The sequence below is a fragment of the Geosporobacter subterraneus DSM 17957 genome (genome assembly GCF_900142145.1).
Lineage (GTDB): Bacteria > Bacillota > Clostridia > Peptostreptococcales > Thermotaleaceae > Geosporobacter > Geosporobacter subterraneus.
Genome location: NZ_FQZV01000023.1, coordinates 1 through 57,671, shown reverse-complemented (window position 1 = coordinate 57,671; position 57,671 = coordinate 1). Strand labels below are relative to the sequence as shown.

60 protein-coding genes (1 of these 60 running past the window's edge) are annotated in these 57,671 nt (G+C 40.3%); 41 read left to right on the top strand and 19 right to left on the bottom strand.

Annotation, left to right across the window (positions count from 1 at the left end; translation table 11 throughout):
- The 3 genes from BUB56_RS09885 to BUB56_RS09875 form a co-directional block, all read right to left on the bottom strand.
- Nucleotides 1-81 carry the 5' portion of a branched-chain amino acid ABC transporter permease gene (locus BUB56_RS09885; protein WP_110941152.1) on the bottom strand. Its footprint begins 975 nt before the window's first position, so 81 of the gene's 1,056 nt are visible here — the first part of the coding sequence; the start codon lies at nucleotides 79-81; the stop codon falls past the left edge of the window.
- Between the two features lie 3 nt (nucleotides 82-84).
- Complete coding sequence (locus BUB56_RS09880; protein ID WP_330392605.1) at nucleotides 85-987, bottom strand: branched-chain amino acid ABC transporter permease; 903 nt, start codon at nucleotides 985-987, stop codon at nucleotides 85-87.
- An 86-nt stretch (nucleotides 988-1,073) separates the two neighbouring features.
- Nucleotides 1,074-2,255, bottom strand: a complete 1,182-nt coding sequence (locus BUB56_RS09875) for an ABC transporter substrate-binding protein (protein ID WP_110941151.1) — start codon at nucleotides 2,253-2,255, stop codon at nucleotides 1,074-1,076.
- A 296-nt stretch (nucleotides 2,256-2,551) separates the two neighbouring features.
- On the opposite strand from BUB56_RS09875, the gene trpS reads away from it, so the two are divergent.
- Together trpS and BUB56_RS09865 are read left to right on the top strand one after the other, a co-directional pair.
- Complete coding sequence (trpS, locus tag BUB56_RS09870) at nucleotides 2,552-3,535, top strand: tryptophan--tRNA ligase (protein ID WP_110941150.1); 984 nt, start codon at nucleotides 2,552-2,554, stop codon at nucleotides 3,533-3,535.
- A gap of 167 nt (nucleotides 3,536-3,702) precedes the next feature.
- On the top strand, nucleotides 3,703-3,918 hold the full coding sequence (locus tag BUB56_RS09865) for a hypothetical protein (RefSeq protein WP_110941149.1): 216 nt from the start codon (nucleotides 3,703-3,705) through the stop codon (nucleotides 3,916-3,918).
- Between the two features lie 53 nt (nucleotides 3,919-3,971).
- Here the strand turns inward: BUB56_RS09865 and BUB56_RS09860 are convergent, their stop codons facing one another.
- The 11 genes from BUB56_RS09860 to dnaA all read right to left on the bottom strand — a co-directional run bounded on the left by BUB56_RS09860 (nucleotide 3,972) and on the right by dnaA (nucleotide 16,301).
- Nucleotides 3,972-4,820, bottom strand: coding sequence for a 4Fe-4S dicluster domain-containing protein (locus tag BUB56_RS09860; RefSeq protein ID WP_110941148.1), 849 nt, complete (start codon nucleotides 4,818-4,820; stop codon nucleotides 3,972-3,974).
- Nucleotides 4,821-4,983: 163 nt separating this feature from the next.
- On the bottom strand, nucleotides 4,984-5,781 hold the full coding sequence (locus BUB56_RS09855) for a SigB/SigF/SigG family RNA polymerase sigma factor (RefSeq protein ID WP_110941147.1): 798 nt from the start codon (nucleotides 5,779-5,781) through the stop codon (nucleotides 4,984-4,986).
- The gene (locus BUB56_RS09850; RefSeq protein ID WP_242946280.1) at nucleotides 5,781-6,194 is read right to left on the bottom strand and encodes an ATP-binding protein; all 414 of its coding nucleotides are present in this window, start codon (nucleotides 6,192-6,194) and stop codon (nucleotides 5,781-5,783) included. Before BUB56_RS09850 ends, BUB56_RS09855 begins: the two co-directional genes overlap by 1 nt.
- 50 nt (nucleotides 6,195-6,244) lie before the next feature.
- Nucleotides 6,245-6,562 carry an STAS domain-containing protein gene (locus tag BUB56_RS09845; protein ID WP_242946279.1) on the bottom strand — a complete coding sequence of 106 codons (318 nt, stop codon included), beginning with the start codon at nucleotides 6,560-6,562 and terminating at the stop codon, nucleotides 6,245-6,247.
- Nucleotides 6,563-6,918: 356 nt separating this feature from the next.
- Nucleotides 6,919-9,360, bottom strand: a complete 2,442-nt coding sequence (gyrA, locus tag BUB56_RS09840) for a DNA gyrase subunit A (protein ID WP_110941145.1) — start codon at nucleotides 9,358-9,360, stop codon at nucleotides 6,919-6,921.
- Nucleotides 9,361-9,375: 15 nt separating this feature from the next.
- Nucleotides 9,376-11,286, bottom strand: a complete 1,911-nt coding sequence (gene gyrB, locus BUB56_RS09835) for a DNA topoisomerase (ATP-hydrolyzing) subunit B (protein ID WP_110941144.1) — start codon at nucleotides 11,284-11,286, stop codon at nucleotides 9,376-9,378.
- A gap of 379 nt (nucleotides 11,287-11,665) precedes the next feature.
- Nucleotides 11,666-11,962 (bottom strand): extracellular matrix regulator RemB, encoded by a 297-nt coding sequence (gene remB / locus BUB56_RS09830; protein ID WP_110941143.1) that lies wholly within the window; start codon nucleotides 11,960-11,962, stop codon nucleotides 11,666-11,668.
- A gap of 96 nt (nucleotides 11,963-12,058) precedes the next feature.
- Entirely contained in the window at nucleotides 12,059-13,174 is a 1,116-nt protein-coding gene (gene recF / locus BUB56_RS09825) for a DNA replication/repair protein RecF (protein WP_110941142.1), read from the bottom strand.
- 113 nt (nucleotides 13,175-13,287) lie between these two features.
- Nucleotides 13,288-13,497: an RNA-binding S4 domain-containing protein gene (locus BUB56_RS09820; RefSeq protein ID WP_110941141.1), complete on the bottom strand. Its 210-nt coding sequence runs from the start codon at nucleotides 13,495-13,497 to the stop codon at nucleotides 13,288-13,290.
- 132 nt (nucleotides 13,498-13,629) lie between these two features.
- Nucleotides 13,630-14,733, bottom strand: coding sequence for a DNA polymerase III subunit beta (gene dnaN / locus BUB56_RS09815; RefSeq protein ID WP_110941140.1), 1,104 nt, complete (start codon nucleotides 14,731-14,733; stop codon nucleotides 13,630-13,632).
- Nucleotides 14,734-14,966: 233 nt separating this feature from the next.
- Nucleotides 14,967-16,301, bottom strand: a complete 1,335-nt coding sequence (gene dnaA, locus BUB56_RS09810; RefSeq protein WP_110941139.1) for a chromosomal replication initiator protein DnaA — start codon at nucleotides 16,299-16,301, stop codon at nucleotides 14,967-14,969.
- A gap of 593 nt (nucleotides 16,302-16,894) precedes the next feature.
- Between dnaA and rpmH the strand changes: the two genes are divergently transcribed.
- From rpmH to noc, 9 genes are all read left to right on the top strand, one after another.
- Nucleotides 16,895-17,029 (top strand): 50S ribosomal protein L34, encoded by a 135-nt coding sequence (rpmH, locus tag BUB56_RS09805; RefSeq protein WP_110941138.1) that lies wholly within the window; start codon nucleotides 16,895-16,897, stop codon nucleotides 17,027-17,029.
- Between the two features lie 146 nt (nucleotides 17,030-17,175).
- The gene (rnpA, locus tag BUB56_RS09800) at nucleotides 17,176-17,511 is read left to right on the top strand and encodes a ribonuclease P protein component (protein WP_110941137.1); all 336 of its coding nucleotides are present in this window, start codon (nucleotides 17,176-17,178) and stop codon (nucleotides 17,509-17,511) included.
- A gap of 10 nt (nucleotides 17,512-17,521) precedes the next feature.
- Complete coding sequence (gene yidD, locus BUB56_RS09795) at nucleotides 17,522-17,731, top strand: membrane protein insertion efficiency factor YidD (protein ID WP_110941136.1); 210 nt, start codon at nucleotides 17,522-17,524, stop codon at nucleotides 17,729-17,731.
- A 21-nt stretch (nucleotides 17,732-17,752) separates the two neighbouring features.
- A complete protein-coding gene (locus BUB56_RS09790) occupies nucleotides 17,753-18,406 on the top strand; it encodes a YidC/Oxa1 family membrane protein insertase (RefSeq protein WP_110941135.1) in 654 nt (217 codons plus the stop codon).
- Nucleotide 18,407: 1 nt separating this feature from the next.
- Nucleotides 18,408-19,025 (top strand): RNA-binding cell elongation regulator Jag/EloR, encoded by a 618-nt coding sequence (gene jag, locus BUB56_RS09785; protein ID WP_110941134.1) that lies wholly within the window; start codon nucleotides 18,408-18,410, stop codon nucleotides 19,023-19,025.
- Between the two features lie 115 nt (nucleotides 19,026-19,140).
- On the top strand, nucleotides 19,141-20,523 hold the full coding sequence (gene mnmE, locus BUB56_RS09780; protein WP_110941133.1) for a tRNA uridine-5-carboxymethylaminomethyl(34) synthesis GTPase MnmE: 1,383 nt from the start codon (nucleotides 19,141-19,143) through the stop codon (nucleotides 20,521-20,523).
- Between the two features lie 14 nt (nucleotides 20,524-20,537).
- Entirely contained in the window at nucleotides 20,538-22,433 is a 1,896-nt protein-coding gene (gene mnmG / locus BUB56_RS09775; protein WP_110941132.1) for a tRNA uridine-5-carboxymethylaminomethyl(34) synthesis enzyme MnmG, read from the top strand.
- Entirely contained in the window at nucleotides 22,420-23,145 is a 726-nt protein-coding gene (gene rsmG, locus BUB56_RS09770) for a 16S rRNA (guanine(527)-N(7))-methyltransferase RsmG (protein WP_334292834.1), read from the top strand. Before mnmG ends, rsmG begins: the two co-directional genes overlap by 14 nt.
- Nucleotides 23,146-23,273: 128 nt before the next feature.
- Nucleotides 23,274-24,071 (top strand): nucleoid occlusion protein, encoded by a 798-nt coding sequence (gene noc, locus BUB56_RS09765; RefSeq protein WP_110941131.1) that lies wholly within the window; start codon nucleotides 23,274-23,276, stop codon nucleotides 24,069-24,071.
- Between the two features lie 27 nt (nucleotides 24,072-24,098).
- Here the strand turns inward: noc and BUB56_RS09760 are convergent, their stop codons facing one another.
- The gene (locus BUB56_RS09760) at nucleotides 24,099-24,368 is read right to left on the bottom strand and encodes a TMEM165/GDT1 family protein (protein ID WP_110941130.1); all 270 of its coding nucleotides are present in this window, start codon (nucleotides 24,366-24,368) and stop codon (nucleotides 24,099-24,101) included.
- 157 nt (nucleotides 24,369-24,525) lie between these two features.
- Here BUB56_RS09760 and BUB56_RS09755 point away from each other — a divergent pair, with 157 nt between their 5' ends.
- The 10 genes from BUB56_RS09755 to BUB56_RS09715 all read left to right on the top strand — a co-directional run bounded on the left by BUB56_RS09755 (nucleotide 24,526) and on the right by BUB56_RS09715 (nucleotide 31,849).
- Entirely contained in the window at nucleotides 24,526-25,299 is a 774-nt protein-coding gene (locus BUB56_RS09755) for a ParA family protein (RefSeq protein WP_110941129.1), read from the top strand.
- On the top strand, nucleotides 25,300-26,169 hold the full coding sequence (locus BUB56_RS09750; protein WP_110941128.1) for a ParB/RepB/Spo0J family partition protein: 870 nt from the start codon (nucleotides 25,300-25,302) through the stop codon (nucleotides 26,167-26,169).
- A 311-nt stretch (nucleotides 26,170-26,480) separates the two neighbouring features.
- Nucleotides 26,481-27,392: a PhzF family phenazine biosynthesis protein gene (locus tag BUB56_RS09745; RefSeq protein ID WP_110941157.1), complete on the top strand. Its 912-nt coding sequence runs from the start codon at nucleotides 26,481-26,483 to the stop codon at nucleotides 27,390-27,392.
- Nucleotides 27,393-27,657: 265 nt separating this feature from the next.
- The gene (locus BUB56_RS20210) at nucleotides 27,658-27,933 is read left to right on the top strand and encodes a sodium ion-translocating decarboxylase subunit beta (RefSeq protein WP_207650424.1); all 276 of its coding nucleotides are present in this window, start codon (nucleotides 27,658-27,660) and stop codon (nucleotides 27,931-27,933) included.
- Between the two features lie 16 nt (nucleotides 27,934-27,949).
- Nucleotides 27,950-28,186, top strand: a complete 237-nt coding sequence (locus BUB56_RS09735) for a hypothetical protein (RefSeq protein WP_110941127.1) — start codon at nucleotides 27,950-27,952, stop codon at nucleotides 28,184-28,186.
- A 461-nt stretch (nucleotides 28,187-28,647) separates the two neighbouring features.
- Nucleotides 28,648-28,788, top strand: coding sequence for a hypothetical protein (locus BUB56_RS19400; protein ID WP_190014383.1), 141 nt, complete (start codon nucleotides 28,648-28,650; stop codon nucleotides 28,786-28,788).
- 296 nt (nucleotides 28,789-29,084) lie between these two features.
- Nucleotides 29,085-29,840, top strand: a complete 756-nt coding sequence (locus BUB56_RS09730; protein ID WP_110941126.1) for a TIM barrel protein — start codon at nucleotides 29,085-29,087, stop codon at nucleotides 29,838-29,840.
- A gap of 250 nt (nucleotides 29,841-30,090) precedes the next feature.
- Nucleotides 30,091-30,597, top strand: coding sequence for a transposase (locus tag BUB56_RS09725; protein ID WP_190014381.1), 507 nt, complete (start codon nucleotides 30,091-30,093; stop codon nucleotides 30,595-30,597).
- A 209-nt stretch (nucleotides 30,598-30,806) separates the two neighbouring features.
- A complete protein-coding gene (locus BUB56_RS09720) occupies nucleotides 30,807-31,328 on the top strand; it encodes a GNAT family N-acetyltransferase (RefSeq protein WP_110941124.1) in 522 nt (173 codons plus the stop codon).
- Between the two features lie 53 nt (nucleotides 31,329-31,381).
- Nucleotides 31,382-31,849, top strand: a complete 468-nt coding sequence (locus BUB56_RS09715) for a GNAT family N-acetyltransferase (RefSeq protein WP_110941123.1) — start codon at nucleotides 31,382-31,384, stop codon at nucleotides 31,847-31,849.
- Between the two features lie 142 nt (nucleotides 31,850-31,991).
- On the opposite strand, the gene BUB56_RS09710 is transcribed toward BUB56_RS09715, so the two are convergent.
- A complete protein-coding gene (locus BUB56_RS09710; RefSeq protein WP_110941122.1) occupies nucleotides 31,992-32,396 on the bottom strand; it encodes a hypothetical protein in 405 nt (134 codons plus the stop codon).
- A gap of 281 nt (nucleotides 32,397-32,677) precedes the next feature.
- Here BUB56_RS09710 and BUB56_RS09705 point away from each other — a divergent pair, with 281 nt between their 5' ends.
- From BUB56_RS09705 to BUB56_RS09690, 4 genes are all read left to right on the top strand, one after another.
- Complete coding sequence (locus tag BUB56_RS09705) at nucleotides 32,678-33,826, top strand: aminotransferase class V-fold PLP-dependent enzyme (protein ID WP_110941121.1); 1,149 nt, start codon at nucleotides 32,678-32,680, stop codon at nucleotides 33,824-33,826.
- A 121-nt stretch (nucleotides 33,827-33,947) separates the two neighbouring features.
- A complete protein-coding gene (locus BUB56_RS09700) occupies nucleotides 33,948-34,475 on the top strand; it encodes a DUF4446 family protein (protein ID WP_110941120.1) in 528 nt (175 codons plus the stop codon).
- Nucleotides 34,476-34,484: 9 nt separating this feature from the next.
- On the top strand, nucleotides 34,485-35,369 hold the full coding sequence (locus tag BUB56_RS09695) for a diacylglycerol/lipid kinase family protein (protein ID WP_110941119.1): 885 nt from the start codon (nucleotides 34,485-34,487) through the stop codon (nucleotides 35,367-35,369).
- Nucleotides 35,370-35,496: 127 nt separating this feature from the next.
- Nucleotides 35,497-35,763 carry a YkuS family protein gene (locus tag BUB56_RS09690; RefSeq protein ID WP_110941118.1) on the top strand — a complete coding sequence of 89 codons (267 nt, stop codon included), beginning with the start codon at nucleotides 35,497-35,499 and terminating at the stop codon, nucleotides 35,761-35,763.
- Between the two features lie 28 nt (nucleotides 35,764-35,791).
- On the opposite strand, the gene yyaC is transcribed toward BUB56_RS09690, so the two are convergent.
- A complete protein-coding gene (gene yyaC, locus BUB56_RS09685; RefSeq protein ID WP_110941117.1) occupies nucleotides 35,792-36,394 on the bottom strand; it encodes a spore protease YyaC in 603 nt (200 codons plus the stop codon).
- A 316-nt stretch (nucleotides 36,395-36,710) separates the two neighbouring features.
- On the opposite strand from yyaC, the gene BUB56_RS09680 reads away from it, so the two are divergent.
- The 15 genes from BUB56_RS09680 (at nucleotide 36,711) to aroD (ending at nucleotide 55,114) form a co-directional block, all read left to right on the top strand.
- The gene (locus tag BUB56_RS09680; RefSeq protein ID WP_110941116.1) at nucleotides 36,711-40,103 is read left to right on the top strand and encodes an efflux RND transporter permease subunit; all 3,393 of its coding nucleotides are present in this window, start codon (nucleotides 36,711-36,713) and stop codon (nucleotides 40,101-40,103) included.
- Complete coding sequence (locus BUB56_RS09675; RefSeq protein WP_110941115.1) at nucleotides 40,072-41,163, top strand: efflux RND transporter periplasmic adaptor subunit; 1,092 nt, start codon at nucleotides 40,072-40,074, stop codon at nucleotides 41,161-41,163. Before BUB56_RS09680 ends, BUB56_RS09675 begins: the two co-directional genes overlap by 32 nt.
- A 240-nt stretch (nucleotides 41,164-41,403) precedes the next feature.
- Nucleotides 41,404-42,477: a geranylgeranyl reductase family protein gene (locus BUB56_RS09670; protein WP_110941114.1), complete on the top strand. Its 1,074-nt coding sequence runs from the start codon at nucleotides 41,404-41,406 to the stop codon at nucleotides 42,475-42,477.
- Between the two features lie 83 nt (nucleotides 42,478-42,560).
- Nucleotides 42,561-43,865: a helix-turn-helix domain-containing protein gene (locus tag BUB56_RS09665; RefSeq protein WP_110941113.1), complete on the top strand. Its 1,305-nt coding sequence runs from the start codon at nucleotides 42,561-42,563 to the stop codon at nucleotides 43,863-43,865.
- Nucleotides 43,866-43,889: 24 nt separating this feature from the next.
- On the top strand, nucleotides 43,890-44,954 hold the full coding sequence (gene orr / locus BUB56_RS09660; protein WP_110941112.1) for an ornithine racemase Orr: 1,065 nt from the start codon (nucleotides 43,890-43,892) through the stop codon (nucleotides 44,952-44,954).
- Nucleotides 44,955-45,013: 59 nt separating this feature from the next.
- On the top strand, nucleotides 45,014-45,799 hold the full coding sequence (locus tag BUB56_RS09655) for an EFR1 family ferrodoxin (protein WP_110941111.1): 786 nt from the start codon (nucleotides 45,014-45,016) through the stop codon (nucleotides 45,797-45,799).
- A 381-nt stretch (nucleotides 45,800-46,180) separates the two neighbouring features.
- Entirely contained in the window at nucleotides 46,181-47,182 is a 1,002-nt protein-coding gene (gene aroF / locus BUB56_RS09650) for a 3-deoxy-7-phosphoheptulonate synthase (protein ID WP_110941110.1), read from the top strand.
- Nucleotides 47,183-47,207: 25 nt separating this feature from the next.
- On the top strand, nucleotides 47,208-48,341 hold the full coding sequence (locus tag BUB56_RS09645; RefSeq protein WP_110941109.1) for a prephenate dehydrogenase: 1,134 nt from the start codon (nucleotides 47,208-47,210) through the stop codon (nucleotides 48,339-48,341).
- Nucleotides 48,319-49,596, top strand: a complete 1,278-nt coding sequence (gene aroA, locus BUB56_RS09640; protein ID WP_110941108.1) for a 3-phosphoshikimate 1-carboxyvinyltransferase — start codon at nucleotides 48,319-48,321, stop codon at nucleotides 49,594-49,596. The genes BUB56_RS09645 and aroA overlap by 23 nt, the downstream gene beginning before the upstream one ends.
- 14 nt (nucleotides 49,597-49,610) lie before the next feature.
- Nucleotides 49,611-50,465, top strand: coding sequence for a prephenate dehydratase (pheA, locus tag BUB56_RS09635; protein WP_110941107.1), 855 nt, complete (start codon nucleotides 49,611-49,613; stop codon nucleotides 50,463-50,465).
- Nucleotides 50,466-51,608 carry a chorismate synthase gene (gene aroC, locus BUB56_RS09630; RefSeq protein WP_110941106.1) on the top strand — a complete coding sequence of 381 codons (1,143 nt, stop codon included), beginning with the start codon at nucleotides 50,466-50,468 and terminating at the stop codon, nucleotides 51,606-51,608.
- Complete coding sequence (aroB, locus tag BUB56_RS09625) at nucleotides 51,584-52,630, top strand: 3-dehydroquinate synthase (protein ID WP_110941105.1); 1,047 nt, start codon at nucleotides 51,584-51,586, stop codon at nucleotides 52,628-52,630. Before aroC ends, aroB begins: the two co-directional genes overlap by 25 nt.
- Entirely contained in the window at nucleotides 52,624-53,514 is an 891-nt protein-coding gene (gene aroE / locus BUB56_RS09620) for a shikimate dehydrogenase (RefSeq protein ID WP_110941104.1), read from the top strand. The genes aroB and aroE overlap by 7 nt, the downstream gene beginning before the upstream one ends.
- A 13-nt stretch (nucleotides 53,515-53,527) precedes the next feature.
- Complete coding sequence (locus tag BUB56_RS09615; protein WP_110941103.1) at nucleotides 53,528-54,304, top strand: chorismate mutase; 777 nt, start codon at nucleotides 53,528-53,530, stop codon at nucleotides 54,302-54,304.
- 36 nt (nucleotides 54,305-54,340) lie between these two features.
- The gene (gene aroD, locus BUB56_RS09610; protein WP_110941102.1) at nucleotides 54,341-55,114 is read left to right on the top strand and encodes a type I 3-dehydroquinate dehydratase; all 774 of its coding nucleotides are present in this window, start codon (nucleotides 54,341-54,343) and stop codon (nucleotides 55,112-55,114) included.
- A gap of 110 nt (nucleotides 55,115-55,224) precedes the next feature.
- On the opposite strand, the gene BUB56_RS09605 is transcribed toward aroD, so the two are convergent.
- Both BUB56_RS09605 and BUB56_RS09600 read right to left on the bottom strand, forming a co-directional pair.
- Nucleotides 55,225-56,178 (bottom strand): hydroxymethylglutaryl-CoA lyase, encoded by a 954-nt coding sequence (locus BUB56_RS09605; RefSeq protein ID WP_242946277.1) that lies wholly within the window; start codon nucleotides 56,176-56,178, stop codon nucleotides 55,225-55,227.
- Nucleotides 56,179-56,251: 73 nt separating this feature from the next.
- Entirely contained in the window at nucleotides 56,252-57,070 is an 819-nt protein-coding gene (locus BUB56_RS09600) for a sugar phosphate isomerase/epimerase family protein (RefSeq protein ID WP_110941101.1), read from the bottom strand.
- A 398-nt stretch (nucleotides 57,071-57,468) separates the two neighbouring features.
- Here BUB56_RS09600 and BUB56_RS09595 point away from each other — a divergent pair.
- The coding region (locus tag BUB56_RS09595; RefSeq protein WP_242946275.1) for a thiamine pyrophosphate-binding protein at nucleotides 57,469-57,671 on the top strand (203 nt) is incomplete at its 3' end.

Sequence of the window (57,671 nt, the reverse complement as noted above, 5' to 3'; positions counted from 1 at the left end):
GAAGGTTTGTTCAAAGATGAAGAGTAAACCTATCAAAGCGATGATTGAAATAATGTTTAATATTCTTTTTGTATTTTTCATCTTTTACACCTTCTCTGTCAATTTTTGACCCATCAAACCTGTGGGTTTTACCAAAAGAATTAGGATTAGGAGAATGAATGCAAAGGCATCTCTGTATCCTGTTAATGCAGGCAGCAGCGCCACCAGCATAATTTCACCCAGTCCCAGTATAAAACCGCCAAGAACAGCTCCCTTAATATCGCCGATACCACCGATTACCGCAGCAATAAAGCACTTTAATCCCGGCATAACACCCATTAGGGGCACCAGCTGGGGAAATTTTAATCCCCACATAATTCCTCCCACTGCCGCCAGTAAGGAGCCTATTCCAAAGGTTAGAGATATGATTTTGTCTACATCAATAGCCATCAGCCTGGCCGCCTCATAGTCTTTAGATACGGCACGCATGGCCATTCCTGTTTTCGTATGATGAATAAAGTACACTAGTCCCATTAGAAGAAGTAAGGTGATAACAGGAATGTAGAAGGTGAGGCTGACAATGGAAACACCGCCGATATTGATAATTTTGTTAAACATCGGTGGAATAGGGAAGGCTTTCGGCCTTCCTCCAAAAACTACAATGGCAAGGTTTTCAATAAAAAAAGAAACGCCGATAGCCGAAATCAGAACCGATATTTTAGGAGAGTTTCTTAAAGGCCTATAGGCGGCTCTTTCTACCGTCATTCCAAAGAAACATGTAAAAATGATTGCAACAATAAAAGAAAGCCACCATGGCAAAGCCAATAGAGTAACACCATAAAAAGCTACATAAGTACCAATCATGAAAATATCCCCGTGGGCAAAGTTGATTAAGCGCAAAATTCCATAAACCATTGTGTAGCCTATGGCGATCAACGCATACAAGCTGCCTAAGGATATGCCGTTTGTTAAGTGCTGCATAAAGACCTGAAATGTCATAGATGCCATCCTTATATCCCCCATATCTAATAGATTTGTTTTTCCTTTAACAAGGTAGACTTCCACATCCATGGAAGTCTACCGTTATTCACGTCTCATTCTGCTTCAACAAAAGTTACATAACTCAATTTCTTATTCTCTACCTTCATGATAACTGCACTTTTTTGTGCATCTCCATTTTTATCTAGCGTGATTTTTCCTGTGGCTCCTTCGAAATTCTCTGTCTCTGCTAAAGCCCCTCGTATTTTTTCTGAATCATCAGTTCCTGCTCTTTTGATGGCATCTAACAATACAAGATAAGCATCAAAACCCAGAGCACCGAAAGCATTTGCCTCCCGTTGATGCTTCTTCTCATATTCTTCTAAAAATAATTGGGTCCGCCTGGTTACCTGAGCTTCTTCAGAAAAATGACTGCTAAATATTACACCTTCTACAGCCTCACCGCCAATTTCTCTAAAATCCGGAGCCTCCCAGGTATCGCCTCCCAGAAAGGGGATTTGTATGCCCATTTCTCGTGCTTGCTTAATCAATAATGCAGATTCTATGTAATTACCAGGTGCAAAAACTACGTCCCCACTGTTTTTCTTTATTTCACCTAGGATATTGCTAAAATCCTGCTGGCCGGAGTGATAATTATAAACCCCTAAAATACTATCTTCATTCCCTGTACTTTCTTGAAAAGCCTCCATAAAATAGCGGCTAAGTCCTAAAGAATATTCCTGAACCTCATCTTGTACAATGATCGCTTTTTGGGCCCCTAGATCTCTTACAGCATAGTTTGCCATAACCGTTCCTTGAAAAGGATCTGCAAAACAAACTCTAAAGTAATAGTCATTATTTAAAGTAACCATTGGGTTAGTGGGAGAACATCCTACAGCCGGCATTTTTTCTTTTTTAATGATTTCTCCCGCGGCAATAGATAAAGAACTTCCATAGCTGCCAATGATTGCTTTAACCTTTTCCTCCTGAATTAACCTTCTTACCGCATTTACTGCCTCGGTCCGATCACTTTGATTATCTATAACAACCAATTCCACCCTTTTCCCCAATACTTCAGGAAAAAGGTGATTTGCCAGTTGTATTCCCTCAAGTGTCATTCTGCCGCCGGCTGCTGCAGCCCCTGTTAAAGGTTGAAATACACCAATTCGTATCCTTGGATTCCCTTTAGTACTTTCCTCTTCCCTTTCCTTTGATGTTTTCATTTCCATAGAGCCGGTACACCCTGTAGAAATCATCCCTGCTAGTATAAAACTTAATATGATTCCCTTGTATCTCATGGATATGATCATTCCCCCTTATGTACCCCCGCTGCATGCAGTCTTTATGAACTAAATCCTCCTCTTGTTTCCGTAGATTTCCTATACATTTGGACCATGTATATTAAGTATATTTTAAATTTTTGTAATATATTTGTCAATAACCATTCCTTTGCACCCTCAATTCACATGCTGTAAAATACTAGCTTCTAGAGAACAGGGCTTTTTATGGGGAAGTTATCTTTTCCTGTCTTGTTTTTTATTGGATTTGGTTATATTATAATTTAAAGTCTATTATTTAGCCGGAGGTGTTCGAGATGAAAAGAGTTTTCTCGGGGGTCCAACCCACAGGAAATATACATATAGGCAACTATATTGGCGCAATTAAACAATTTGTAGAGCTGCAGGAAACCATGGACTGCTTTTTTTGCGTAGTAGATTTGCATTCCATAACCCTTCCACAAAACCCTGAAGAGCTTCACAAGCATACTTTAGATGTGGCAGCCCTATATATGGCCGTTGGTATTGATCCTAAAAAAGCCACCATCTTTGTACAATCCCATGTACCCGCCCATTCAGAGCTGAATTGGCTGCTGGTCTGCAATAGTTATATGGGTGAGTTGAGCCGCATGACCCAGTTTAAGGATAAGAGCTCTGGTAAGGATGCAGTTCCTACAGGTTTATTTGTATATCCCACATTGATGGCAGCAGATATACTCCTTTATGATACCCATATCGTACCTGTAGGCAGTGATCAAAAACAACATTTAGAGCTGACAAGAGATATTGCTATCCGATTCAATAACCGCTTTGGAGAAACCTTTGTAGTTCCTGATGTAAAGATCAAAGAAGTAGGGGCAAGAATTATGGCGCTTGATGAACCTACGAAAAAAATGAGTAAAAGTGCGGAGAATCCACTCAGTCGAATTTCCTTGTTAGATCCTCCGGCACAGATTAAAAAATCTATTATGAAATCCACTACAGATTCCGATAATGAAATTCGCTACGATGTAGAGAATAAACCGGGCATCAGCAATCTGTTAACCATCTACAGCCTATTTTCCGGTTTAACTGTTCCTGAGGTTGAAAAGAAGTATCACGGCGCTGGTTATGGTACTTTTAAAAAGGATTTAGTGGAAGTTGTAACTGATTCTTTAACAGTAATACAGGACAAGTTTTATGCCGTCCGTGAATCTGAAGAATTACGGATTGTACTTAAAGAAGGAGCTGCAAAAGCTAACGAGATTGCAAATGAAACCTTAAGTAGAGCAAAAAAGAAATTAGGCTTTGTAATGCTTTAACCTCAATAAAAATAGGACTGGATTTTTTCCGGCCCTATTTTTATTGTTTTCTTTAAATAATTATTGTTTTGTAACAAAAATCGGACATAAAACATAATCTATATTAGACAAAAGAAAAAAAAACTAATATCTTTTGCATCAAATTAAATCGAAAAGGAGGTTATATTATGGCAGAAGCTGCAAGAAAACCAGGCGGTTGGTTTGGTCAAGGCAACGAAAGCCTATTATTTTTCTTCTTATTGCTAGTTATCCTTTTTGGAGGAGGATTTGGCGGTTGCGGTAAGGGAATCGGCGGATTTGGCGACAACCCAAGTCTATTATTCTTCTTCCTATTGCTAGTAGTTTTGTTTGGCGGAGGATTTGGAGGGTTTTTCGGATACTAGATCATCCTTTTCAATATAGGAACGGGAGGAGCCTCCCGTTCCTATACATATTTTTATAGTGTTAAATCCTTCTCCATCTTCTCCCAGGTAACCCGTTCAATCATATCCGATAATCGCTCCCCCGGAGCTGCATTTTCATGATAATAGAGAATGATTTTATCCACCATTGAATTCATTTCTTCGGTTGTAATCATTTTTTTCATTCGATCGCCAATACGATAATCTCTCCCAAACTTTCCTCCTACAAAAACTGCCACTCCTTCTTTTTCAACTGTAACAGCCTTAAATGGACAGACTTTAGTACATGCACCGCAGCTTTTACATTTTTCAACCTCAAATTGTATTTTTTCCTCTACTTTTGCCAATGCCTTTACTTTACAAACAGAAAGACACAGACCGCAGTTTTTGCAGAGAGATTCATCAAAAGCAATCACTCTTTGACCCATAAAGCCAATGTCATTTAAAGAAGCCTTTGCACAGTTATTAGGACATCCTACAATACCTATTTTAAACTTGGCTGGTGTAGCCCTTGCAAAATGTTTTTCATGAAGAAGACGACAACTTTCCTGCGTATCTATAATCCCATGGATACATACCGTACCTTTGCAGGCCAAAAGAGGTCTTACCCGCTTACCTGTTCCGCCATAGGATAACCCGCTTTTTATGATGGCATCCTTTACCGGTTGAATATTTTCATAGGAGATCCATGGAATTTCAGCGCTAAGTCTTACGGTTATACCTACATAGCCTCTGGCATATTGTTTCGAAATTTGACCTATGGCAGCAAGCTCTTCTGCTGTAAAATTGCCGGCACGGCTAAGAATTCTTACAGAAAAATAGCCCTTCTGTTTTTGTGCAATAAACCCTTCTGCCTTCAATCGCACTAACTCTTCCTTTGTCATCACTAGACCTCCCTGTTCCTATATAAACATGATCAATTATTGTCAACCATAGGTTATTATAGCATAGATAATAGGCATAAAAAATAGAGTCATGGAAAAATTCCTAGACTCTATTTTTTACATATAAATAAAAAGGTTAAATTCTTCGTTCCATTTAACCCTTTTATAAATCCTTAATTCTTGTCAATTCTTTTCTAAATTTTTCAATAATCTTTTTTTCCATTCTTGAGATAGTCATCTGGGAAACCCCTAATTCATCAGCCACTTGAATCTGCGTCCGATTCTTGAAGAAGCGATCCTTAATGATCTTTATCTCTACCTCATTTAGTTTATCCATACACTTCGCTATAAAATCACGATTTTCAATGATATCAAAATGTCGATCATCTTCGCCAATTAAATCCATTAGCTGTAAATCCTTATCTTCACCATTGGTATCGTAGCTAAGATCCAAAGATTTTGGCGTATAGACCTGACTGGCTTCCATAGCCTCTAAAACCTGTTCTGCTGTACACCCTAAGTACTCTGCAATATCCTCAATTTTAGGGCTTTTCTGCAGCGTCTGATTCAGTACTATTCTTGCAGCGTTGACTTTTTTAGATAGCTCCTGAATTCTTCTCGGTACCCTGATAGACCAGCCCTTATCTCGGAAGTGCTTTTTTATTTCTCCAATAATGGTTGGTGTGGCGAAGCTAGAAAATTCGAATCCCCTATTCAGATCAAAACGTTCAATGGCATAAATAAGACCTAAGGAAGCAACCTGGTAAATATCCTCGTATTCAATACCTCGATTTACATATTTTTTAGATAAGATCTCTGCTATATACAGATAACGGTTTACCAGCTCATTTCTAATGGTTTTATCTTTAGTAGCTGCGTATAATTTAAATAATTCCTTCTCGTTATACTGCTTTAGGGAATTTAAATCTCTGTTCATGGTAGCAGGCGCTACATTCTTCATTAAATATCATCCCCTAAATATTTAGTCATTTTTATCGTTGTGCCCTTGCCAATATCTGATTCTAGTACAACTTCGTCCATTAGAGACTTAATAATGAATATCCCCAATCCTCCCTCCTTTGGACTTGTCAAATCCGGCTCCTCTACAGCCTCACAGTAAAAACCGTTTCCCTGATCCTGAACTTGTATTACAATCTTTTTCTCATCCATCCCAAAATGAATGTTGAAGTTATCGTCCTGTTTGCAATTACTATGAATAATCGCATTGGTACAGGCTTCCGCAACTGCTACCTTAATATCTTCAATTTCTTCAACATTAAAACCCATTCTGCTGGCGATAGCAGAAGTTGTTAAACGAACAACGCTGACATACTCCGGTTTACTTGGTATGGATATAGATAAACTATCACCCATTTGATATTCCACCTTCTCTATTATTTTTATGTTGCTCATAATTCATTCATTCACCCTTCTATGATAAATATTTTGTTAAGGCCTGTAATATTAAGCAGCTTTGAAATATTTGGCTTCGGATTTGCTATAATAATATTTTTATTATCTTGCTTTAAGCGCTTCAATGCACCTATTAACACACCTAAACCTGTACTATCTATATAATCTAATTCTTCACAGTTAATTCTAATATCTGTATTTTGTTCATTTAACAAATTAATTAACGTTTCTTTTAGCCTGTTTGCAGTGTAAATATCTATTTCACCAACCACTTCTACATACCACATATTCTTTTCAGCTAAATACTGCGTATTCATTTTTAATGACACAAAAAAACCCCCCTAACTTTCTTTTTTTGATTTTACCCAATCTGAGACAGCTTAAACATGTTTATGAACAATAAAAAGCTTTTTAATGTTCGTTGTAAGAATATGAAAAGTTTTGTTCTTTTTTCCCTTTATTGTAATAAAAAAAATACGCAAAAGCAACTATGCCTTTGCGCAAAATATCAAATAAGGGGGTTGTTTTAAGTCCAATGTATGCCAATGAAAGTATGATGAGCCGATCCTACTTTCCGACATAAACAAAAGGTAATATAAAACCTTTTGCTGGTATATATATTTCCCTTTTCTGATTGATTAAACAGTTTTCTAAAATATTTTTATTTATTTTTAGTTAATAATTTTTATTCATTATCTTCCTCAATTTCTTGGGCTACCTTTGCAATCGATACGATATTCGTATCCTGTCTCACCTTCATGAGTGTAACCCCTTGAGTATTTCTTCCCATTCTTGAAATATCCTTCACCTGAAGACGAATAATTACACCATCGGTACTGATCAGCATCACTTCATCCTGATCAGTTACAACCTTTGCACCAACTACCATGCCGGTCTTATCCTTTGTATTGTAGGTGATTAGACCCTTTCCTCCCCTGGATTGGATACGATACTCATCCAGTGAAGTTCTCTTTCCAAATCCATATTCGCTGACGATCAGCAGATCACTGTCCTTTTCCACCAGTTCCATGGCCACTACATAATCTCCTTCACTAAGGCTCATCCCCTTAACACCCATGGCAGAACGACCCATATCTCTTACATCCTTTTCATCGAATCGAATAGCCATACCGTCTCTGGTAGCCATGATAATTTCCTTTTCGCCATCCGTCAGCTTTACGCTGATCAGCTCATCATCATTTCTTAAGCTGATCGCTACAATACCGGATTTTCTGGAGGTATCAAACTGAGACAGTTCCGTTTTTTTGATAATACCTGTCTTCGTGGCTAAGATCAGGAACTTATTATCCTCAAATTCTTTTATCGGGATTACTGCCGTTACCTTTTCATCAGGCTGCAGTTGCAGCAAATTTACGATAGCTGTTCCCTTGGCCTGTCTTTTCGCCTCAGGAATATCGTAAGCCTTTAACCGGTAAGCTCTTCCTAAATTCGTAAAGAATACAATATAGTTATGGGTAGAAGTAATAAAGAGATGTTCTACAAAATCCTCTTCCCGGGTAGCATGACCAGCTACCCCTTTTCCACCTCTGCGTTGGCTTTTATAGGTATTGGATGGAAGTCTCTTTACATATCCAAAGTGGGTTAAAGTAATGGCTACTTCTTCCTCATCAATCAAGTCTTCCATATCAATTTCATCAGCAGCTGCAGCAATCATTGTTCTTCTATCATCATCATACTTATCTCTAATTTCCAGTAATTCTTCTTTGATGATACTTAATAAAAGTCTTTCATTCGCTAATATTTCACGATAGTGATTAATCAGCTTGATTAATTCTTCGTATTCTTCATCAATCTTTTCTCTTTCTAAACCTGTCAATCTTTGAAGACGCATATCCAGTATAGCTTGAGCCTGCTTTTCAGAAAGCTTAAACCGGCTCATCAAGCCTTCCTTAGCAGTCTGTACGTTGGAAGAGCTTCGAATTAACTGAATGACCTCGTCGATATGATCTAAAGCAATCTTTAATCCCTCTAATATATGGGCACGATCCTCCGCCTTGGCCAGATCATATTCTGTCCTTCTTCGAATAACATCCTTCTGATGTCCTAAATAGTGATAAATCATATCATACAGGTTCAGCAGCTTTGGCTGTCCATCTACCAAAGCAATCATAATAATGCTGAAGGTATCCTGAAGCTGGGTATGCTTATAAAGCTTATTTAATACTACATTGACATTGGCATCTCTTTTAATTTCAATGACAATACGCATGCCATTGCGGTCACTTTCATCCCTTAAATCAGAAATACCCTCGATTTTTTTATCACGTACCAATTCTGCAATTTTCTCAATTAATCTGGCTTTATTTACCTGATAAGGAATTTCATTTACAATGATCTGGGTTTTTCCCTTGGCAGTCTGTTCAATGTCCACTTTCGCCCGGACTATAACTCTTCCCTGACCGGTTCGATAGGCTTCGCGAATAGATTCTTTGCCCATAATGGTAGCTCCTGTAGGAAAATCAGGACCTTTCACGATCTTGATTAAATCCTCTACAGTAGCTTCCTCATCATCAATCAGCTTAACTGTTGCATCAATCACTTCCCCTAAATTATGAGGCGGAATAGATGTAGCCATTCCAACGGCAATACCATTAGACCCGTTTACCAACAGGTTTGGATATCTGCTTGGAAGCACAACAGGTTCCTTTAATGTCTCATCAAAGTTCGGTGCATAATCCACGGTTTCCTTCCCAATATCTCTCAGCAATTCTACCGCCAGCTTAGAAAGTCTTGCTTCCGTATAACGCATGGCCGCTGCCCCATCTCCGTCAACAGATCCAAAGTTTCCATGGCCGTCAACCAGCAGGTAGCGGGTGGAAAAATCCTGGGCCATTCTAACCATGGCTTCATATACAGAGCTATCACCATGAGGATGATACTTACCTAGTACATCCCCTACGATACGGGCAGATTTTCTATGAGGTTTATCAGGGCTTAATCCCAATTCATTCATTGCATACAATATTCTTCTATGAACAGGCTTTAGCCCGTCCCTTACATCTGGCAGTGCTCTCCCTACGATTACACTCATGGCATAATCGATATAAGACTTTTTCATCTCTTCTTCAATATCAATTTGTACGATATTACCAATATGCTCTAACATCTTTCAGCCCCCTTACTACACATCTAGATTGCTTACGTACTTTGCATTTTCTTCGATGAAATCTCTGCGTGGTTTAACTTTATCTCCCATAAGTGTAGTAAAAATCTCGTCTGCCGCTACTGCATCATCCACCGTTACCTGAATAATCGTTCTCTTTTCAGGGTCCATGGTAGTATCCCACAGCTGCTCCGGATTCATTTCCCCTAACCCTTTGTAACGTTGTATACTAATGCCTACCCTGCCGATATTATTCAATAAAGCATCTAACTCCTTATCTGAATATACATAATGCTCTTCTTTCCCCTTTTTAACCTTGTACAAAGGAGGTTGTGCAATATAGACATGACCGTAGTCCACCAAGGGTTTCATATATCGGTAAAAGAAGGTTAACAGCAAGGTTCGTATATGGGCACCGTCTACATCGGCATCGGTCATAATCACAATCTTATGATAACGAAGTTTTTCCAGATCAAATTCATCATCAATGCCGCAGCCAAAGGCTGTAATCATGGCACGAATTTCATTGTAATTAAGAATCTTATCTAATCTGGCTTTTTCAACGTTCATGATTTTACCACGAAGAGGTAAAATGGCTTGTGTTCTTCGATCTCTGCCCTGCTTTGCAGATCCGCCCGCAGAATCACCCTCCACCAGGAATATCTCGCTCAGTTTTGGATCTCTTTCAGAGCAGTCTGCCAGCTTCCCTGGCAGCGCCATGCTGTCTAGAATTCCCTTTCTTCGGGTAAGTTCTCTGGCCTTTCTTGCAGCCTCTCTTGCCCTGGCTGCACGAATAGTCTTCTCTATGATAATCTTTGCTTCTCCCGGATTCTCCTCTAAAAAGGCCTGTAAAGCCTCTGTGGTAATATTTTCTACGATTCCCCGCATTTCGCTGTTACCAAGCTTTGTTTTTGTCTGTCCTTCAAATTGGGGTTCTGTCAGCTTGACAGAGATAATCGCTGTTAAGCCTTCTCGGATATCCTCTCCCGTGAGATTTTCTTCTTTTTCCTTTAGAATATTGCTCTTTCTGGCATAATCGTTTATCACTCTGGTAAGGGCAGACTTAAAGCCTATTAAATGGCTTCCACCCTCGTGGGTATTGATATTGTTGGCAAAGGAAAATATATTTTCTGTATAGGTATCTGTATACTGCATGGCAACCTCAGCATAGGAGCCCTCTTTGCTGCCTTCAAAATAGACAATGGTATTGTTGACGATATCCTTGTTCTTATTTAAATATTTTACGAACTCTTTAATACCGCCTTCATAATGGAAAACAACTTTTTTGGGTGTTTCTCCCCTTTCATCGGTTAAACTAATACGAATACCCTTATTTAAAAAGGCCATTTCTCTTAGCCTATGCTCTAAAGTGTCAAATTTGTAGAACACCTCTTCAAAAATCTCGGAGTCTGCAAGAAAAGTTGTACTTGAACCGGTTTCTTCTGTCTCTCCGATCACTTCCAGCTCTGTTTTGGTATGGCCACGCTCATATCGCTGACGATAGATTTTACCCTCTCTTTTAACGGTAACCTCCATCCACTCCGATAAGGCATTTACAACAGAAGCCCCTACTCCATGAAGACCTCCCGATACTTTATAGCCTCCGCCCCCAAATTTTCCTCCAGCATGGAGAACCGTATGAATAACTTCTACAGCAGGCTTACCCATCTTAGGGTGAATATCTACGGGCATCCCTCTCCCATCATCGGTAACCGTAATCGTGTTATCCTTTCCGATGTTTATGACGATGTTTTTGCAGTAACCTGCTAAAGCCTCATCTATACTATTGTCTACAATTTCATATACCAGATGGTGAAGTCCCTTAGGTCCTGTGGAACCAATATACATCCCTGGTCTTTTTCGAACCGGTTCTAATCCTTCCAATACTTGAATCTGTTCGGCGCCATATTCTTGATTTATTTTTTCCATGTGTTTTTACCCCCTACGATTTACTTCTTGTGAATACGACTGAATTTCACAAAAAAACTACAGATTCAATGAATCTCTTATATTTTCCTATCTTCCGAATCAGTAGCTGTACTTACCTCTGCAAAATAAATCTATTAAGCCACTTTATATTGTGTATTAAAGAAAATACGTGACACTACGTGAGCGTCTCTTTGATCCTTTTGACATCGGTCTTAGCAACTGTATATAAAGAAAGCCTATAAAAACTTGTATATTTGAACGCAGTGAGTTTGCAAGTTTTAGCTTTCTTTGTTGGAAGGAGGTTTAGAACGACCAAAAGGACAAACCTAGCGAATCTGTGTCTGTATTTTCTAATTCTTCTACTAAATTATACAATCTGTTAAATATGAATCTCATCTATAAATCCGGCCCTTTTTTGAAGTGTTGTTGATGAAATGGGTGAATAATAGATCACAGATTTTACCGTATGCTTCTCACCTTTTTTCCCTGCCTCTATTCTTTCCGTAATCACGCAAGACTTCGGTACTTCTGCTGTAATACGGCAAACAAATCCTTCTTCCTCTGCAATCCTAAAGAATTCCTTATTATCCTTTGATTTTGCAACCGTGCCCATATCAATAATGGAAACGATATCACTGATCGGTATCACCATATCTCCACCCAAATGAAGAAACATCTCAACGCCTCCCTACAAAATTTATCCAAATTATATTATAACCTTTTATGGGTCTATATAAAAGAAATATTCGTTTTATTTGACGGAACCCCTACTTTAGTCCTTAGCATAAGGTTTTACATGAGCATTCTCGACGTAAAATATCTCTTTTTCATTAAACTCCATGGTTTCCAGATTATTTAGTTCCGTTGTGGTTACAAAGGTTTGAATGTCCCGAAGGCTTTTAATCAAAAACTGCTGCCGCTTCGGATCCAATTCTGACATCACGTCATCCAATAATAGAATTGGGTATTCGCCGGTCTCACCCTTCACCAGCTCAATTTCTGCCAGCTTCAAAGCTAAGGCAGTAGTACGCTGCTGACCCTGGGAACCAAAAATTCTGATATCAATGCCGTTCACATAAAGCCCCAGATCATCCCTGTGGGGGCCAATGGTTGTGCTGCCTCTGTTTATATCCTTTTCCAGGGTCTCCTGTAGTTTTTTAATAAAAAAATCCTTCATTTCTGCATCATTATTCTTCATAGGGATACTGCTCTGATACTTAAGCTCCAGGGTTTCCCTATTATCTGTAATCTTACGATGAACCAATTTGCTCAGCATGCTCAATCGGCTGACAAAGCTCATTTTTTCAAACATTAGCTTTGTCCCCAGCTCTGCCAGTTTTTCATCCCAAATCTCCAGGGTTTCCATATATCCTCTGTTCTGTTGTATTTTCTTTAATAAATTGTTTCGCTGCATTAGAACCTTATGATATTGGTGTAAATGATGAAAATACTTTGGTTTAATATTGGAAAGCTCCTGATCAATGAATCTTCTCCGCTCAGCAGGTCCCTCCTTCACCAACCTCAGATCCTCCGGTGAAAAAATGACCACATATACATTTCCCAGTAAATCTGCACGTTTTGTGGAAGTTAAACCATTTACTTTAACTTGTTTTTTCTTTTCTTCTTCTAGCTTTAACTCCACTGTAACCTTACCATACCTTTTTTCACCCTCTATTTTTATATAGCCCTGCTGCTTATCCATTCTAATGATTTCTCGATCCTTAGTAGTACGAAAGGATTTGCCCGCTGCAGTCATATAGATGGCTTCCAGAATATTGGTTTTTCCTTGAGCATTATCTCCAACAAAAATATTCACCTTAGGGTGAAGGGATAATTCTAACTGATGATAATTTCTAAAGTTAATTAACTTTAAATTTCTTATATACACAAAAGCACCCCACAACGCGATGGAAGTAACAAATCTGCTGTTTTAACGGAACCCAGCAAATCTGTGTCCCTGCTTTATAGATTATTTTTTTCTATATACTGCCTTTTTAGCGTCTATTTAACCACTGTAATAACTTGTCCTTCTACACTTACCTGATCTCCCGGCTTAATTTTTTTGCCCCGTTGATACTCAACATTTCCATTTACCTTTATCAAACCATCCTGGATCATGATCTTTGCATGGCCGCCTGTTTGGGCAAAATCAGCCAGCTTTAACAGTGAATCCAGTTTAATCATATCTTCTTCGATCCTTATCTTTCTCATCATCAACATCCTTCCGCTAAAAACATTTTCTACGCCTTAGTTTGTACAAAAAGCCTGTCTTCAAACATAAATAAATACCTTTTTTACCTTGAAAAGGAGTTTTCTATACAAAGGTATAGAAAACTCCTTTTATTAGTTAGCCAATCTCACCGGTAAAATGAGGTATGTATAATTCTGCGTATCTGTTGGTTTTACAATACAAGGACTTACATTTGTTGTAAATTCCAAATAGATTTCCTCACTATCAATGATCTTTAAAACATCTAAGAAGTATTTTGAGTTAAATCCAATATCGAGATCCTGACCTTCCAATTCTATGTTTAAGGTTTCATATACCCTTCCAATTTCTGCATTGGAGGTAATCGTCATCGTTTCATCCTTTATAGAGAATCTTACTAAGTTATTTTTACCTTCTTTGGCCAGCAGCGATGCTCTTTCCATGCTATCCAGCAAATTTCTCGTATTTACCTTAACTCTGGATTTATATTCATTTGGAAGGATCTGTTTATAGTTGATGAATTCTCCTTCCAGCAATCTGGAAATCACCTTAATATCCTTCATCTGAAATAATACATGCTTGTCTGTAAAGAATATTTCAACATCTGCAGTATCCTCATCTGAAATAATCCGGTGAATTTCACTAAGGGTCTTACCTGGAATAACAGCCTTACTATTTTCATAACTTTTAATGGTTCCTTGTCTAAAGGCCAATCGATAGCCATCTAGAGCTACCATATTAATATTGCTTTCGGCAATTTCCATTAACACCCCGGTCAGTATGGGTCTCGTTTCGTCTAAGGCTGTAGCGAAAATAGTTTGGCGAATCATGTTTTTAAAAAGATCCTGAGAAATTTGGTAGGAATATTCTTCTTCCACTACAGGCAGCTCCGGGAATTCTACTGAAGGTTGCCCAATCAATGCAAATTCAGAATTTTCACACCTTATAACCATATTATGATCTTGGTCGATTTGAAATTCTATCTCTGCATCGGGCAATTTTCTGATGATATCCCCCAGTATTCTTGAAGAAATAACAATGGATCCCTCTGATAGAATTTCCGCATCAATAGTTTGTTCGATGCCTAATTCTAGATCTGTACCCACCAGTTTTAGTTTTTGTCCTACGGTTTCTAATAATATGCCCTTTAAAATAGGCAGTGTGGTCTTTGCTGAAACAGCTTTTTGAACAATGGTAATAGCTGAAGCCAGTTGTTTTTGGCTGCAAATAAATTTCATCTGTGGATAACCTCCTTTGTTCTAAAAGGTATCTAAAAATATAAATTTTTAGTAGTAATAGTAGTAGGGGTTGTAGATTTGTGGATAACCCTGTCTGATAAAGAAAATAACTTTATTTAAAAAATTTTTAAGTTGTGAGTAGTTTATGAAAAGTTATCCACATATACAGTTGTTCAAAAACTCTTCAGACTTATACACAACTTATTCGATAGATGCCAACATGTTATTGTGTATTACTTTCCTTTTATATCCTTAATAATATTATCTATCTTTATTTTGATATCCATATCGTTTTCTATGTCTTGAGAGATCTTCTCATGGGCGTGAATTACCGTGGTATGATCCCTGCCGCCAAATTCATCGCCAATCTTAGGCAGAGACAGGTCTGTGAGCTCCCGACAGAGATACATAGCGATTTGTCTCGGATAAGAAATGGAACGAGTTCTCCTTTTGGAATTAAAGTCATCCAGTTTCAAGCCGCAGTGTTCGGAAACCACTTCTTTAATTAAAGGAACTGTAATTTGTTTTGGTTTAGAGGAAATAATATCCTTTAGCGCTTCACTGGCCAATTCAACGGTGACTTCTTTATTGGTTAAGGAGGAATAGGCAACGATCCGGATCAAGGCACCTTCCAGTTCACGAATATTGGATTGGATTTTTTTAGCAATATGAAGCATGACTTCGTTTGGCACATCGATGCCCTCTACCTCTGCTTTTTTTCTAAGGATAGCGATACGGGTTTCCAGATCAGGAGGCTGAATATCTGTAATTAAACCCCATTCAAAACGGGAACGCAAACGATCCTCTAATGTTGGAATTTCTTTTGGAGGACGGTCACTGGAGATAATGATTTGCTTATTGGCTTCATGGAGTGCATTAAAGGTATGGAAAAACTCTTCTTGCGTTCTTTCTTTACCGGCGATAAATTGAATATCGTCTACTAATAGGACATCTACATTTCTATATTTATTTCTAAACTCCACGTTTTTATCGTCACGGATGGAGTTGATCAGCTCATTGGTAAATTTTTCTGAGGAAACATAAACTACCTTAGCGTTTGGATTCTGGCCTAGGATGTAATGACCAATGGCATGCATCAAGTGGGTTTTTCCTAGTCCTACGCCCCCATAGATAAAAAGAGGGTTGTAAGCTTTAGCCGGTGCTTCTGCAACCGCTAAGGAAGCTGCGTGGGCAAAGCGGTTACTATTTCCGATTACAAAGGTATCGAAAACATATTTTGGATTTAAGTTTAAAGTATCAAAGGTATCGTTGTTTTTTGGCTGATGGCTTGCTTGAGAATACCGGATATATTTTTCGCTGCCAGGTACAATAAATTCCAGTTTGTACTCTGTAGCGGCGATTTGTTTTAAGGCATTAATAATCAAGCTGGCATATCTTGCTTCCAGAATACCCTTGGAAAAGTCATTAGCCACGGCAAGAATGATGACATTGCCATTCATACTCATTGGTTCGATTGGTTTTAACCAGGTATTAAAGCTAACCTCAGTAAGTTCTGTCTTAATGAGATTTAATGACTTTTCCCACATTTCATGCAAATTTTTACTCATGTTACAGCCCCCTACTTAATAGTAAATGAAAAACAACCCCATCCAATAGAAAATTTTTTTGAAATAGGAGTTGAATAAAATTCAATATCCACAGATTATCAACAGATTTTGTGGATATTTTGTATTCGCTGTATAATTTTTGATGTATAAATTTATAGATCTAGGAAATGAATAACGTTGTGGATATTTTTGTCACAGCAAATATATTCTGAAGCACAAAAAGGCTTGTACACATTAAAGGTAAAGAAAATTTATAATCCATTCACAGGATTTTATGGGAAAAAATCAAGAAATAGAAGTGAAACATTAAAGTTATACACACTTTTATCCACAGTTTGTGTATAAAAGTGAATATGTGAAAGGGCTTTTCCACATATCAACAGTTTTATACTATCATATCAAAATATGCGGGGAAATTCAATCGCAATCCAAAAATTATCCACAATAAATATAGCTGGGTATATTTTTATCCACAAAAAAAGAACTTTCTTGACAGATAGGGACGACAAAGGTATAATTATTTAGTAAATGCTCATTTTTAGGAGTATATAATCTTTTCAATATATAGACAGATTTTGAAGGGGGTGTTTTCGATGAAAAGAACTTATCAGCCAAAGACTAGACAAAGAAAGAAAGAACATGGATTTAGAAAGAGAATGAGTTCCAAGTCTGGAAGAAATATATTAAAGAGAAGAAGATTAAAAGGCAGAAAGAGATTGACTGCATAAGGCCGCATACAGTGGCCTTTTTCTATAACATGTTGTTTCCCGAAGATCAAGGATAACCCTTCTAGTATATACGGCCTTAATAGTGTTAGACCAGCTGAAGGATAAACGTTTCCAGATCTTTTCCCCATTGAAAGAAGGCATATTAGATGAAGGACGCTATGCGATTAAAAAAGAATACGGAATTTAAAAAGGTTTATGCCAAGGGATCTTCCATGGCAAATCGATACTTAGTACTTTTTATAATGCAAAATGGGCAGACTTTTAATAGGGTAGGCTTTTCTGCTAGTAAAAAGGTTGGAAAAAGTGTTGTGCGCAATCGTGTCAGAAGGTTAATGAAGGAAAGTTTCCATTCTGTAGAAGGTAAGCTGGAGCCAGGATACGACCTTGTGTTCATTGCTAGAGTAAATAGCAAGGAGGCTTCTTACATAGAAATTGAAAGAGCGATGATACACCTTTTGAAAAAATCCAAGCTGTTGAAATAGGTGAAGAAGCTTGAAATACATCTTTATTCTATTGATTAAGTTTTATCGTAAATATATTTCACCTTTAAAGGCGCCGAGCTGCAGGTTTTATCCTACCTGCTCTCAATATGCACTGCAAGCCTTTGAGAAGTACGGTGTTGTAAAAGGCGGTTATTTAAGTATTAAGCGCATTTTGAAATGTCATCCCTTTCATACCGGTGGGTATGATCCTTTAAAATAGTGTCGATAGGGGGTAAACGTATTGATCGCAAAACCGTTAGGAACGCTGCTGAATTTTTTATATGGATTAATTGGTAATTATGGGATATCTATTATATTCTTTACGATTATCGTTAAGCTGCTGATGCTGCCATTGACCTTTCAACAGCTAAAACAGACGAAAATGATGGCCGACATGCAGCCAAAGTTAAAGGAACTGCAGAATAAATACAAAAATGATAAAGAAACCTTAAATGTAAAAACCATGGAACTTTATAAAGAATATAAAGTGAATCCCCTGGGCGGATGCTTGCCGTTGCTGATCCAAATGCCGATCATCTTCGGTTTATTTGCTGTATTAAGAGAACCGATCAAATATATTGCAGATCCAAATTTTGCACAAGCTGTAAACGAGTCCTTCCTTTGGATTCCTAATTTAAGTGAACCGGATAAGATTATATTACCAGTACTGGCTGGTATTACAACATATTTTTCTATGAATACGGCTTCCAATCCAAGTGCTGCACAAAATCCTAGTATGAAGACCATGAATACCATATTCCCCGTAATGATTTTATGGTGGGGTAGAAGCTTCCCAGCAGGATTAACGTTATATTGGGTTGTAAGTAACTTGTTCCAAATGGCACAACAGTATGTAATACCGAAGGCTGGAACCCTTAAGGAGGAGTCAAATTAGTATGAAGTTCGTAGAAAAAACAGGAAAAACCGTAGCGGAAGCGGTAATTGCCGCTCTTGAGGAGCTTAAGGTTACAAGGGATCAGGTAGAGGTAGAGGTATTAGAAGAAGCGAGCAGAGGAATATTCGGATTAATCGGTACGAAGCAGGCAAAGGTTAAGGTAACAGTTAAAGACAATCCGGAAGAAACCGCAGTAAATTTCTTAAGAGAAGTGCTCAAAACCATGGGACTGAAAGCGGAGTTTAAAACGAAGTTAAAAGGGGACAATCTGTACATCGATGTATTTGGACCGGATATGGGTGTATTAATTGGTCGGAGAGGACAAACTTTGGATTCTATCCAATACTTAGTGAGCCTTGTAGTGAATAAGGATCGAGAAAACTATCTGCGGGTACTGGTAGATACAGAGGATTATCGGAGAAAAAGAGAGCAGACCCTTATTCGTCTTGCCAACCGACTGGCTCATAACGTGAAGACAAATCGAAAAGAAATTGTTCTAGAGCCGATGAACCCTTATGAGCGAAGAATTATCCATGCGGCTCTGCAAAATCACTCCGGTATTGTTACCAGAAGTGAAGGGGAAGAGCCTTATCGTAAGGTAGTCATTTCATTGAAGTAAACTTAAAGTTCAGGTAATTTTTCATGAAAACCCAGTAGCCATACTGGGTTTTGTTATCCTTTTAAATAAAAATTGGTATAATATATAGAAGCAATAAAGAATATGAGGTGATTTTATGATAGATGATACCATTGCTGCCATAGGAACTGCACCAGGAGAAGCTGGCATAGGGATTGTTCGTATGAGCGGGCCTGATGCAGTATCCATTTTAGATAAGCTCTTTGTGCCTACCCGGGGAAACAGCATACTGGAATATGGGGGAAGAAGACTAACCCATGGGCATATTGTAGACCCGGACACGAAAAACAGGGTTGATGAGGTATTGGTTACCTATATGAAGGCGCCCTATACCTATACAGCGGAGGACGTTACGGAAATAGATTGTCATGGTGGTATTGTGCCTGTAAGGAAAATCCTGGAGTTGGTCCTGCGTCATGGGGCTAGAATTGCAGAACCCGGTGAATTTACAAAGAGAGCCTTCTTGAATGGCCGAATCGATTTAGCCCAGGCAGAAGCGGTGATGGATTTGATACGAGCGAAGACAGATGTAGGATTCGATGTGGCGCTAGGGCAATTGGAGGGAAGCCTGTCGAAAGAGGTTAAAAGGATACGGGACAAGTTATTGGAAATGCTGGCTCATATAACAGTGAATATAGACTTTCCCGATGAGGATATTGAAGAAATTACATATCGTACGTTAAAAGAACAAGCAGAAGAGATCATCGGGGATATAGAAGGGCTGTTAAAGACTGCCCATACGGGAAAAATCATAAGGGAAGGGCTCAGTACCGTAATCATTGGGAAGCCCAACGTGGGAAAATCTTCATTAATGAATGCATTATTGAGGGAGTCAAGGGCTATTGTTACCGACATTCCTGGGACTACCCGGGATGTTATAGAAGAATATGTGAATATTCAGGGAATTCCCTTAAGAATCATAGATACCGCAGGAATAAGGGAAACGGAAGACTTTATCGAGAAAATTGGCGTAGAGAGAAGTAAGGAGTTTTTCAATCGGGCCGACCTGATCATTTTCGTACTAAATGCTGCAGAGCCCTTATCCTCGGAGGATGAACAAATTATGAAGCTGGTGGAGCATCGGGATGCTATTGTATTGATTAACAAAATAGATCTGCCGGCGAAGCTGGAAGAAAGCAAGATTCAAGAGCTGCTGCCTGGAAAAAGGATTATTCCTATATCTGTGCTGGAAGGAAAAGGACTTCAAGAACTGGAGGAGGCCATCGTAAAAATGGTCTATGGAGGAGAGGTAAAGCATCAGGACCACTCTTTTGTAACCAATGCCCGTCATAAAAATGCATTGGAGCGGAGCAAGAAAAGCATGGAGGATGCAGTTGGAGCTATTGGTCAGGGAATGCCCCTTGATTTTATCGAGGTGGACGTAAAGAATACATGGGAGTACCTAGGTGAAATCACGGGAGATACGGTTGGCGAGGATCTAATTGATAAAATATTTGCCAACTTCTGTTTAGGAAAATAAGGAGGAAAAGCATTATGCGGGAACAATTTGAGGCAGGAACCTATGAGGTGATAGTAGTCGGTGCAGGTCACGCAGGCTGTGAAGCTGCACTGGCAGCAGCAAGGATGGGATGTAAAACCCTGCTCTTGTGTATAAATCTGGATTCCATTGCTATGATGCCCTGCAATCCTGCCATTGGGGGCACTGGAAAGGGCCATTTAGTACGGGAAATTGACGCATTGGGCGGAGAAATGGGCCGCAATATTGACAAGGCCTTTATACAAAGCAGGATGCTTAACACTGCCAAGGGACCGGCAGTACATTCTTTACGAGCCCAGGCAGACAAGCTTCGTTATCATGTGGAAATGAAGAAGGTTATTGAAAATGAGGAAAACCTGGACCTAAAGCAGGGAGAGGTAATATCCCTGATAACAGATGATAAGGGAGTTACCGGAGTATTGACGAGGACCGGTGCCATCTATCATACAAAGGCAGTAATACTGGCTACAGGCACTTATTTAGGGGGCAAGATATTTATTGGCAGTGTAAACTATGAAAGCGGCCCTAACGGTTTGGCCCCTTCTAAGGAACTGACACAAAATCTAAAGCAGTTAAAGCTGCAAATGAGAAGATTTAAGACGGGAACCCCAGCCAGAGTAGATAAAAAAACTTTAGATTTCAGCAAAATGGAGATACAGCCCGGGGATGAAAAAATTGTACCCTTTTCCTTTATGAGCGAGGACCTTGAAAGAGAGCAAGAGCCTTGCTGGCTGACCTATACCAATCAAAATACCCATGATGTGATCCGTCAAAATATACACCGGTCAGCTATGTACGGCGGTGATATAGAGGGCACGGGACCGAGATACTGCCCGTCAATAGAAGATAAAGTGGTGCGGTTTGCGGATAAGGAAAGACATCAGCTCTTTGTGGAACCGGAGGGCTTAGATACTAACGAAATGTATGTTCAGGGAATGTCCACCAGTTTGCCGGAAGATGTACAAATTCGTTTTCTAAGGACGATTCCTGGATTAGAAAGAGTAAAAATACTGCGGCCGGCCTATGCCATCGAGTATGACTGTGTAGATCCTACTCAGCTGAAGCTTACGCTGGAGTGCAAGAATATTCCCTGCCTTTTTTCTGCGGGACAGTTTAACGGCAGCTCTGGGTATGAGGAAGCAGCTGCCCAAGGACTGATTGCGGGTATCAATGCCGCTTTAAAAATACAGAACAAGGAGCCTTTTGTACTGGATCGGTCAGAGGCTTATATCGGTGTTTTAATTGATGATCTGGTTACCAAAGGAACCAATGAACCTTACCGCATGATGACTTCACGGGCAGAATACCGGCTGGTGCTACGGCAGGATAATGCAGACTTAAGATTGACCGAGAAGGGGTATCAGATAGGACTGGTGAAAGAAGACCGATATCGGGTTTATTTAGAGAGAAAGCAGATGATCGAAGAGGAATTGGAACGCTTAAGAAGGGTGTTTATTACTCCGGAGCAGGGAAATGAATTTTTAGAGTCCATGCAGAGTGCCACCATTAAGAGCAGTATATCTTTATATGATTTGTTGAAGCGTCCGGAGCTGACCTATGATAATATCCATATTATTGACAGAGAAAGAAAACCGCTCCCTGATCATGTAATCAATCAGTGTGAAATACAAACCAAGTATGAAGGCTACATTGATAAGCAGCTGAAGCAGATTGAGCAATTTAGGAAAATGGAAAGCAAGCGCTTAGATCCTGAGATTGATTATCATAAGATTGAGGGATTGCGGTTGGAGGCAAGACAGAAGCTAAGTACCATAAAACCACTGTCTATTGGGCAGGCGTCAAGAATTTCCGGAGTATCTCCTGCAGATGTTTCTGTACTGCTGGTCTATCTGGAACAGCAGCGAAGAAAGAAGGTTGATGAAATTGAATAGCGTGTATATTCTAAAAGAGGGAGCAAAGCAAATAGGGATTGATTTATCAGAACAGCAGATTCAACAGCTGATCCAGTATAAGGAACTGCTTTTAGAGTGGAATGAGAAAATAAATCTTACTGCCATTACGGAGGAAAGGGATGTAATGATCAAGCATTTCTTAGACTCTTTATCCTGTGTGAAGGTTTCTCGATTAAAAAATGGCGTAAAGATGATAGATGTTGGTACGGGAGCAGGATTTCCGGGAATTCCTTTAAAGGTATATTATCAAGATATTCAATTAACCCTCTTGGATTCTCTGAACAAACGGATCAATTTCCTGCAAACCGTATGTGATAGCCTGGGATTAAAAGCTGTGGAGTTTTTACACGGCAGGGCAGAGGACTATGGCAATCATAAAAACTACCGGGAAAAATATGATTTTGCTGTGGCCCGGGCCGTGGCAGAGTTGAATATTCTGTTGGAATATTGCATGCCCTTTGTTAAAGTAGGAGGGTATTTCATTGCACAAAAAGGTCCCAACATTGAAGAGGAAATGAACCGGGGACAAAAGGCCATTGAAATTCTAGGGGGAAAGCTTGTGGAAAAAATAGATATCCCACTGCCTTTCAGTGAGATTAACCATAATATCGTGATTATAAAAAAAATAAAACAAACACCGACAAAATATCCTAGAAAAGCGGGTACTCCGACAAAAAGCCCCCTTATTTAGCTCGTTTCCTTGGTTTATTTGTAGAGCGATCGTGGAAGGAATTTCAAAGGAATAGAAGGAAGTGAGGCTTTTTTGACGAAATAATAAGTAGTATTGAGAGTATTTGTGAAATCAAAGGGGAAGATAACATGATCAGAGAGCAGGAACAAAATATTTTGCAAATCCCTGTGGGTTCAATACGTCCCAATCCTTATCAACCAAGAAAGGTTTTTACGAAAACAGCCTTGGATGAATTGTGTGAGTCCATTAAGGTATATGGTATACTACAGCCGATTAATGTGAGAAAAATCGGTCAGGACAGCTATGAGCTAGTGGCGGGAGAAAGAAGGCTGCGGGCTGCGAAGCTGGCGGAGATGGAGACGATACCGGCTATTGTAGTGAATATTGATGATCAGGACTCAGCTGTTTTGGCATTGATAGAAAATCTCCAACGGGAAGATCTGAATTTTATTGAGGAAGCGGAAGGCTTTGCCCATTTGCTTCATGATCACAACTTTACACAGCAGGATATCGCAGAGAAGGTTGGAAAGAATCAATCAACCATAGCTAATAAATTGAGAATACTAAAGTTAACACCTGAAATAAAAGCCATGCTCTTAGAGCATAAGCTAACGGAAAGACATGCCAGAGCCCTTTTAAAGCTCCCCGACGAAAAGCTCCAGATGGACATTCTACAGCAGGTGATCAAGAAGGATCTTAATGTTAAGAAAACAGAAAAGCTGATCGCAGAAGTTTTAGACAAGCTTTCACGACCTAAGGAACCCGAACGGCGGCAAAACATTAAAAGTGCTTTTAACTTTAAAATCTATTTAAATACCTTAAAAAATGCTTTTAATGCAATTAAAGAAACTGGTTTAAATGCAGAATATAAGCAATTGGACAAAGGCGACTATGTAGAAGTTATCGTAAAAATTCCAAAAACATAATGAACTCAGGACCTCTGGTCCTGAGTTTTAAATTTTTCCCAGTAACGTAAGAAGGCCAATGATGATGAAAGCAGCACCAGCTCCTAATTGAAGATAATGGGGAGAAATATATTTTGTAATATGGGTTCCTGCAACAACACCCAATAATGCACTTAAGCTAAGGGCTAAGGATGCTCCGATAAATACACCCAGCCTGGATTTTGATTGTGTAGCCAAAAGCATGGTCTGGAGCTGTGTCTTATCTCCTAACTCTGCGAGAAATACCATCCAAAAAGCGGTCATTATGACTCTCAACATATGTTTGTTCCCCCTTATATACACAGAGACCTTTTATATTATATTCAGAAGTTTTCAATGTATTATTTGAATATTTTTTGAGTTCCTTAATTTTCAAGAAGGAATCAAAGGGGTTGTAACGAAATCTATACATACCAAGAAATGTGAGGTGATTTGGTTGGGGAAGGTTATTGCTATATTTAATCAAAAAGGTGGTGTTGGAAAAACAACAACCAATGTAAATATTAGTGCTTGTCTTGCAGCAAAGGGAAAGAAGACCTTAGTGATCGATATAGATCCACAGGGAAATACCACCAGCGGATTTGGAATTGATAAGACCAGTCTGGAGTATTCCATGTACGATTTAATTATCGGCAGTGCAAATGCAAAACAATGTATCCTGGAGACCAACCGTGAAAATTTATATATTATTCCTTCCAGCGTACAACTGGCGGGGGCGGAAATAGAGCTGACGGAGATGGATGAGCGGGAAAAGATCTTAAAAATGGCCATTATGGATATTAAACAGGAATATGATTATATTTTCGTAGATTGCCCTCCCTCTCTTGGCTTGCTGACCATCAATGCGTTGACGGCCGTTGACAGTGTATTGATTCCCATCCAGTGTGAGTATTATGCCTTAGAAGGTGTAAGTCAATTGATGAATACCATAGAGCTGGTAAGAAATAACTTAAACCCGGATCTTATGATCCAGGGCGTAGTATTAAGTATGTTTGACGGCAGAACCAATCTATCGATTCAGGTAGTTGATGAGGTAAAAAAATATTTCCGGGGAAAGGTTTATACGACTGTGATTCCACGAAATGTTCGATTGGCTGAAGCACCTAGCTACGGTTTGTCCATCGTTGAATATGATCCAAAATCTAAGGGAGCGGAAGCCTACATGGAGCTGACGGAAGAGTTTTTAGATTTAGAAGAGGATGTGATATAATTGGCCAAAGTAAAGGGTGGTTTAGGTAAGGGCTTAAACGCTTTAATACCAGCAAATAAAGAACCTCTGACAGCCAGCAACCCCCAAAAGGGTGAACCATATAAAATATCGATTCAAGAAATTCGTCCCAATAAAGACCAGCCTAGAAAGCACTTCGACAAGGAAAAGCTGGAAACCCTGATAGATTCCATCAAAACCCATGGATTGATACAGCCCATCGTTGTAAGGCCCGTTGACCAGGGGTATGAGATTGTAGCGGGAGAACGCCGATGGAAGGCCTCAATAGAAGCCGGCCTTAAGGAAGTCCCTTGTATTATTAAGGAAATGGATCAAAGAACGGGACTTGAGATTGCACTGATCGAAAACCTCCAAAGAGAGGATTTAAATGCCATTGAAGAAGCCGGTGCTTATAGACAGCTGATGGAGCTCTATGGATTAACTCAGGAGGAATTAGCCCAGGTGGTGGGGAAAAGCAGACCCCACATTGCCAATACCTTAAGGCTTTTAAATCTAGGTGAAAAGCTAAAGCAAATGGTTGTAGAGGATAAGATTACCAGCGGTCATGCAAGGGCACTGCTGCGTATAGAGGACAAGCAGCAGCAGTTGGAGACAGCACAAAAAATCGTTGAAAACCAGCTTTCTGTTCGGGAAACAGAAATTTTAGTTGATAACATAATAACGGTAAAAGAAAAAAAGAAGGCAAATAATAAAATGAAGGATTATCATCTGGTTTCCTTAGAGGATGCATTAAAGAGCCTTTTAGGCACGAAGGTAAACATTGTTAAAGGAAAGAAAAAAGGAAAAATTGAAATAGAATATTACAGCGATGAAGAGCTGGAGCGTTTAATCGAGCTGTTTCAACGGGTATAAGGTTTCACTGTTTCACGTGAAACCTTTCATGCTGTCTGGGAAATTATTGAAAAAAGTGACCTCGTCAAAGTCCCTGTTCGGAAGCTTAGGAGGGGCTTATTGAGCAACAATAATTTGTCAACAACTTGAATAATTGACGAGAGTCAATTTTATTCTTTTAAGGAATAATTTTACTGTGCTTCCTGAAGTGAAAAATCTTTTTCCATTTATAAGATGTGGACAGAAAAAGGGCTTTATACTATGATAAAAGAGTAATTATGTGTCTAATTCTATCCTCTATTTAAATAGATCAAGAGAAATGGGTGATGCCAATGGAGAAAATTATCTATCAAGTAGATGCATTTACAGATATACCCTTCGGCGGGAATCCTGCTGGAGTGGTTCCTGACGCTGCAGGACTTACAGACAGACAAATGCAGCAAATTGCCAGAGAGATGAATGTTTCCGAGACTGCTTTTGTGACAAAGCAAAAGGGTGGCACGGCTGATTTTCATGTACGTTTTTTTACTCCTACGCAAGAGGTGGATCTATGTGGACATGCAACCATAGGAGCCTTCTTTGTGTTGGCGAAAAAAGGGTATATTGAAGGGGATGGAGCAGTAAAGATTGTAAAGCAAAAAACCGGTGCAGGGATATTACCTGTAGAGATTTATTTTGAAACCCATGAGGTTGCCCATATTTATATGACCCAGGCAAAGCCCCAATTTGTTTTTTCTGTGCAAAATAAAAAAGAACTGGCAGAAATTATGGGCATAAAGGAAACAGATATTGGTTTGGAGGGAATAGAGGCAACCCCCCAGGGAATCTCTACGGGACTCCCGGATATAATTTTGCCTGTAAAAAGCCTTGATGTATTGAAGAACATTCGTCCGGACTGGAATGCTCTGGCCGCCTATAGCAATCGGTTAGGTGTAGTAGGGGTACATGCTTTTTCTTTAGAAACAGAAGATAAAGGTTCAAGCCTTGCCTGTAGAAATTTTGCGCCTGCTGCCGGAATCAATGAGGAGGCGGCAACAGGAACTTCCAATGGAGCCTTAGGAGCCTACTTGATCCAAAATGACATCATCCTGTGGGCGGGAGAACACACACTGCTTTGCGAACAAGGCTACTATATGGACAGACCAAGCAAGATCATGGTGAAGCTGGAAGGAAGCAAAGAAGATCTGATTGTAAAGGTTGGAGGAAAAGCTGTAATTACACTGGAAGGTGTTATGATGGTATAAACCGCTGAAATAGGCGGTTTTTATTTTTACAAAAAAATATGGGAACAAATTGAGAATCTATAGTATCCTATAAGTAAGGTCTTTTACGATCTTTATATAGATAGCACCAGGAGGAGTAAAATAGAGGAAACTTTTACAACGTAGATTATAATTTTTTAATAGCACTATAGTCTTGGAACTCTTTGTGGCTGGAACTTCTGAATAAAAGTTAAACTGGCTTTGAAAAGAAATTGAAAAGCAGCATTTGAGGGAAGGAGATATATAAATGAGAGAAATAAAATGGACCTTTAGCATACATATCATTGCTTCTTTTATTATCTGGAGTCTTCTGCAGATTTTTAACATGCTTTTTAATATCAATAAGCAGGCGGCCAGTATCGGTATCATTGGCGGTGCTGACGGGCCTACAGCTATATTCATTTCTGGAAAAATTATCGACTGGTTATTTTGGATAAACCCCTATAACCTGATCTTATTTGCAGTTTTGCTGTTTCTATTTAAACCTGCAAAGCAGCTGATAGAAAAGAAATTACAAAAATAAGCCAGGAGGGAATAAATTGAAAAATTTAATTCTTTTTCTTGTGAGTTTCATTGTAGCCTATGCGTTTTTAGGTCTTTTGTCTACTTTTTTTATGACTGTTAAGCGGACACCGGATGCAACTGTTTGGGATATTATAAGAATTAAATTTTATATTGTTCTTAACTTTGGGTGGATTCCGAAAGCTGTGCTCGCAGCAGTTTATGCAACGGTTATAGGAAGATACTTTTATGAGAGGGCCGAGGATCTTGAATAGGAGGGGTATGCACCTAAATGAAATATGGGAGTAGAAAGACCTTTGATGAATACCTTAAAGCATATAACCGAAAGAGGAAATTCTATAACATTGTGCTGAGCATAGTGCTCTTTGCTTTATCCCTTTATATGATTTTTCAAGTAAAGGGAAGTTTCCTGTTGCTGTTTTAGTTAGCCGTTTGATTATCTATATTCTTTCTTCGAAATAGTAGGGGAGGTGTTATCAGTGAACAAAAAAATACAAAATCTGCTTTATATTAATAATATGGTTCTGTTGATCCTTATTATATCAATGAACGTTCTTCATATTAGAGTTCCAAAGCTTCTTTCATATTATCTGTTGGTAACGGCATCTTTCTATCTGATACTATTCTTTAAAAGCCGCTTCAAGTAAGCTATATGGACAAAAAATGGATACAGGAATGTGAAAAAGACCAATTGTAAAATAGGAGATCGTGAGAAATGTTAGGTTGTATTGTCATATTTATTATCGTGATGTTTACTGGATGGTTCATTGGCACCTTAAATGATATACAGGTGAAGGTGACAAATATAGAAGCTATCTTAAAGGATAAAGAGAAGGGAGGAGGAAGCAATGACTAGATATGGAATCTTTACAATGGGTTATTCATTTTCCAGTTGATTAATTCGATACTGATTATTGGAATTATATATATCTTTTATTATTTGGCTTTTAAGCTGCCAAAGCAAATGAAAATGAATATGGAGCGGCTGCAGAGAATAGAACGCCTCCTGGAGGATATCCGGGAAAAACAGATTGGAAGCAGTAAAGATAGAATGTGTTTCACGTGAAACAATTATGAAAAGGAAATCGGAACAAAAGAGAAAGAGGATTTAAGAAATTATATAGAGAATAAGTATATCCAACGGAGGAGTCTATGAATATTGGTATTGGCTTTGATATTAATCATGTAGACCGGTCACTGATCAAGCAGATCAATATATTAAATATAGAAAACCCGCAATATCCCGGATTTTTAAATTGTATAGACATAGAGTCCAAAAACAAAATAAGGGAACTAGGTTTTCGCGGAAGTATAATAGTAGATGGTCCATATATAGACTTAAATCCGGGAACACCAGAACCTGCTATAAGAGAAGTAGTTAGAAGAAAGGTGTTGGAAGCCATTGATTATGCAAAATCTATAGACGCTAAGGAAATTATTTTCTTGTCTACCTATTTACCCATTATTCAGGTTGAATTCTATGACAGGGGATGGATAGAGGGGTCCATCCAATTCTGGAAAGAGATAACCTGTAGGGAAAAAGTGCTGCGGATTTCTCTATGCAACACCTTTGAATATCATCCAGACCATATGATAGAGATCATAGAGCAGGTAAATGAAGACAACTTAGGATTGGCCCTAGATATTGGTCATGTGCTGGCCTATGGGAAAATTGGAATCGATGAGTGGTATGAGAGGGTAGAGAAATATATCCATACCCTTTATATTCACAGTAATGAAAGAGCTGGGGATCTGCACATGAATATTATGGAGGGACAACTCCTAAAGGATCAGGGTTTTATGAGAATAAGACATAGGATGAAGGAAAAGAATCTAATTCTAAAACCTTTTCATAAGAATAGGTTAGTAGAAAACATTAGCACATTGAAGGCGTTTACAACAGGTTAAAGGGTATTTTTTCAATTGCAATATAAAGGCAAATAAGAAGTAGGGGAGGGTCTCTGTGTCCTCCGAGAAAAGATAAGAAAAAAAGGATTGGCGGGCATGGAAACCTGCCACTACAAGGCACAGTGGCATGAATGAAATAGTAGGGGAGGGTCTCTGCGCCCTCCCGAGAAGAATAAATAATTAACCAAGGTGTGGCATGAAATCTCTCATTGAGCTATCTAAATTCTATTACTTATGGGAGGTATTAGTAATGGAAGAGACTCCACAAAGAAAAACTATGAGATTAAAGGATTATGACTATTCTCAAAATGGGTACTACTTCGTAATAATATGCACTCATGATCGACAGAATATATTAGGCAATATAGTAGGGGAGGGTCTCTGTGCCCTCCCAATGATAGAGTTAACAGACCTTGGTCAATATGTGGAGGAAGCGGTTATCCATTTGCCTAAGATCTTTCCTCAGGTTTTGATAGATCAATACTGCATAATGCCTAATCATATCCATGGAGTTTTAATACTGCAGAATGCTGGCGGGCATGGAAACCCGCCACTACAGGAGATCATCGGAAGATTTAAATCTTATACTACCTACGTGTATAATAAAAATCAAAAGAACAAGCCCTTATGGCAGCGAAGTTTCTACGACCATATTATTAGAAATCAGAAAGAATTAGATGAAATCAGAAAATATATTCAGGAAAACCAAATGAAATGGTATGAAGATAAATATTATACAGAGTCAGGCAAGGTGTAGAATGTGAGGTGTTAAGAAGGCAAGGGAAGAAACCTTTGTTCTCCTAAAAAAAATAAAAACAGAAACGAACTGGCGGGTATGGAAACCGCCACTACGAAGCACTGGGGTATAAATGAAGTAGTAGAGGAGGGTCTCTGTGCCCTCCCGAAAATAAACAACATGGGAAAGAAAATATTTCGCTTTCAATGAGTGGTACCAGGAGGAGCACAATGGAAGTAATAAAAATCAGTCTGCTTCAGGAAACAGACACAGAAGAGCTCTATCAATTCGAATTGGAGAACAGGACTTTTTTTGAAAGAATGGTATTGACCAGAAGAAATGAATACTATGACCCGACAGTTTTTAAAAGTATCATGAAAGAACTAGTGGAAGACCAGGAAGAAGGCTGCCACTATATGTATTTAAACAAGGATTCCATGGAAAACATTATAGGTCGGGTGAATCTAGTATCCATTGCAAGAGGCTGTTTCAATAAGGCGGAATTAGGCTATAGAATCGGCGAGGTTTACAATGGTAAAGGGTATGCTACAAGGGCTGTAGGAATGGTTTTGGAGGAGGCCCAATATATTCATAAGTTGCTCCGTATCGAAGCCGGCATATCTCCCGAGAATATCGGTTCACAAATCCTACTGATCAAAAATGGCTTTCAATTTTTCGGGCGTAATCATCAGTACATCTACCAGAATAGAAGGTGGCACGACAGCATAAACTTTGAAAAGATTTTAGTGTAAGAGTTAAGGTGAGAAGCAGTAAAGATCATGAATAATAATGGAGGAGGAATTTGATGGATCATTTAGAGTTTATACAGGGCGATAAAGAATTGCTGGACTTAGTGCAACCACTATGGGAAAAGCTGAATAATCACCACCAGCTTCATTCCAGCTATTTTCCTGATAAGTTCCGGCAGCAGACCTTTAATGCAAGGAAGCGTAAATTTATAAATGATAGTAACCTAGATTTGAAGATAGATTTGGTAAGAGACAAGGAGATCAATGCTTATATTGGTTACTGTATCAGTACGGTGAATAAGAATGGGATCGGAGAAATCGATTCTCTCTTTATTGAGAAAGCGTACAGGAAATATGGGTTGGGAGACCAGCTTATGAAAAGGGCTTTGGAGTGGCTGGACCGAATGGAGGTAAAAACGAGAATAATCGGTGTAGCGGAAGGGAATGAAGCGGCTGTGGAGTTCTATAAGCGTTATGGTTTTTTTACGAGAAGAATTATCTTAGAACAAAAAAACAGTAATTAGCACTCTTCCGGAAAATATTTTTTCTCATTGCTCTTCCATAAGGAGTTAGCTCGTATTAAGCCAAAAATAGAGAAAATGACCATCGAGGAAGAGCCATTAAATAAAAAACTTCAGTCAAAAAAGTTCCAATTTCAACCTATTTTTAAATACAGTGGAGATTACTGCTGCAATACCGGGTAAAATGCCCCGGTGAAAATATGTCATTCCAAAACACAAAGGAGAATCTGCCTTTTTCCCGTTTCAGATCCCATTCTACCTTCTCCTTCTGGAATTTTTCAAAGTAGTCCTGAATTTCCCCTGTTTCTACCGACCGATTGTCAATGATTAACACATATTTCATATTTAAAAATTTTTGCTTGGCATAAATAAGAAACTGGTGATCATCAATAGTAAACCAAATCATATCTCCATCTTTTGTCATTTCTATACCTTCTAGGATCTTCCGGTCATTAGTATAAACGATGACCTTTCCTGAAAAGCCGCCATGAAACATCTCTATACAATAGGACCTGTTACCCGCCTGGGTTTGCCAGTATTGTTTTGCCATAGGATTTTCCTCGCTTCTAATGATATAAAAATACTTGTTAAATATAGTATAGAAAAAGGATTGGGAATATGTTAAATATTGGTAAACTTTATTACAGGGAGATTCATATAAATGGTTTCTATTTCAACTATAAATAAATCTCTGTTATAATAAGAAGGTGAAAACGTATAACTGTTTCACGTGAAACAAATTTTTCCACTGAGCGAATATTATAGTAATACCATATACTATAATATGTTGAAGGATAAAATCGAATAGAGCTATATTAAAGAGGTGAAATCATGGTATATTTAGATAATGCTGCCACTACCTATCCAAAGCCGGAAACGGTATATCAGGCTATGGACCGATGTATGCGGGAGTACAACGCAAATCCTGGAAGATCAGGGCATAAGATGGCTTTAGCATCGGGGCGAAGCATATATAAAACGAGAGATTTATTGTGTCAGTTGTTTCATATCGACAATCCTATGCAGATTATTTTTACTCAGAATGCTACAGATTCACTAAACCTGGCTTTAAAAGGTCTCTTAAAATCTGGGGATCATGTTGTGACCACAAGCATGGAGCATAATTCTATGCTGCGGCCGATTATGGCCTTAGAGGAGTTAGGTGTAGAAAACACGATTGTACAGTGTGATCCTACAGGGGCATTAGATCCAAAACAGATTGAAGCTGCCATTAAACCGAATACAAAGTTGATTGCCATGACCCATGCCTCCAACGTAGTAGGGACTTTGATGCCCGTAGAAGAGGTAGGAGCCATTGCCAGGGAAAGAAAGATATTGCTGTTGGTAGACGCTGCCCAGACTGCAGGTGTATATCCTATTGATGTACAGAAAATGAATATAGATTTGCTGGCAGCACCGGGACATAAAGGGCTCATGGGACCTCAGGGAACGGGAATTCTTTATATTCGGGAAGGTATTGCATTAAGACATATGAAAGAGGGCGGAACAGGCAGCAAGTCAGAGTATTTGACCCAGCCGGAGATTCTGCCGGACAGGTATGAAAGCGGCACCCCCAATACACCAGGAATAGTAGGTTTGGGAGCGGGAGTAGCATTTATATTAGAGGAAGGCATCGAAAAAATCCGGGCCCATGAAGAGGAATTAACAGAATACTTTCTAAAACAGTTAAAAAAGATTCAGGGAATCGTCTTATATGGTCCTCAGGATCATCGAAAGCAGGCAGCGGTTATTTCTCTTAACCTAGGAGAGGAAGATTCTTCGGAGGTAAGCTATGTTTTGGATCAGGTATTTGACATCGCTGTTCGTTCCGGCCTTCACTGTGCACCCATGGCCCACAAAACCATTGGAACCTTTGAACAGGGAACCGTTCGATTCAGTATTGGATACTTCAACACAAGGGAAGACATCGATAAAGCAGTAGAAGCCCTGATGCGGATCAAAGAAGAGCTGGAAGCATAAACGAATAAACTAGTAAAAAATAGCATGTTCATTCCTTCGACATGCTATTTATTTTTTTTGCTTTCCATGAGATAATAGAGTCGGAATCAATATAAAATCTGGTTGGATAGAGGGGAATTTAATGAATATTGTGTTTGATTTTGTTAAGGAATACAGCGAACTCATATTATTGTACAGCGGAATCTTTAATGTCCTGGCATTAGCGATGATTCTAATCCAGGGAAGCAAATTATCCAAGCTGGATAAGAAATGCAGCAGTCTGGCCCGTGGTGTAGACAACCAAAGTCTAGAAGAAATTATTCATAAATACTATGAAAAAGTAGATCAGGCAGACATCCGTGTAAATCAAATGAACAAGAAGCTAGAGGTTATGGATGAGAGACTTTTAAAATGTGTGCAAAAAGTGGGGGTTGTCCGGTACAATGCCTTTGACGATACTGGAGGAGAATTAAGCTTTTCCATTGCTCTTCTGGATGATCAGCATAATGGCTTTATTATTACCAGTATCTATGGCAGAAGCAATAGTGCCATGTATGCAAAGCCAGTGAAGAAAGGGAAGGCAAGCTATGCTTTGTCCGCTGAGGAAATGCAGGCTTTAGACCGTGCAAAAAGCAATACCTTGGACGAGTATGCCAAGATGATTTCATAGGAGTGACGTATGGGGATACTATTTATTGTCAATCCTGTTGCTGGGAAAGGCAAAAGCTTAGAATATGCAGCCTATATCGAACAGACTTTAAAAGAGAAGGCTGTGGACTATGCATTGAAATTCACCAGCTGTAAGGGAGAGGCAGAGCAGATTGCGAGAGAGGCTGCTTATGGCATCTATGAAAAGATTGTAGCCGTAGGTGGAGATGGTACTGTTTATGAGGTAATCAACGGGCTAGTGGGGGGAACAGCTGCTCTGGGTGTTATTCCAGCAGGTACGGGAAATGACTTTGTAAAAACCATAGGGATTTCTCAAAATCTGGAGGAAGCACTGGAGACAATTCTAGATGGGAAAAGCATTTCTATTGACTGTGGAAAAGTAAATGATCGTTATTTTATCAATGTAGCCAGCGTGGGATTAGATGCAGAGATTGCTAGAAAAACAGAGGAAATCAAACGCTATATTTCGGGCCCCACAGCTTATGTAGCCGGTGTCTTTAAAACTTTATTTCAGTATGAGCTGCAGCCTGTAGAAATTACGATAGATGATTGGAGCTACAAGGGAAAAATAACCCTCGTTGCAGTGGGAAACGGTAAGTACTATGGCGGTGGCATGAAGATAGTACCTACTGCAGAAGTAGACGATGGATATTTTACCATATGCCTGGTCAAGCCTATGTCAAAGTTGAAAATGCTCCGGTTATTCCCTACGATTTTTACGGGAGATCATACGAAGGAGCCGGAGGTAGAAATACTGAAAGGAAAGAAAGTAAAGGTTCACAGCAGAGAACCTATGATTTTAAATACCGATGGAGATATTATCGGCACAACGCCTGTAACCTTTGAAGTGATAGAAAATAGAATTGCTGTTATTGTTGCTGGAAAAGATACATAAAAAATTGTGGTTTTAAGAAATCTGCTTTTGTCAACAGCCAAGAAATATAAGAACCTGTATAAACAAAGGAAATGAAAGGTATAAAGAACCATCCTTCTAGTCATAATACTGCTAGGAGGTGGTATGGATGCCGAAGATCGTAGCAATTCAGAGCGGCCTAGAAAACGTTGGAAGAGAGCTGGAAGCCAGAGGTTATGAAGTAGTCCATGAAAACTTTGATGGATTTGTAGATGCCATACTATACGACAGTGACAGGAGCCGCTTAAGCTACCTGAATAATTTTGACAATGTAATTGACATGGATCGAGGTGCCCTGGTAATTAATGCGAAGGGAAAGGGCATCGATGACATCATATATTCTATCGAGAGAAGAAGCTACGAATCTCTATTTTAATTGCTCAAATATAAAGGAACAGTCAAGATTAATGAAATCCAGACTGTTCCTTTTCTGTGGTTTTTGAGAATTTCCATAATGCATACTGAAAGGCTTCCGAAACCGTATCTGCCATTTTCATCACCAGATTGAGCCGCGTATTTTGGAGGATAATGTATTCCATAAAACCACCCAGATTGACGATACCTGTGATATGCAAATCTCCTACGGCGGGAAGCTCCTTATTGACTCCAGCGCCGGGTTTTAATGGACCATGGCCTACGGTTACATAGCCAATCCTTTCCAGCTTACCCAGACAGGCATCAATGGCAATCACAAAGGGATCCCGGTAAGTGCTATATACATATTCGATAGAATCCTTCAAGTTTTTAGCATGTACAGGCTCGTCCAGTGTTCCATGGACAAAAACGTTATTATAGCGTCGAAGGCCCTTATCCAGCTTATATCCAATCAAGGGACCGAGGGAATCTCCCGTGGATCGATCAGTACCAATACACATAATAATAAGGTCTCTTTCTGGATTACGGTAATAGGTTTGCAGATAATCTATGAGAATCCTGCTAAAGGTAGAAGTGGCTAGGGGGGAATTCACATTGATGGAAGAATCTTTTATGACAGCCGTCGTGTTCATAGGTGGTAAGTCACTCCTTTTTGCCTGTTATAATTTAAGTTTCTCCGAAACTGATCTATAAAATACATTATGAAGTATGTCCAAGAAATAGAACTAGAACAATCCTATTCCAATAAAATATCTGAGTAAGGTATCAGGAAAACTAAAAAATTATATCAAACCAAGCAGACAAAACAACTTTATTACCGTAAAAGGAAATGCAAGGAAAGAAAAATGAAACTTTTTTGATAAAAAAGTGTATAGTAAGAGAGCATTTATTTTTTCGAAAGAAACACTTTAGTCTCTATATAAGAGATATGGAAAGAAAGGAGACAGTATGGAAGAAAAAAGAAATGAAAGACATATCCCTGAACTGGAAGAGAAGATAAATATTCTTGGCAGATGGTCCAGCTTTTTTATTGACCGCTATAGAATTGTATATCTGCTGATAACAGTGATCCTTGTTTGGGGAATCACAGCTTATTTTGAAATGAAAAGAGAACTTCAGCCTGAAATTGTGCTGCCCTATGGATATGTTCTGACCACTTATCCGGGAGCTGCACCGGAGGAAGTAGAAAAGCTGTTGACCGACAAGATCGAAAAGAAAATGGACGAAATGAACAGGGTAAAGCAAATTCTGTCTACCTCGGGGTACGGGTATTCCATGGTATTTGTAGAATTTGAAACCGGTGTGGATATCGACGATGCAGTACAAAAAATGCGAGAAAAAGTATCCAGTATACAAAATGAACTGCCTGCGGATGCAGAGACACCAGAAGTAAATAGCTTTGAGACCAATAACGCACCGATCATGATTATTAACGTCAGTGGTGATTATGATCTGGTATCGCTGAAGAGCTACGCAGAAAAAATAAAGTCCGACCTGGAACGGCTGAAAGAAGTTTCCAGCGTACAGATTATAGGGGGATTGGAAAGGGAAATCAAGATCATTGTAGACCCTCAGAAATTGTCAGCCTATAACCTTTCATTGGAGCAAATCAAAAATGCAATTATGCTTTCTAATGTGAATTTTCCGGGAGGCAATATAAAGCTGGATAATAAAAACTATAATATTCGTACCGTCGGAGAGATGAAACAGGCGGCGGAGTTAGAAAATGTAGTACTGACCTATATGAATAACAGCCCCCTTTATTTAAAGGATGTGGCTGTGGTAGAGGATGGCCACCGGGAACCGGAATCATACTCCAGAATGTCTTATGGCTTAGACACGGAACAGCCTGCAGTAAAACAATCGGTTGCCATCGCCGTAAAGAAAAAAGAATGGGCAGATATTATTAGAACCAGTCAAAAAATACATGATCTTTTAAAGGAACAAAAAGGACGCTTATATCCGGAAAGCTTGCAGGTAGAGGTAAGCGGCGATACGGCAGTTTATGTAAAGGATGAGCTGGGCACTGTTATTAATAACTCTAAGTCAGGCTTGCTGCTGGTTATAACCGTATTGTTTCTATTTATCGGCTTTGCAGAATCCTTAGTAGTATCCTTCGTTATTCCCCTATCTATATTTATCGCCTTTGGTCTGATGAATGCTACGGGAATGACCTTCAACAGTATAACATTATTCTCATTGATTCTGGCAGTGGGGATGCTGGTGGATAATGGGATCGTCATCATGGAAAACATTGATCGCCTTCGGTTCCTTGGTTTATCCTCTGAACAGGCGGCAAAGGTAGGCACCAACCAAATAGCTCCAGCTATTGCATCTTCCACGTTGACCACACTGGCGGCATTTTTTCCGATTATGCTGACCCCGGGGATTATGGGTGCTTTTATCAAACCAATCCCCCAAACGGTTATGTTCGCACTGACGGCATCCTTTCTAGTAGCCGTTACCATAACCCCAGCCCTATGTACCATGGCACTAAAAGGACATCGCAGCAATGGACAGGGAAAATTAAGCAAAGCGAAAAAACTCTTTCAGAAGGTTGGTTCTGTATTGCTGGTCTTGATTTTGACCATGTTTGCTTTCAAGGATAGTGAAGGCGGCTTGATGGGTTTCGGTACCCTATCCTTTGTTTTTGGATTTTTATTTGCAGGGGGTATGGCCCTAAAGGTCATTCGAAAAGGAAAATCGGAAAAAGAGAGCTTTATTATAAAAACCTATGGAGACCGGCTCTATAAGATCATTCAGAACAAATGGAGAAGAAGAGGCGTAATCGCTATTATCGTAGGGGCCTTTGTGCTCAGTATGTCATTGATTCCCTTAGGAATTTTGAAGGTAGAAATGTTTGCCACCACAGACTATACCCGCATATATGTAGATATTAAAACACCTAACGGCACCAGCTTAGAAAGGACTTCCGCTGTTGCGGAAGAGGTTGAAAGGCGATTGTTCCGGTTTAAAGAAATCAAAAGCTTTGTAAGCAATATCGGGATGATTGGTGCAGATAGTATTGATGAATTTCAGGTGGGTTCCGGTGGCACGCCTAATATTGCAAGGGTAATTATTGATTTGGTAGAAGAAAAGGAACGGCAGCGCTCCAGTATGGAAGTTGCTGCAGAGATGCGACAGGTGCTGAAAGACATTCCCGGTGCGGAAATCAATGTCCGGGAGCTGGAAAGCGGTCCCCCTAGCGGAAATGCCATCACTATCCGTATTAAGGGCGAGAAACTGGAAGATATCCGGAAAGCGGGAGATGATTTTGTAGAGATTCTAAAAGGTATACCGGGTACCATAGATGTGAAAAATAGTATGGCAGAAGGAACACCGGAAATTCAGATTCATGTAAATAAAGACAGGGCTGCCCTTTATGGTTTAGACAATATGACTGTGGCAATGGGCATCCGAAATGCGGTTCACGGGCTAAAGGCAACAACCTTCCGCAATAACCAAGAGGAAATTGATGTAATGATTCGTACATCCAGGGATAAATTAGAAACCGTAAAAGATTTGGAAAAAATATATTTTTACTCTAGATTTGGATATCCCGTTGCATTTTCCCAGGTTGCTTCTATTGCAGAGGGAACCAGTATCCTGACCATTGGTCATGAAAACTTGAAAAGGCAGACCAATATTACAGCGGACCTAGCTACCGGTTATATTGCAACGGAGGTTACCAAAGAGTTTCAAGCAGCTATAGCCAACTATGCTTTTCCAGAGGGAGTAACCATAGAGTATGGCGGAGAAGTAGAGGATATGCAGGAGTCCTTTACGGATATGTTTAGAAACATGATTATTGCTGCCATATTGGTATTCTTAATATTAGCCATACAGTTTAACTCCCTGACACAGCCATTGATTATTTTATTTACAGTACCAATGGCTCTCATCGGTGTAATGCCGGGACATGTGATTACAGGCAACAACTTTGGCTTTGTATCCTTTATTGGTGTGGTTGCACTGGTTGGAATTGCGGTTAATGATGCCATCGTACTGGTAGACTATATTAACTATTTAAGAAAAAATGGTTATGGACTCTATGATGCAGTAAAAGAAACAGGAATGACACGGTTTATACCGGTTATGGCCACAACCATTACGACGGTAGGCGGAATTTTACCGATTACCCTCAGACAGCCATTCTTTGCACCACTGGGTTATTCATTAGTCTTTGGATTATGTGTTGCAACGGTGCTTACTTTAGTGGTGATCCCAGTGCTTTATGTAATGCTGGAAGAATTTAAGGGATGGAGAAAAAATAGAAAAAATCGTCGGTTACTGAAAGGAGTCGGTAGACATGAAGAAACTTCTGATATTACTCCTGCTTAGTAGTGTCTTTGCTGGGGGCTGCAGCAAGGAGACAGGAGTCAAAGCAGAATCAGATAATAGTGAACAGTCGCCCCAGCAGGAAATTACCTATGTTAAAACTATGCCTGCAGGGTTAATGGATTTTACAGGAAAATTGTCTTTACCTGGAGTATTGAAGCCAAGGGAAGAAGTAATGGTTTCAGCAAAAGCCAGCGGAGCTGTTGGATCCCTCTACGGTGAAGTAGGGAGTAATGTAAAAAAGGATCAATTGTTATGTAAAATAGATGATACCCTGTTTCAGCTCCAATTCAATAAGGCTGCTACTGCATTGAACATGGAAAAAATCAAGGTGGAAAATGCAGAAAAAGCTTATCAGCGTATGAAAGCCCTATATGAAAGCCAAGCCATCTCACAAACAGAATACGAAGGGGCAGAGACCCAGTATCGTATGGCCAAGGAGTTATTCGATCTGGCACAAAATGACTATAACCTGGCTAAGGAGAACCTTGCCTATACCAATATTTATGCACCCATATCAGGAACCATCAGTATGAGGGATGTGGCTATAGGCGAAAATATCGGTCCGGGAAAAACGCTCTTTACCATTGTAGATGTCAGCAGTCTCTATGTGGAGGCGGGGATCTCAGAAAAGGATATTGGACTGGTGAAGGTAGGTCAACAGGTAATGATGAAAATGGATGCCCTAGGGGGGCGGGAGCTTCAGGGTAAAATTACAAGTATTGGTCCAGTACCCATGGAGCCGGCTAAAACTTACCCCATAAAAATACTGGTGGATAACCGAAATCAGCAGCTAAAAGCAGGAATGTTCACCACCATAGAGATTGTAACTGAAAGCAGAAAAGAAGTATTAGGTGTGCCAAAGGAAATCATTATTGTAGAGAATGGGAAGCAATATCTTTTCGTAAAACAGGGTGACCAAGCGGTAAAAAAAGAAGTAACTACAGGAATGGCCATGGACGGATATGTAGAAGTTACGGGAGGGCTACAGTCAGGAGAAGAGATAGTTGTGGTAGGACATGAAAAACTGGTGGATGGCGCATTGGTAGAAGTAAAGCAATAAAAAACAGAAGGAATAGCTATTATTAAAAGAGCATCTTATTGTAAAATGGATGCTCTTTTGCTTAGTGCAAAAAAAGAAAGCATGTGCTTCAGAAGAAAGGGAAAACTAAAAGAATAAATGCATAATTTCTGTGCCGTTCCGCTGAATGTAAAATTTCTCAGTCACACAGCTAATAGGATATGAATTAAGAAGCTACAATTTTTCACTATATAAAAAAGCCTTAGGGGTGAAGGAAAAGCTATGACAGCAAATCGTGAATGCTATGATGTTATCGTGGTGGGGGCTGGCCCTGCCGGATCTACTGCAGCAAGGAAGCTGGCAATGGCAGGCTGCAGCGTACTATTGATAGATCAAGCAACTTTTCCGAGAGACAAGCACTGCGGCGGTCTTATTCCAATAAAAGCTTTGAGATTGCTGGATTTTGAAATACCAAAAAGATCTACTTTGAATGATATATACAGCATTACGCTTTATAGTCATAGTATGAAGGCCTCTACCCATCAAGATTATCAGCTGCTGGGCAAGACAGTACACCGAAAAGACTTTGATCACATATTGCTTAATCAGGCGATTGCCCAAAGGGTGAGATTTTACCAAGGCACGAGGCTCCAGCATATTGTGGAGGAAAAGGGATATATTCGGGTAATTACCTCCACCGATGAGTATCTATGCAGTAAGGTACTGGGGTGTGACGGAAGCGGGAGTATTGTAAAAGGATTTGTGGAGGGGGAGCTCCCCTTAGACCGGTACAAAATGGGCTTTGCAGTGAATGGGCTGCTTTCCGTAAACCAGCGTGAAGCTTTTGAGGATTTTAAGCTATTCAGTGTACCCTTAGCGTTTTCAATGGGCTGGGCTATTCCACAAGGAAACTGCATAAACGTAGGAATTGGAGGACCCTCCTATCAAAAAAAACAACTGGCAGACCACTTTAAAGAACATATTGCAAAAGTAGCAAGGCTGTATCCCAGCAGCGGGGAACCTAAGAACTTCAGAGGGTCTTTTTTGCCTGCCGGCGGCTTTCGGAGGAAGGTTCAAAAAGGAAATATATTATTGGCGGGAGATGCGGCGGGTTTAGTAGACTCCTTTACCGGAGAAGGAATCTATTATGCAATGCAAAGCGGCAGTCTGGCAGCGGAAAAAATTATTCAAGGGAAAACATCAGAGTTTGAAGCCGCTTGTAAACAGGTATTTCATCGTCAGCTTCAGAAGTCGCTGATTTTTAGCTTATTATGCTATAAAAAACGCTATACGGAGCTGTCTTTTTTAAGAAACCTTCAGTGCAGCAAATTTTGTAAAACCATAAAAAGTAAATAATTTTATGAAATTTGAAGGGATTATGGAGACCTAAATCGAAAAATATTATAATAATACTTTAATTTTTTGGAGGGCCTCACTGAATGGAGATTCTTAGCTTAGGACAAAAGGTAAAGCTGTATCGGAAAAAGATGAACCTAACCTTAAAGGAATTGGCAGGAGATCGAATTACTGCTGCCCAGATCAGTCATATTGAAAGAGATAAATCCTATCCAAGTCAGGATTTACTGGAATACTTTGCGAAAAAGCTGGGCGTGACGGTAGAGTATCTTGTAGAATCAAAAGAGGCTCAGGTGAAAAAAATATGTGAGGTTAGGCTTTTAGAGGTAGAGACTCTGATTTACAATGAGGAATATCATAAAGCCGGTAAAATCGTTGAGTGGGTCATAAAATTAGTAGAGGAGCATGGGATTGTAGACCTGGAGGGACTTGCCAAACATTTAATGGGTCAAATCTATATTCGGCTGAAGAATTATAAAGAAGCCGCCCATTATTTAGAAGAGAGCATTCGGGCCTATTCCAGCTTTGGTGATCATGAAGGGGTTATTAAGAGCTATTTGCAGCTTGGTCTGGTGTACTATCATAAGAATTATTTCCATTCTGCGTTAGATAAATATAACCAAGCAGAGCTCATTTTGAAAAAAAATAATATTTATAATCTGGAGCTCAGCTATAAGACCTTTTTTAATATTTCCCTATGTTATGTTGGCTTAGGTCAGGGAAATAGTGCGCTGGATTATGCCTTAAAGGTAAAGGAAGTCCAGGAAAAAATGGAAAACCACCAGGATCAGGGAAAAACCTTGACCCTACTGGCTACCGGATATATGGAAAGCGGAGATCTCCAGGCAGCAAAGGAATGTTTGCAGCAGGCATTGAGCATATACAGAAAAGAAAATGAAAAGAAAGAGATTGCCTTTATCGAAAATAATCTGGGACATATTTACCGAAAAACAGGAAAATATGAAGAGGCATTACATCATCTGGAGAAAGCCTATAGACTAAAGAAGGAAATAGGGGATACAACCCTTCCAAATACTATTTTTGAATATGTGCAGTACTATATGGAGCAAAAGGATTATGAGAAAGCAGAGGCTTTGATTCAGGAAGCCCTTTCCTATGCAAAAGGATACCAACGGGAATTGCATAGAGTAGATGCCCTTCGCCACTTAGCACAAATTCAAAGGCGTAAACAGGATTATGACAAAGCCATTGCTGCAGTAGAAGAGGGTGTAGAAATACTGCAGAAAATGCAGCTGCCAAAACAACTGGCTGCCAGCTATCTGGACTTGGCGGAGTTATATGGAGAGGTAGGAGAAGAAAAAAGGAGCGTGGCTTTTTATCAAAAAGGGATAGAAATTTTTAAGAAGACAGGTGTAATCAATATGTAGATATGAATAAAGGGGGCATTGATCATGGGATATCCAAGACTGGAAATCAATTTAGAAAAAATTCGTCACAATGTTAGCAGACTGACTGCCCAATGCAGTGAGAAAGGAATTGAAATCGCAGCAGTAACGAAGGTTTTCTGTGGTGATCCTAAAATTGCAAAAGTTTTGGTGGAAGCAGGAGCAACGATGCTGGCCGATTCCAGGATACAAAATATAAAAAAAATGAAGGAGCTTCCCGTTCCCAAGATGCTGTTGAGAATACCAATGCTTAGTGAACTTGAGGATTTAGTGGAATATGTAGATGTTAGCCTTCAATCAGAAGTTGAGTGCATTCGCAGGGTATCTGAGGAGGCCCTCAAAAAAAATAAAGTTCATGATATATTGCTGATGGTAGATTTAGGTGATCTTAGGGAAGGCTGCTGGGAGGATGAAGTAGAAGACATCTTAGAAGCAGTGGTGGAGCTTCAAGGTGTTCGTTTAGCAGGGATTGGTGCGAATTTTGGCTGTTATGGCGGCGTGATTCCTGAGCGCCATACCTTAGAAAAGCTGTTAGGCATCAAGGACAAAATAGAAAGCAGATGGGGCTTGCAGCTGGGGATTATCTCCGGGGGAAACTCCAATAGCCTCCACCTGTTGTGGGAAGATCAGATTCCTGAAGGCATTAATCAATTGAGATTAGGAGAGCCCATCGTTTTGGGAATAGAAGATGTCTATAATGTACCTATCGATGGTCTATATCAGGATGCCTTCCGTCTGTTCGGGCAGGTAGTGGAAGTGAAGGAAAAGCCTTCTGTACCCATTGGGAAAAGAGGGATTGACGCTTTTGGAAAGGTGCCCACTTTTGTGGATCGGGGTATCCGTAAAAGAGCGATTGTAGCGATGGGAAGACAGGATATTTTACTGGATGGTATACAACCTAAAGAGAAAGAGCTGATATTACTAGGGGCAAGCAGTGACCATTTGCTGGTAGATGTGACCGATGCCAAAACTGCGGTGAAGCTAGGAGATATTCTGGAGTTTACCATGAGCTATGGAGGACTTTTATCAGCTATGACCTCGGCCTATGTCCATAAGATCATGATAGAGTAAAACAGACTTTTTCATTCATAGGACGTATATTGAGTGAGAGATTCGGAGGGGTGTTATGGATGAAAAAGCAGATTATATTATATTATTTCACGGGGACTGGTAATTCGCTGCGGATCGCCCAGGTGATGCAAAGCATGTTTCAAAAAGAGGGGCTAAAAGTGAGTCTGTTAAATATAGCGGAAGAAAAGACCCTGCTCTTAGATCTAAATCATGCCATAGTAGGTTTTTGCTATCCCGTATATAGCTTTGGTATGCCGAGAATCGTAAAAAATTTCATGGAAAAAATGCCAAAGGCCAGTGGTACCGAGGTCTTCTTAGGGGCTACCAATGGCGGAGGAATCGGAAGCGCTGTAATTCAAGGCTGGAAGCTGCTGGAGAAAAAGGGTTATGTGCTCTTAGACAGCGAATCCATTGAAATGCCAAATAATTATGTGGTAGGCCGCATCCCGGAGGAAGAGGAGTGCAGAAAACAGGTCCGGGCAGGAGAAGCTAAGGCAGAAGCCTTTGTTCAAAGACTGTTGGCTGGAGGAACAAAACATATTGCAAAAACAGGAGGGCTTAAGGGCCTGCTGATGGCTGCAGCCAGCCGCGGTTTTACCCGATATTTGCCATCCATGGCAAAAAAATTTCATACAGATGAGAACTGTAATGAGTGTGGATATTGTGAAACCATTTGCCCAACGAAGAGTATTATTCTCATGGAAGGTGAGCCAAAGTGGCTGGATACCTGTGAACAGTGCTTCCGATGTATCAATTATTGTCCCCGGGAGTCGATTCAAACCTATGGGAAAACAAAAGGAAAAAGAAGATATAAGCTGCTGCCCTTTCAAGAGGGGCAAAAGTAGAAATTAGAAGCATAATAAATATATCATGCATAAAATATTTTTTTTACTGTTGACAAAGAAATATTTCTTGCATACAATTGTATAAACTTAGAAAAAATAAAATTAGGGTGATGAAGATGTTAGAGAAAATTAGAAAGGGATGCAAACTTTATATCGGTTTTTATTTTTACTGGGGCTTTTACTTTTTTAGCGCTGGGTTTTTTGCATGGAATAAAAATCGATATGAAACCGCCTTTCTAAGAAAATCTTTGTACCCTATGGGTGCATGCAGCTACACTTAAAAGTATACCCTTATACTTTTTTAAAAGAGACTCTTAGAATAGAGTCTCTTTTTTTATCGAAAATGCGGAAAAGCATGTAAAAATTAAGGAGGTATTGGAGATGGTAATTGTGATGAAATCAAAAGCACCAAAAGAAGAGATTGAAAGAATCAAAAAAAAGATGGAAAGCCTGGGTTGTCAGGTTCAGCTCACGGAAGGAGAAAATCAAAGTATTTTAGGCCTGATTGGAGATACCCGAAAGATTGACCCCAGTCAGATTCAGGCCAATGAGCATGTTGAAAAGGTCCTGCGGGTGCAGCACCCCTTCAAGCTGGCCAGCCGGATGTTCCATCCTGAAGATACAATTGTAAAGGTCGGAAACCAACAGATCGGCGGAGGCAACATCGTTGTCATGGCAGGACCCTGTGCCGTAGAAAGTGAAGAACAGCTGATGACCATTGCCAGAATCGTAAAGGAGCACGGGGCCCATATGCTGAGAGGCGGTGCCTTCAAGCCTAGAACATCACCCTACAGCTTCCAGGGGTTGGGGGAAGAGGGCTTAAAGCTTTTGAGGAAGGCAAAAGAGGAAACAGGAATGCCCATTGTAACAGAGGTCATGTGTCTGGAAACCTTTGATGTGGTAGCAGAGTATACAGATATTCTACAAATCGGAGCGAGAAACATGCAGAATTTTGCCCTGCTAAAAAAAGCAGGAAAATCAAAAATACCAGTATTGTTAAAAAGAGGATTAAGCGCAACCATAGAAGAATTCTTAATGTCGGCAGAATACATTATGTCTGAGGGAAATCCTAACGTAATTCTTTGTGAAAGAGGGATCAGAACCTTTGAGACTTACACCCGCAATACCCTGGACTTAAGTGCTATTCCGGTTATTAAAGAAGTAAGCCACTTGCCGATCATTGTAGACCCCAGCCATGCTACAGGAAAGTGGGCCATGGTGGAACCATTATCCAGAGCGGCTATAGCCGTAGGAGCAGACGGATTAATCATAGAAGTACATCATCAGCCAGAGCTGGCTTTATCTGACGGAGCCCAATCCTTAAAGCCTGAGAAATTCGGAAAACTAATGCATGCAGTCAAGAGAATTGCTGCTTTAGTATAAGCAGTTCAGAAAGGAAGCAGAGGCGATGGACTTTTTTAATAAAATTACTTTTATTGGCTTAGGATTGATTGGCGGATCTATGGCAGCGGCACTGAAAAGACGAGGATATAAGGGTGAGATCTGTGGCTATGATGCTTTGCCGGATAGCAGAGAAGAAGCAAAAAAAATGGGCATTATAGATCATGGGGCAAATACACTGCAGGAGGCTGTAGCTGAAGCAGAGCTGGTGGTGCTGTGTACTCCCATTGCCGCCTATCCTCAAATTCTTAGAAAAACAGCTCCCTTTCTAAGGAGAGAAGCGATCTTAACGGACGTAGGGAGTGTAAAAGGCTGTGTAGGAGAGCTGGTAAACCAACATGTCCACCGGGACATTCAGTTTATTGGAGGACATCCCATGGCAGGGTCAGAAAAAGGAGGCTTAAAGGCTGCCAGCGCAACGCTGTTTGAAAACGCCTATTACTTTTTAACCCCTGGGCAGCATACAGCGAGAGAAACGGTAACGAAGCTGGAATCCTTCGTAAAGGCTATAGGGGCATATCCTGTAGTAGTAGGACAGCGGGAGCATGATAAAATTACTGCTAGAATCAGTCATATTCCCCATTTGGCTGCAGTACTGCTGACCAATCTTTTGGATCATGAGGGAGGCATCAACAGCGTTGCCTTTGCGGGAGGCGGCTTCCGTGATACTACACGGATTGCATCAGGGAATCCCGCCATGTGGAAGGATATATTTTTTTATAATAAGGAGGAGATCCTATTAGGGATTGAAAGCCTGGAAAGCATGCTGAAGGAATTCAGAGAACTGCTGAAGGAAAAACAAGAGGGAAAGGTATTAGACCTTTTAAATAAAGCAAAATTTATCCGGGATGGGGTTCCAAAAGGGATGCCGGACTACATGCCTCCCTTGTTTGATATCGTGGTGGATGTAGAAGACCGCCCCGGGGTGCTGGGAGAATTAACCCGTCTTATAGGTGAAAATCATATGAATATCAAAGAAATAGAAATCCTCCATGCCAGGGAAGGAGAGCAAGGGGCCGTAAGAATGGGCTTTGCCACAGCCATGGAACAGAAACAGGCTTTCTCGGTGTTGAGAGGAGGCGGCTTTCCAAGGACATATATGAAAGGGGAAAAAAATGATGCTTACAGTGAATCCTGTTGATAGAATACAGGGAAAGATAAAAGTTCCCGGAGACAAATCCATATCTCATAGAGCCGTAATGCTGGCAAGTATTGCTAAGGGGAAAAGCACCATCGAGGGTTTTCTGCCCGGTGAAGACTGTCTGAGTACAGTGGAATGCTGCAGGGGGCTAGGAGTGGAGATCCGAAGAGAGGGTACATCCCTGGAGGTTGATGGAAAAGGACTGGATGGGCTAAGGGAACCGGAAAACCTATTGGATGCGGGTAATTCGGGCACTACCATGCGACTCTTATCTGGGATACTGGCGGGGCAGCCCTTCCTATCGGTGATTACGGGAGACGGATCCCTAAGAAAGCGTCCCATGGCAAGAATTGCAAATCCATTACGGCAAATGGGAGCAAAGATAGACGGCCGTGCCGATGGAAAGCTGGCTCCGCTGATTATTCGGGGTGGTAGTTTAACCGCCATCGACTATACTTTACCCGTTCCCAGTGCCCAAGTAAAATCTGCTGTTCTATTGGCTGGACTCTATGCATCGGGAGAAACCATTGTACGGGAAGAGTTTTTATCCAGGGACCACACAGAAAGGATGCTGCAATTCTTTGGCGGAAATCTGGAACGTAGGGCAGGCAGTGTCATTTTAAGAAAGTCAGAGCTCTTTGGACAGCCAGTGAAGGTACCGGGGGATATCTCCTCAGCGGCCTTCTTCATGGCAGCGGCAGCAGCCATGCCGGGAGCCCATCTGATCATCGAAGATGTGGGATTAAATCCAACTCGAACAGGGATCATAGATGTGCTCAGAGAAATGGGGGCCAGTATCCAGATCGATAACCTCTACAGTAGTGGAGGAGAAGACATAGGCCGAGTAATCATTGAAGGCAGAAAGCTGAGAGGCATTACTATAACAAAGGAAATCATGCCCCGCTTGATTGATGAGGTACCGGTTATAGCAGCTATTGCAGCTCTGGCAGAAGGAACCATGCGCATTACGGGAGCAGAAGAATTAAAGGTGAAGGAATCTAACCGAATTGCAGCTATGGTTACAGAATTGAATAAGTTAGGCATTCAGGCGGAAGAACTGGAAGATGGGATGGAAATCACAGGATCCGGTAAAATCAGCGGAGGCTTAGTAGAAAGCTACGGAGATCACCGAATAGCCATGGCCATGGCTATCTGCGGATTATTTGCTGAAGGACCTGTAAAAATACAGAACAGTGAATGTATTGCAGTATCCTTTCCCGGCTTTGAAAAAACACTGGCAGCAATTACGGTTTAATTAGGGGGATCATTATGGAAATGGGATACTTGGGGCCAGAAGGCTCCTATAGTCACGGAGCCGCGCTGGCCTATGGATCAGAAGTTACAGGGATTCCTATGCAGAGCTTCTCAGAAATATTTGAAGCTGTGGAAGCTGGTAAAATAAAAATGGGTATACTGCCCATCGAAAATTCTACAGAAGGGGCCGTCACCATGGTGATGGATGGCCTGATTCATACAAAAAGGATTCAGATCATTGGGGAGCTGGTATTTGAAATTCGGCATCATTTATTAAGTATAGGAAAAAATACGGAGGAGCTTCAGGTTGTATTATCCCACCCTCAGGCATTGGAACAATGCCGTGAGTTTTTCCGCAAGAACTATCCAAACATCCGGCTTTTAGCCTGTGAGAGCTCTTCCCAGGCATGTATTGCAGCAAAAAATAAGGGTCCATCTTACGGCGCCATCGGAAATAAGCTGGCGGGGGAAAGATATGGGCTAAATATTCTTTCCGATCAGGTGCAGGATAATCTAATGAATCAAACCCGATTTATTGTGATAGGCAGAGAGGATACAAAGGCCACGGGGAGAGATAAAACCTCTATCGCCTTCTCCTTTCACGATGATCATCCCGGAAGCCTGTACGAGGTTTTGCGGGAATTTGCCAAAGATAATATTAACCTCACACGGATTGAATCCCGTCCGGCAAAGGCGGAACTGGGAAAGTATGTCTTTTACATTGATTTTCACGGACATAAAAATGATCCCAAAATCCAAGGGATATTAAAAAGTATTGAAAAAATCACCAGATGGGTAAAAATATTAGGATCATATCCTCTTGGTGATGAAGAGGGAATGCAGCAGAAGACAAGAGTAGGGGTGGTATAGTTGCTAAGGATTTTAACGGCAGGGGAATCTCATGGAAAAAGCCTGGCAGGCATCATAGAAGGATTTCCTTCTAATGTAGCCATCAATATTGATGAAATTCATCAGGATTTGGCAAGAAGGCAGCAGGGTTACGGCCGGGGTGGACGGATGAAAATAGAACAAGATCGAATAGAGATCCTATCAGGCGTCCGTGACGGGAAAACACTGGGAAGTCCTATTGCATTTCTGATTAGAAACAAGGATTATGAGAACTGGGAGTCCTACATGGACCCTATGGAGGCTGACACAGAAACAAAAAAGGTTACCAATCCAAGGCCAGGCCATGCGGATCTAATAGGAGCATTAAAATATGGGTTTGAAGATGTTCGAAATGTGTTGGAGCGCAGCAGCGCCAGAGAGACGGCTGTAAGGGTAGCTGCAGGCAGCTTTGTAAAACAGCTGCTAAAGAATTTCCAAATCCAATCAGCAGTCCATGTTACTGCCATTGGAGAGATCGCTGTTAATGAAAAGCCTCGAAGCTTTGAGGAAATCTGGGAAGCGGAGGACTCTCCTGTAAGGTGTGTTGATCCGGTCATCGGACAGCGCATGATGGAAACCATAGATGCAGCAAAGAAAGAGGGGGATTCCTTAGGGGGAATTTTCGAAATTTATATTCAAGGGCTTCCTGTGGGCTTGGGCAGTTACGTACAGTGGGATCGAAAGCTGGATGCCAAGCTGGCCTATGCCCTTATGAGTATACAGGCCATCAAGGGTGTGGAATTTGGATATGGCTTTAAGAATGCACAGAAGCCAGGTTCCCAAGTCCACGATGAAATTTTTTACGAAAAAGAAAAGGGCATTTACCGGGTTACCAACCATGCGGGGGGTATTGAAGGGGGTATGACCAATGGACAACCCATCGTGATCCGCTGTGCTATGAAGCCTATACCAACATTATGTAAACCACTAAGAACCATAGATATTCAGACAGGGGAAGCCGTTGAAGCGTCAGTGGAGCGAAGCGATACCTGTGCAGTACCCGCAGCTTCCGTAGTAGGAGAGATGGCAGCCTTAACGGTGATCGGAGAAGAGTTTATTCGGAAGTTTGGCGGAGATTCACTAGAGGAGATGAGGCAGAGATGGAAAGACTGCAAATCAATTTAGGAGAGAGAAGCTATCCTATTTATATCGGCGAAGGATTATTCTCGAGGCTTCAGGAAATCAAACCCACTGGGGACCGATATCTGCTGCTGACGGACCAAAATGTGGATGTTTATTATGGTGATCTGGTGATGACTGCCATAGGCAGAGAAAAGTGCCATAAGTATATCATAGCACCGGGAGAAAGCAGCAAGACCATGGAAACCGTGATCCAAATCCTTTCCTATATGCTGGACTGTCAGTTTACCCGAAAATCAGTGATCATTGCCCTCGGCGGGGGAGTAGTAGGGGATATTGCAGGCTTTTGTGCATCTATCTATATGCGGGGAATTCATTGGATACAACTTCCTACCACACTTCTCGCCCAGGTAGACAGCAGTGTAGGCGGTAAAACCGGGGTCAATATGCCCCAAGGGAAGAATGTGATCGGCAGCTTTTACCAGCCTCAGGTGGTTGTCATCGATACCGATGTTTTAAAAACCTTGCCTAGACGGGAATTGATCAGCGGTATCGGAGAAGTGATCAAATATGGTATTATTTGTGATTATAATTTTTTTTCTTACATTCACAACCATCTCCCGTCCCTCTTAACCTTGGAAAAGGATATTTTAGAAAAAGTTATTTACCGTTGCTGCAAAATGAAGGCGGAGGTGGTTGCAGCCGATGAACGGGAAGGTGGATTGCGAAAAATATTAAACTTCGGACATACTTTTGGCCATGGCCTTGAAGCGGCTGCCAACTATGAGTACTATACTCACGGAGAAGCGGTATTGATCGGGATGATGGTGGAATCAAAGATAGCATTAGGTATGGATTGGATCGATGAAACTTACTATAAAGAAATAACAGAGGCTATTGAAAAAACAGGGATTTCCCTTGATATAAGCCATATGGACAGGGAGCTGCTGCTGGAAAAAATGCTGAGAGACAAGAAGAATCAAGAAAATAAGATTTCCTTTATCCTTCCCAAAGGAAAGGGAAAAGTACAGGAAGTGCTGCTGCCAAAGGAGGCAGTAGTATGGTAGAAGGAACAGGGGGAAGGAATGTGATCAATACAAAAATCAAAGGAAGCACCTGTCTATATGCTGTGATTGGTGACCCTATTTCTCATAGTATATCACCGGAGCTTCATAACCAAATCTTTGAGCGAATGGGTGTAAATAAAGCCTATATACCCATACGAATCAGACCGCAGGATTTGCAGAATGGAATTCCTTTACTTCGGGATAATATTAAGGGCTTTAACGTAACCATTCCCCATAAACAGGAAATTATGAAATATCTAGATGATTTAGACGAACGGGCCAGGGCTTATGGTGCAGTGAATACGGTAAAGATTGAAGATGGCAAACTGAAAGGTTATAATACGGATGGATTAGGCTTTATGATGAGCCTTGAAAGAGAAAATATTGACCTTGAGCATAAAAGAATATTGTTGGCAGGTGCAGGGGGATCGGCCAGGGTGGTAGCCTATGAGCTGCTCCACAAGGGATGCAGCCTTACCATTGCCAACCGCAGCGAAAAAAGAGGGCAGCAGTTAGCCGCTGAACTGGAGAAGAGTACCGGAAGCGGGAAGGTAAAGTCTTGTAGAATAGAGGATATACAACCCGGCTATGACATTATCATCAATGCAACACCGGTGGGGATGCATCCCTTTATAGACGAAATGCCCATAAAGGAAGAACTCTTAGAGGGTGCGTCTTTGGTATATGATTTGGTTTACAATCCGGATCAAACCAAGCTGTTGAGAACTGCTGCAGAGAAGAGGATCAAAACCATCAACGGTTTTCCTATGTTATTTTATCAAGCGATCAAGGCACAGGAGATCTGGCTGGGAGAAACGCTTAGGGATGATATTACCGATGGGGTTTTTATAGAGATGAAAGAATATTTATTGAAAAAAAGATAATGGAGGGTTTACATTGAAAATAATTCAGGAGATTCGAAAGGAGATTGATCAGTGCGACGAAATACTGATTGAAGCCTTTGAAAAAAGAATGGAACTGGTACTAAAGGTACTTCAGTATAAAACGAGAGAAGGTATGCCTATATTAGACAGCTCTAGGGAAGAAGAAATCATTTCCCATGCGGTAAAGAGCCTAAAAAATAAAGAGTTTGAAAAAGAAATCGAAGAGTTTATGAAAAGCATGCTGACCATCAGCCGCAAAATGCAATCCATAAGATTGTTTCCTTATAATATTGTGCTGATCGGTTTCATGGGAACAGGAAAAACTGCTATTGGAGACAGATTATCACAGCTTTTGAGAATGGATACCATTGACACCGATGTCTTAATTGAACGACAGATGAAAACCTCAATTTCCAAGATGTTTGAAGAGCATGGTGAAAAGTATTTCAGACAAATTGAAAAGGATATGGTAAAAAGGGTAAGCCTCAGAAAAAATACCATTATTTCCTGTGGCGGCGGGGTGGTGCTGGATTCGGAGAATGTAGAACATTTAAAGGAAACAGGAAAGATTGTTTTGCTCAGTGCACAGCCGGAGATTATTTATGAAAGGGTAAAGAATGATCAAAATCTGCCGGTTTTAAAGGGGAATATGACGGTTGAATTTATTACAAAGAAAATGGAGGAGAGAAAGGATAAGTATGAATCCGCTGCAGATATTATCGTAGATACCTCCCATAAGGATAAGGAAGAGATTTGCCAGGAAATTGTCTACAAGCTTTTAAAAAGCTAAAAAACTAAACTTCTAAGTATAAGGAGGCATCCATAAATGAGTAAGTCCGTAAGAGTTATTGAAGTTAAAGGCAGAAGGATTGGCGGCGACCGGCTTCAAATCTGTGTACCCCTGGTGGCCAAGACTGAAGCTGAGCTGCTTAAGGAAGCTTCATCGATTGCGGCCTTAAAACCGGATTTGGTTGAATGGAGAGTAGATTTTTTAGAGGTTGTTGAAAGTATACCTGATGTTTTGGATATCCTTTTGCAACTGAGAAATAGGCTATTGGAGTATCCAATTATTTTTACCTGTAGAACCCATCTAGAGGGTGGATATCGGAGTATTGATGAAAATATACGGCTTCAACTGATCAAAAAGGCAATAAAAAGTGGACGAATAGATATGGTAGATATTGAATTGATCAGCGGAGAGAAAGTAATTCAGGATATTATAGATACAGCCAGGCTTAATCATGTTTATGTAATTCTATCGAATCATGACTTTCAAAAAACCCCGCCCATTAACACCATGGTGGAAAGACTAAAAAAAGCTCAAGATCTAGGGGCAGATATTGCGAAAATTGCTGTGATGCCCAACTCCATGGAGGATGTTCTGAATCTATTGTATGCAACTAACAGTATGAAGGAACAGTATGCTCATATACCTATCATTACCATGGCGATGTCAGGAAAAGGTCTGATAACAAGAATTGGAGGAGGCATCTTTGGTTCAGCCGTTACCTTTGGCGCTGGAAAAGCAGCATCTGCTCCCGGGCAGATTGCCAAGGAAGAATTAGAAACAGCCATCGAGATATTGTATAAAAACTTGTAAATTACTTTAGGCAAGGATCAGCTTGGATTGAAAACTGTACAAGGACTATGAAATAAAGAAATAAGTTAACCCGAGAACGATGTATTTATACAAGTAGTCTCGGGTTTTTCTTACCTGTTATTTTGCCGCTGAGCTTTAATATTTGTTAGATCCTCACAGCGACCCGCTTTTAAAACATAACTGGCTACTTCATGGCCAACCATTTCCTTAGCACGCCTCGCTGTGGCAATTGCCTTCGATAAATCTACACCTGTATTAATATTCATCTCATGGAGCATGTGTATTACATCCTCTGTTGGAACATTGCCAGTTGCATCAGGGATATAAGGACACCCTCCAAGACCTGCAAAAGCACCATCAAAGATGGTGATACCTGCCTGAATACCGGCCAAAATATTGCTTAAGGCCATATCCCGAGTATTGTGAAAATGTAAAATCCACTTTACTTCAGGAAAGGTTTTGACCATATAGCTTCCAACTTCATACACCTGACGTGGATTTGCCATGCCTGTAGCATCCGATAAGGACAATTCCGTAATACCCAGTTTCAAATACTCTCTTACGATCTTTTCAATTTGTGCTGCAGGTATTCTGCCTTCAAAGGAGCAACCCCAAGCAGAGGATAATGCACCGGACAGACTTAGGTTGTGCTTTGCAGCATATTCTACACAAGGGATAAAGCCCGCCATCATTTCCAATGGGGTTTGGTTAAAGTTATTGATACAGTGGGATTCGCTTACGGATAGGGTGAGCTTTGCCTTCGTCAGTCCAGCAGCATGGGCTCGTTCTAAGCCCTTGAGATTAGGGACCAAGGCTCTATACTCTACCCCGTCAACCTTTTTCATTCGTTGTATAAGCTTTTCTGTATCTGCCATTTGGGGGATGGCTTTCGGATGAACAAAAGAACCTACTTCAATAATCTTAATACCCGATGCAACCACCATATCCAATAACTCTAATTTTTCATCTATGCTGAGAAGAACCTTCTCATTTTGTAGACCGTCCCGCAAGCCAACTTCACAAATAGTCACTTTATCTGGCCATAGCATCTTTGAATTTTCCATACTATATCAACCTTTCTTTACAGATCCTTCAGCGAAAAAAGGAAAGGAAAAGCTTTGATATAACTCTGAAGGTCTATCCGCGGGGATGTGCATCTAAGTAGTTTTTAGCAGATTCTATACATCGGCGTGCATGCTCTGCATAACCAAAAGTCTTCGCATTTTCTATGTTGGGCAGCTCAATAGAGTATACCATTTCGGGCATATTATTAATGATGCTGGCAACGTCAATACCGCCTTCTCCTACATAAGAACGGGCTTCCCGAAGAATCCGGGTCATTTCATCTTTCTCAGTAGGAATCTCTCCAGGTGCATCACAGATATGTGCAAAATGAAACCATTCCCGTGGCAACGACTGAAGCTGTGTCACACAATCTCCTGCTCGATGGAAGTGATGGGTATCTATCATAAGACCAGCGTTTTCCCGATTGACAGCATGAAGTACATCTACTGCGCCTGCCAGCGTATTTACACTGGCAATAGGAACGTATTCCAAATCCACAGTCAAACCAAATTGCTTTGCCAGATCACAAAGTTCTGCAAATTTTTCAATATAAAAATCACGGTCAGGGGTCCAAATACTGCTTAGAACAGCCTTTCCTCCAAGTTGGGCAGCTATTTCCATTGCTGGCAGGTATCTTTTAGGATCTACGCCTTCGTAAATACGAGCTAGTTCAATATCATGCAGCTTGACTCCTGTATCCGCTAAAGCTCTTTTAGTCTGTTTCAGCATTTCTTTGTTTGCGGCCAGGTCGTAATTAGGCTCTCCAGGAAGGCCCATGTAAATAGGACGTATGCTGACATAATCATATCCAGTCATGGCTGCGATATAGGTCATTTCCGGTGGGGGACATCCTAGCACAGTAAGATGTGCTAAAGAAAATTGTCTTTTCATCTTCTTACTCCTCTCGAGTTCCGTCAGATGGAATTTGGTTTTATCAAATGGATTTTAAGAAAATTATATTTAAATTACCGATCATTGTCAATACTCCTGTTTCTGTGTGATAAAAGAATATCATCTGTTGCAACTAAAGGGTTTAGGCAGTTAAAAGAAAGGATTTGATAAAAGAAAAGTTTGAAAAAATATTTAATCTCTGAATTTATAAAATGTTTTGATGTGGTAGATTGACAGTCAAAAAAAAAAGTGTTAGACTAAAACCAAGTTCCAATAAAAAGAACAAGGTTCCGCAGAATGGAACATCTGAAACAATCTAAAGCGCAAATGGATATAAAGAAGTGCAGATTTACAGATCAAAAAAGCAATGGGTCTGACTTTTGAAAGGAGAGAAAGCAGTGAAGAAATTAGTAGCCTATGCACTAACAGAGTACTTAGAAAGGCAAGGGGTAGAGTATGTATTCGGATTGTGCGGTCACACGGTAATCGGGATGCTGGATGCCCTAGAGAAGAGCAAATTAAAATTCATCTCTGTACGCCATGAGCAAGTTGCAGCCCATGCAGCTGACGGATATGCAAGAACAAGCGGAAAACCGGGAGT

Coding starts and splice junctions, on each gene's coding strand:
- BUB56_RS09695 (WP_110941119.1), top strand. CDS start 34,485: ATGGGGATACTATTTATTGTCAATCCTGTTGCTGGGAAAGGCAAAAGC.
- BUB56_RS09730 (WP_110941126.1), top strand. CDS start 29,085: ATGAATATTGGTATTGGCTTTGATATTAATCATGTAGACCGGTCACTG.
- noc (WP_110941131.1), top strand. CDS start 23,274: ATGATCAGAGAGCAGGAACAAAATATTTTGCAAATCCCTGTGGGTTCA.
- BUB56_RS09745 (WP_110941157.1), top strand. CDS start 26,481: ATGGAGAAAATTATCTATCAAGTAGATGCATTTACAGATATACCCTTC.
- dnaN (WP_110941140.1), bottom strand. CDS start 14,733: ATGAAATTTATTTGCAGCCAAAAACAACTGGCTTCAGCTATTACCATT.
- aroA (WP_110941108.1), top strand. CDS start 48,319: ATGCTTACAGTGAATCCTGTTGATAGAATACAGGGAAAGATAAAAGTT.
- BUB56_RS09850 (WP_242946280.1), bottom strand. CDS start 6,194: ATGGGTGATAGTTTATCTATATCCATACCAAGTAAACCGGAGTATGTC.
- BUB56_RS09855 (WP_110941147.1), bottom strand. CDS start 5,781: ATGAAGAATGTAGCGCCTGCTACCATGAACAGAGATTTAAATTCCCTA.
- pheA (WP_110941107.1), top strand. CDS start 49,611: ATGGAAATGGGATACTTGGGGCCAGAAGGCTCCTATAGTCACGGAGCC.
- BUB56_RS09680 (WP_110941116.1), top strand. CDS start 36,711: ATGGAAGAAAAAAGAAATGAAAGACATATCCCTGAACTGGAAGAGAAG.
- jag (WP_110941134.1), top strand. CDS start 18,408: ATGAAGTTCGTAGAAAAAACAGGAAAAACCGTAGCGGAAGCGGTAATT.
- orr (WP_110941112.1), top strand. CDS start 43,890: ATGGGATATCCAAGACTGGAAATCAATTTAGAAAAAATTCGTCACAAT.
- trpS (WP_110941150.1), top strand. CDS start 2,552: ATGAAAAGAGTTTTCTCGGGGGTCCAACCCACAGGAAATATACATATA.
- dnaA (WP_110941139.1), bottom strand. CDS start 16,301: ATGAGTAAAAATTTGCATGAAATGTGGGAAAAGTCATTAAATCTCATT.
- aroD (WP_110941102.1), top strand. CDS start 54,341: ATGAGTAAGTCCGTAAGAGTTATTGAAGTTAAAGGCAGAAGGATTGGC.
- BUB56_RS09655 (WP_110941111.1), top strand. CDS start 45,014: ATGAAAAAGCAGATTATATTATATTATTTCACGGGGACTGGTAATTCG.
- rnpA (WP_110941137.1), top strand. CDS start 17,176: ATGAAGGACGCTATGCGATTAAAAAAGAATACGGAATTTAAAAAGGTT.
- BUB56_RS09605 (WP_242946277.1), bottom strand. CDS start 56,178: ATGGAAAATTCAAAGATGCTATGGCCAGATAAAGTGACTATTTGTGAA.
- BUB56_RS09725 (WP_190014381.1), top strand. CDS start 30,091: ATGGAAGAGACTCCACAAAGAAAAACTATGAGATTAAAGGATTATGAC.
- rsmG (WP_334292834.1), top strand. CDS start 22,420: ATGAAATTGAATAGCGTGTATATTCTAAAAGAGGGAGCAAAGCAAATA.
- BUB56_RS09865 (WP_110941149.1), top strand. CDS start 3,703: ATGGCAGAAGCTGCAAGAAAACCAGGCGGTTGGTTTGGTCAAGGCAAC.
- BUB56_RS09670 (WP_110941114.1), top strand. CDS start 41,404: ATGACAGCAAATCGTGAATGCTATGATGTTATCGTGGTGGGGGCTGGC.
- aroB (WP_110941105.1), top strand. CDS start 51,584: ATGGAAAGACTGCAAATCAATTTAGGAGAGAGAAGCTATCCTATTTAT.
- BUB56_RS09690 (WP_110941118.1), top strand. CDS start 35,497: ATGCCGAAGATCGTAGCAATTCAGAGCGGCCTAGAAAACGTTGGAAGA.
- BUB56_RS09715 (WP_110941123.1), top strand. CDS start 31,382: ATGGATCATTTAGAGTTTATACAGGGCGATAAAGAATTGCTGGACTTA.
- BUB56_RS09710 (WP_110941122.1), bottom strand. CDS start 32,396: ATGGCAAAACAATACTGGCAAACCCAGGCGGGTAACAGGTCCTATTGT.
- BUB56_RS09760 (WP_110941130.1), bottom strand. CDS start 24,368: ATGTTGAGAGTCATAATGACCGCTTTTTGGATGGTATTTCTCGCAGAG.
- mnmE (WP_110941133.1), top strand. CDS start 19,141: ATGATAGATGATACCATTGCTGCCATAGGAACTGCACCAGGAGAAGCT.
- BUB56_RS09860 (WP_110941148.1), bottom strand. CDS start 4,820: ATGACAAAGGAAGAGTTAGTGCGATTGAAGGCAGAAGGGTTTATTGCA.
- BUB56_RS09880 (WP_330392605.1), bottom strand. CDS start 987: ATGGCATCTATGACATTTCAGGTCTTTATGCAGCACTTAACAAACGGC.
- yyaC (WP_110941117.1), bottom strand. CDS start 36,394: ATGAACACGACGGCTGTCATAAAAGATTCTTCCATCAATGTGAATTCC.
- BUB56_RS09875 (WP_110941151.1), bottom strand. CDS start 2,255: ATGAGATACAAGGGAATCATATTAAGTTTTATACTAGCAGGGATGATT.
- BUB56_RS09675 (WP_110941115.1), top strand. CDS start 40,072: ATGAAGAAACTTCTGATATTACTCCTGCTTAGTAGTGTCTTTGCTGGG.
- rpmH (WP_110941138.1), top strand. CDS start 16,895: ATGAAAAGAACTTATCAGCCAAAGACTAGACAAAGAAAGAAAGAACAT.
- BUB56_RS09720 (WP_110941124.1), top strand. CDS start 30,807: ATGGAAGTAATAAAAATCAGTCTGCTTCAGGAAACAGACACAGAAGAG.
- BUB56_RS19400 (WP_190014383.1), top strand. CDS start 28,648: ATGTTAGGTTGTATTGTCATATTTATTATCGTGATGTTTACTGGATGG.
- BUB56_RS20210 (WP_207650424.1), top strand. CDS start 27,658: ATGAGAGAAATAAAATGGACCTTTAGCATACATATCATTGCTTCTTTT.
- BUB56_RS09820 (WP_110941141.1), bottom strand. CDS start 13,497: ATGAGAAAGATAAGGATCGAAGAAGATATGATTAAACTGGATTCACTG.
- aroE (WP_110941104.1), top strand. CDS start 52,624: ATGGTAGAAGGAACAGGGGGAAGGAATGTGATCAATACAAAAATCAAA.
- BUB56_RS09645 (WP_110941109.1), top strand. CDS start 47,208: ATGGACTTTTTTAATAAAATTACTTTTATTGGCTTAGGATTGATTGGC.
- BUB56_RS09700 (WP_110941120.1), top strand. CDS start 33,948: ATGAATATTGTGTTTGATTTTGTTAAGGAATACAGCGAACTCATATTA.
- BUB56_RS09600 (WP_110941101.1), bottom strand. CDS start 57,070: ATGAAAAGACAATTTTCTTTAGCACATCTTACTGTGCTAGGATGTCCC.
- BUB56_RS09705 (WP_110941121.1), top strand. CDS start 32,678: ATGGTATATTTAGATAATGCTGCCACTACCTATCCAAAGCCGGAAACG.
- gyrA (WP_110941145.1), bottom strand. CDS start 9,360: ATGTTAGAGCATATTGGTAATATCGTACAAATTGATATTGAAGAAGAG.
- BUB56_RS09665 (WP_110941113.1), top strand. CDS start 42,561: ATGGAGATTCTTAGCTTAGGACAAAAGGTAAAGCTGTATCGGAAAAAG.
- mnmG (WP_110941132.1), top strand. CDS start 20,538: ATGCGGGAACAATTTGAGGCAGGAACCTATGAGGTGATAGTAGTCGGT.
- remB (WP_110941143.1), bottom strand. CDS start 11,962: ATGTTTCTTCATTTGGGTGGAGATATGGTGATACCGATCAGTGATATC.
- gyrB (WP_110941144.1), bottom strand. CDS start 11,286: ATGGAAAAAATAAATCAAGAATATGGCGCCGAACAGATTCAAGTATTG.
- aroF (WP_110941110.1), top strand. CDS start 46,181: ATGGTAATTGTGATGAAATCAAAAGCACCAAAAGAAGAGATTGAAAGA.